Source organism: Glutamicibacter sp. St.4D3 (assembly GCF_059728615.1).
Map to the genome: position 1 here is coordinate 1,487,294 of NZ_AP039380.1, position 56,284 is coordinate 1,543,577.

Here is a 56,284-nt window from a genome sequence, read left to right on the forward strand (position 1 = left end):
CCCGGGCGGTGGGCATCAACAGCGCCAACCAAGCTGGCGAGGACGGCAAGGAGTTCACCGACGACGACCTCGCGATGTACACCTCTTTGGCAGATGCCTCGGCGAAGACCCCGGTGAAGAACTACGAGATCAAACTGTTCGTAAACGCGCCGAAGGTCACTTCACCGCGCAATGGCAGCGAGATCGAACCCGGCTCCACGATCTCCGGTACCGTGGCCAAACCTGGACCCAACGCCAACGTTGAGGTTTTGGTGGACGGTGAAGTCATCGACACCGTCAAGGTCACCCGCGGTTCGTTCTCCTTCAAGGCCCCGCAGACTGAAGGAAATTTCGCTTTCGAACTGCGGGCCAAGAGCGGCAAGTTCAACGAATCCGAGCTGACGCCTGGCAATTACACGCTGGTGGCTCCGGAACCAAGCGAGCAGCCCACGCCTACGGAAGAACCCACCGAGGGCCCATCCGAGTCGGATGAGGCCACCCAGAGTCCTTCCCCGTCGCGGTCACCGACCAAGGACTCATCGGAGGAGCCCACCAAGTCCGAGTCCCCGAAGCAAACCGAGCAACCGGAGAAAGATCCGCTGGCAGACACCGGCTCGACTTCCATGCCTGTGCTGGCCATCGCAGGCGGTCTTGGCCTGACTGGCGCCCTTTTGTTGCTGCTGCGTCGATCCAAGCGTCGCCACGTCTAGTTTCCGGAAGTGATTCAGGACGCCTGACGACAGTAACGATTGAGAGGTGCTCCGGTTGCTCAACCGGGGCACCTCCCATTTAACACTCACCAATCTATTGGCTTGCTATACGCGTCATTCACTAGGCTCAAAGACAGAAGACCGGGTCCCTTGGCCTCGGTAGAAAGAAGTGAGAGACCTGGATGAATAAACTTCAAAGGCTCAAGGCGGCTGGCACCGCAGCGGTGCTCACTTTCGCGCTTTCTGCCTGCGCCAGCGGCGGTGGTGCGCCGAGCACGCCAAGCGATTCCGCGTCCGAAGAACAGCAAACACCGGAGAACGCCGTGGATCATGAACAGCTGTTGAACCTCAACGACCGACTCTCATCTTCATTGGGTGCCGCGTACGTGCAAGGCTGGATCGAAAACGACGAGCTGCACGTCGCCACTAGTGATCAGTCCAAGGCGCAGGAGATTGAAGAGGCCGGGGCTGTCGCAGAAGTGGTCGACTTCAGCTCGCAGCAACTACGGGATGCGATTGGTGAGATCATGAGCTGGCAATCCAAGCAGGAGCCGGAAATCGCCAACGCCATCCATGGGTACTCGATCAGTGCCAAGGACGGTGGGCTGATTCTCCGTGTGGATTCCAAGCACCTGGACCAGGTGAGGCAAATGCTGGAGCAGGATCAGCCAGCAGGGGATGTCCAGCTGACGTTTACCCCAAGCTCGGGGATCGCGAGTCCGGCAGCGGGGTAGTGGCGAAAACCTACACCGCTGACCGTGGAGCTATGCCCGCGGCGCTGCAACGCTCGCGTACCGGGCGGCCAACTGCTGCCGGTTGCGAGTTCCCGTACGTCGGTACAGCTTGGTGAGTCGGGCCTCGACGGCGCTGACCGAGATGAACAGTTCCTTGGCGATGGCCTTGTTGGTCAACCCGTCATGGATCATCCGAACTACGGCAATCTCTTCACGGCTCAGGCTCAGGGGAGTGTTGCGGGAAGTGGCTGCCACTGGAGCTTCCAGGTCCTCCAGGTTCGCCATCCACCCCCGAGCACCAAGACTGCGGTACAGGGCCCGTGCTGCCTGTAGATGCTCCCTTGCCGCCTCGTTGCGGCCCATCGAGCGGAGCCGCTGACCAAAGCAATGGCGCAGGCGCGCCAACTCAAACGTGTTATCCGAGCCCGTCCAGTCATCGAGCAATTGCTGGAACCGAGTCAGGGAGGCCGTGCCCTGCATGGCCAGCGACTGGGCGCAGCGCATTGCCAGCTTCGGACGCCGCCCAGGAACGGCGGCCATGATCTCTTGCCGTGAGCGATACTCATCTACGGCTTCTTCGGTGCGCCCCAGCATCGCCAGGGCCTCAATCAGTGCGCAGGTGGCCCTGACATAGCGCAGATTCCCCGGGCCCTGATGCAGCCGCAGCGTTCGCCGATAGGCTTCCACCGCTGCCGGATAGTCCCCGGTCATTAATCCCCGGTCACCGGCCATCATCGCGATCCGGGAGAGCAGCATCGGAGAACTCTCGCCCAGGATCCGTGGTTCCAGTGACTGGAAGTACCACTCGGCCATGTCCGCGCGGTTCTTGTTCATCCAATACCAGGCCTGGATTAGCTGGGGGATAGGGCTGAGCAAGGCCGGGCCATCGGCTGCGATCCAGCGTTCAACCAGTTGCATGGCCCGGGGATAGTTCTGATTTAGGATCGCGTTGGCCGCGTTCAGGAGCAGCAGCAAGCGTTCCATGAGCGGGCTGGCGCCTTCCAGGGCGGCAGCCAGCCGCGAAAAGACCTCCCGGGCTTCCAGGAAGCAGTCCGTGGTACTCAGCCCAACCCCGAGGGCCAGCATGAGAATCCCATCGCCCGGCTCCTTCGGGACCACCGGCAACTGGTGAAACCGGTCCATCAGCTGCTGCCGGTCGTGGTTTAGGGCAGCGCACAACAACTGCGCCGCTTCGTACTCAGGGCCCTTGGCTTCGGGGAAGCGTGAGACCAGCTCGGTGGCCTGGGCGGTGAGGCTTTCGGTTTGCTGATGATCCTCCCGCAGGGCGTATTCAGCGGCCAGTGCGCCAAGCAGGCGAACGCAGCCTTGCGGTTCAACGTTCTCCAGTTCGCTGATGGGCGCCGCGTGCTGGTTCTTGGCCGTGACGCGGCCCTTCAGAGTGGACAGCTGGACGTCCAAGGTTGCCAAGGCCAGTGACGCTGCCGGGTCCAGGGGCAAGCGGCGGCCGAAGCGCACATACCTGCGGGCGGCTTCCAGCTGCAGGTGTTCGCAGAGAATTTCGGCCAGGTGGTGCAGTGCCTGGGGCAGGTGTGTACCGGTAACCGGCAACAGCAGCCCCCGCTCGGCCACCTCGATGGCGGCGGCAACTTGTCCTTGTTCCACCAGTTGTCCGGCCGCTGCAACGAGCTCACTGGCGGTTACCCCGAGCTGATCCACATACGTGCGGTGGTAGAGCTTCAAGGTGGGGTCCTCACCGTGCTCCTGCAGGTGCCGGTGCAGTGACTGGCGTTCGGTCAAGTTCAGTCCCCAGTACAGTGTTGACCGCAGGGCGGGGTCCGAGATCTGCACGTGACCGTCCGCGCCCATCAGGAATCCGCGCTGCTCCAGCTCATCAATGCAACTGACGGCCCCGGGCTTCAGTGCCAGGACCGCAGAACGTTCGGTGACTGGGGCGGCGGCAAGCAGCGTCAGCACCTGCTGGTGTTCTTCTTCCAGCCGCGCAACCACCTTGGAAAGTTTGCCGGTGCGCTCGGTGCCCACCGGCAGGGGAAGGGTCAGCGGCAACTCACCGGCCTGAGCCTGCCGCTGCAACCTCTCCAGTTGTTCAATGATGGACCCGGGCATGCCCCGGCTTGTGGTGGTGGTGAAATGAAGCACGGACGGGTCGGCATCCACCCCGGCGGTTTCGCGGGCCAGGGCCAGCGATTCGGCCTCGGTAAGCCCGCGCAATTTCAGGATCTCCCATCCGGCCAGGGGCTCGGGGATGGGTCCTGAGGCCACGGTGACAATAAACTTCGCCCGGTTGCGTTGCAGCCAGGTGCTCATGAATCCCAGCGCTTCTAGACTGGCTTCGTCCATCAGATCCACATCATCGAGCAGGATTACCGTGCCGGGGGTGACCAGGGCGGGAAGCTTGGCGTGCAGGTGCCGGGCGACCGCGTAGGAATCCACACCCTGCCCCGGCGATTGAGGCAGGAAATGGTCCAGGGCCAGGGGTTCGGCCAGGTCCAGCTCGGAGAGCAGCTTGATCAGTGAGGACAACGGCCAGTTTGTTTCCATGGGGCTGATCCGCAGCAGCACGTGCGGGTGAGCCCCCAACTCGTGCTGCAGCTGACGCAGCAGCCAACTCTTGCCGGCTCCGGAGGCGCCGGATACCACCAGTGCCACTTCACGGGAGCCGGTGGCCTTGGATAGGAGAGTGTTCAGCAGATTTCGGCGGCTACGCATGCTGCGCCTCCTGATCCCACCCCAAACGCGGCGACGAGTTCGTCCCGTGCACGCAGCTGGTCGTCGTTGCCTCTGGTTTCACCAGATTGCCCCCAAGATTTCCAAGGTCGTACTGTCTCTTGCTCGGTTGGCTCCCCAGCCACCACACGCGCCTTTAGTCAACAAGTATAGACGAATGCATCTTTCGGCCTGCGACGCAGCCCTTGTCGTGAAGCACCGATGGAAAACAAGCGCATGCGCACTCGCTCCCTTTGGGGTGTTGGGGTTCTCCCCAATCCTTCATTGCAGGTACTAGCCAGGATTGGCAAGCAGGAGGACTCTGGAGAGGTCGGACTCACGCCCGGCCTTCTGTGCTGCATGTCAGTTCCTGGAACGCAGCGCTGGAGACGGGGTGTTAGGCAGAGATTTATGGGGGATCGCTGCCGCCGGATTCCGCGCCTCAGCGGAATCCGGTGCCGACGTTTTTAGGATTCTCTCCTTGGTGGCTCAATAGCGAGATTCTCGCGCCTTCATCGGAACCAGCGGTGGAATGATCTGGGGAGCTTCGTTGCCACGTGGCGCAGCGGTCGGCAGCACCTGCGATGCGATATTGTGAAATGCACGCAGATTAAGCCGTACCTAAGGGGACACGTGAGCGCCGAACCCGGTGAAGCCAACTCGAATGATGCAGGATTTCTGTTGAAGCTCTGGCGCATGGTGCGCGAGATCGTGGTCATCCTGGTGATTGCCATCGGCCTGTCCCTGATCATCAAGACGTTCTTCTTCCGAGCCTACTTCATCCCTTCCGGGTCGATGGAGAACACGCTGCAGATTGACGACCGGATTTTTGCGAACCTGATGGTTCCCGGCCCCTTCGACCTGAACCGCGGGGACGTGGTGGTGTTTCGCGACGATGACGCCTGGCTGCCGCCGGTCCAGACCGAGCAGTCCGGTTTCGACAAGGCGCTGAGCTTCATCGGCCTGTTGCCGGACCAGGGCGAACAGTACCTGGTCAAGCGAATCATTGGCATGCCCGGCGACACCGTCGAGTGTTGCTCAGCCGACGGGCGGATCAAGGTTAACGGCGTGGAAATCGACGAACCTTATATTTACCCGGGGGATAACCCCAGCGACATCCCGTTCTCGGTGACCGTGCCGGAGAACAAGCTCTGGGTGCTGGGTGATCACCGCGGTGCGAGCGCCGACTCGCGTTACCACATGGACACCGAGGGCGGATTCGTGGACATGGAAACCGTGCAGGGCAAGGCCCAGGTCATCTCCTGGCCCATGGATCGCTGGGGCGTAGTCGACTCGCACCGCGAAGTCTTTGACAACGTGCCGGATCCTGCCCGATAAGCCCGGCGCTCAGTCGTTTGCTGATCTACCTCCATAGCACGGCGATCCCGCGCCGTCGCGTTGCAAAGGCGTTTTAATTTCAGGCTGTGCCCTGGTGCGACCGGCGCCGATCGCACCGTCGTCACCCGATGGGTCCGGTGGGGTGACGGCAGCGAACCGGAAAGTGCGCTATCGTGATCGACACAGACCGCTAACGGCTCAAAACCACGAAAGAGGAAGCTGGCGAATTCGTGCCACGGAAAACTAAAGGCAGTCCCACCACCCTGGAGCATGAACGGGCCCTGGCCGCAAGCGGCAGCTACCGGTACGTTGGCGCCGTGGACGAGGTCGGCCGCGGCTCCCTGGCAGGACCGGTCAGCGTCGGAATGGTGGTCATCGACATCGAATCGGTCACCGAATACCCGGAACTGCGGGACTCGAAAATGCTCGAACCCCAGGTGCGCGAATCCATGGTCGAGGCCATCCGCTCCTGGGCCGTGGGGCACGGGGTGGGGCACGCCACCCCGGCCGAAATCGACCGGCTGGGGATCACCGCCGCGTTGCGGCTGGCCGGCACCCGCGCCGCCGCCCAATGCGCCATCCAGGCCCAGGCGGCCCTGGTGGACGGCAGCTACGACTGGCTTTCGGCCAAGGAAGCCGACCTGTTTGACCTGCTGAAGGCCGACACCGAGCCCTCCGGCCTGCAAATCCCGGTGCGCACCCTGATCAAGGGGGACATGACCTGCCAGGCGATCGCCGCGGCCTCCATCCTGGCCAAGGTGGAACGCGACGGCATCATGACCGCCGCCGCGCAAACCCACCCGCACTACGGGTGGGAGGTCAACAAGGGGTACGCCACCGCCAGCCACCGGGCGGCGATCACCGAGCACGGTCCATGTGCCCTGCACCGGATGAGCTGGCGCTTGACTTCCGAAACGAAAAAGACCAAGAGTGAAGCCATGGGAAGTGGGAAAGACTAATGGCGAGCGAAGATCTGGAAAACTACGAATCAGACCTGGAACTGCGGCTCTACCGCGAATACAAGGACGTGGTCTCGCTCTTCAACTACGTCGTCGAAACGGAGCGCCGCTTCTACCTGGCCAACCAGGTTGAACTCAAAACCCTGAGCAACGCCGGGGAGGTCTACTTCGAACTGAGCCTGACCGACGCGTGGGTGTGGGACATCTACCGCCAGGGCCGGTTCGTGAAGTCAGTGAAGGTGCTGACCTTCAAGGACGTGAACATCGAGGAACTGAACCGCAACGAACTGCAGATCCCCAAGGACGAGATGGGCCAGTAGCTTCAGCGCTTCCTCATGGAGGATATTGTCCCCGCGTGATCTTGGGCCCTTCGGTAGGCCGGGCAGCACACCGCTGCACCCCGGTTTACCACAGGGCCCTTGGCGTTTTCCCCGTCTGTTGGGTGCCCGTCCACCCACCGGTTCCCGCGGCGTAACCCCTCGCATGCGATAGAATTCAACCTTATTAAACTTGTGCGGACGGACTCGGGACTTCGGACCGGGTCCGTCCGCCAGCGAACTGGGGACGGGAACCAATTGAAGAACAGCCCACTGCGCCGCGGCGCAGCATTGGCCATGGCCGGAGGCCTGCTGCTCTCCGGCTGCGCGGCAACCAATGCCGACACCCAGACACCCGAACCCATCACCGCCTCCGCAAGCCAGAAGAATGAGGCCATTGAGCGGGTCCGCGAGGCGAACCCCGACCACCTGGGCGAGGGGCTGGTGTACAAGCAGCCGGGGACGAACGCGCAGGGCAAATACATCATCCTCGGCGCGGACCCGGACTCGTCGCTGGCCAGCTACGAGGCGCCGAAGTGGGCGGCCGTGGGCGAGTCCTGGAGCGAAAGGGAGATGGCGCAGCTGCAGGTGCAGGCCGTGGACTTTGTCTACTCCCAGATCCTCTCCGGCCCGGCCCTGGGCGGCAGCAAGGCGGACATTGACCGCCAGGTCGAGCAGATGAGCGCGCAGTTCAGCCAGCTAGCCCAGGGGGAGGGGGCCAAGCAGACGCTGGCCACCGTGTTCGCACAGCCCATCAAGCAGAACCCGTTCCTAGTGTGGAGCGATGCGAAGGCGAACAACTTCGCCGGCTACGAGCCCTACCAGGACGCCGGATCCAGCCGCATGCTGAACCCCACGGTGAAGATCAAGTCCGCCCACTCCTACGACAAGGGCGAAGTGCTGGAGGACGGGAACACCGCAGAGATCAACGGCGCCACCGTCAACGTGGTGGCCAGCTTCGAATGGAAGCTGACCAAGGACGGCAAGCGGTACGCGAAGCCCATGGAACTGGAATACGGGGTGCACTTCAGCAAGACCGAGCAGGACACCGGCCTGCACGGTGCCACCCTGGTCAACGGCGCCACCGACGCGAAGCCGAAGCCCGCGAAGTTCTAGCCGGTTTCCGCTTCGGTCAAACACCACGGTCGCTGCCATGAACCCCGTGCGGGGGCCTGGCAACGACCGTGGCGTGCTTTAAGCTGCGACCGGCAACGGCCGCGCTGGATCTGCCGATCCGGGGGCTACTAGGAGGTCATGCCCTCAACGTAGTCCTTGTTGTCTTCCATCCACTGCTTGACCAGCGGCTGGTAGTCATCGGTGTCGTTCTCCACGAACAACAGGTTCTCCAGGTCGTAGAGCTGGTCCAGGCTCATCTCAAAGTCCTGCAGCCACTGGTTGACCTCGGGGAAGTCATCGGCAAACCCGGTACGACTGTAGATGCTCAATTCCTCATCGGTATTCAGCACGCCCTTGGGGTCCTCCAGGTTCTTGAGCGGGAACTGGCTGTAGGCCCAGTGCGGCTGCCAGAGGGTCACCAGCACGTTCTCCTTCGCGGTGGTGGCCGCCTTCACCTCGGCGAGCATGGCCGCGGTCGAGCTGGTGGCAAACTCCATGTCCTGCAGCCCGTAGGCGGGGATCACCTCGTTCTCCATGGAGTTCACGATGCCCGAGCCCGGTTCGATGCTCACGATCTTGTTGCCGAACAAGTCGGCCTTTTCGGCCAGCTCGTCAATCGAATCAATGGGCGCGTCCTCGTTCACCGCCAGGGTCAGGGCGGCGTTGCCCTCATCGTTCCAGACCCCCACCTTTTTCAGGTCATCCTCGTACTGCTCGATGAACGAGGCGTGGGTGATGGGCATCCACACGTCGGTGGTGAAGTCGTAGTCGCCCTGGGACAGTCCGGTCAGCGCGGGGGCCAGGTCCGCGTACTCCAGTTCGACGTCGTAGCCCTTCTCCTCCAGCACCGCCTCCCACAACAGGCTGGTCGCCAGCGCCTCATCCCAGCCGTTGAAGACGGCCAGCTTGATTTTCTTGTCCGCATCATCCGCTCCGGCGGCACTGCACCCGGTCAGGGCCAGGGCGGAGGCAGCGGCGATGGCCGAGAGCTTCAGTGTGGTTTTCTGCATGGGCAAAAACATCCTTTCCAAGGGGGTGATATGAAAAAGGCCGCCGCCGGGTGAGCCCGCGGTAGGCGGGACCCGGCGGCGGCCGGGGGTCCAGGCGAACTGGACCACAAAAAGAACTTGGCAGGGGGCTACTAGGAGGTCATGCCCTCAACGTAGTCCTTGTTGTCTTCCATCCACTGCTTGACCAGCGGCTGGTAGTCATCGGTGTCGTTCTCCACGAACAACAGGTTCTCCAGGTCGTAGAGCTTGTCCAGGTCCATCTTGAAGTCGCCCATCCACTTGGCGACCTCGGCGTGGTCCTCGGAGAAGCCGTCACGCGCGTAGGTGTGCAGCGACTCGGTGCCGCCCAGCGCACCCTTGGGGTCTTCCAGGTTCTTGATCGGGAAGGAGGCGTAGGCCCAGTGCGGCTCCCAGAGGGTGACGACCACGTCCTCCTTCGCATCGGTCGCGGTCTTCAGCTCGGCCAGCATCGCGGAGGTGGAGCTGGTGGTGAAGTCCATGCCCTCCAGGCCGTACTCCGGGATCACCGAGGATTCCATGGTCTTGGTCAGCCCGGCGCCGGATTCGATGCCCACGATCTTGTTGCCGAACTTGTCGGCATTGTCGGCCAGCTCCTCCAGGGAATTAATGTCCGAGTCCTTGTTGACCGCCACGGTCAGCTTCGACTCCTCGTTCCAGGCGCCCAAATCCTCGATCTGGTCGCCGAACTTGTCGATGTAGTCCTTGTGGGTCACCGGCAGCCACACGTCGGTGGTCAGGTCGTAGTCGCCCTGGGACAGGCCGGTGAACAGCGGCGCGACGTCCGAGTACTCCAGCTTCACATCGTAGCCCTTCTCCTCCAGCACCGCCTTCCACAGCTCACTGGTGGCGATGCCCTCATCCCAGCCGTTGAACACGGCGATGGTCAGTTCCTTGTCATTGCCCTCGGCCTGGTTCCCGCCGTCGCTGCCGCAGGCGGTCAGTGACAGGGCGGCCGCGGCGGTCAGGGCGCCGAACTTCAGCAGACGATTCTTCATCATGAGTGTTATCCCTTTCCGTGGCGCTACGGTCTTTCCGCGCCGCCACCGGCACCGTTGCCGGTGCCCGCGGCGGGATCGGTGTGTGGCCGGATCCCGCCGGTCAGTTCTTCAGTACAGGTTCAAAGCTGCAGTGCGTGGTGCCCTTAGGCGGCCAGCTCCTGCTGCCTGGCGGTCTTGGCCGCCTTGCGCTTCTTCATCAGCAGGGCGAACAGGCCCGAGCGCTTGCCGAACGCGTTGGTCAGCCGGTCCAGGATCATCGCCAGGATCACCACGGCCAGCCCGGCCTCAACGCCCAGGGCCGTATCCAGGCGGGAGAGCGAGGCGATCACGTCGCCACCCAGGCCGCCGGCGCCGACCATGCCGGCGATCACGACCATGGACAGGGCCAGCATGATGACCTGGTTGACCCCGGCCATGATGGTTGGCAGCGCCAAGGGCAGCTCGATCTGGCGCATGATGCGCCCGGGGGAGGAGCCGAAGGCCTGCCCGGCCTCCACCACTTCCTTGTCCACCGAGCGGATGCCCAGTTCGGTGAAGCGCACGCCCGGGGCCAGGGCGAAGATGATGGTGGCCACGATGCCCGGGGCCACCCCGACGCGGAAGAGCATCAGCGCCGGGATCAGGTACACGAACGCCGGCATGGTTTGCAGGAAGTCCAGCACCGGGCGGATCACGTTGGAGAACGCGTGGGACTTGGCCGCCCAGATGCCCAGCGGCAGCGCGATCACCAGCGCCCAGAACGTGGCCACCAGCACCAGGGCCAGGGTGACCATGGCGTTGGACCACTGGTCCATGGCCACGATCAGCAGCAGCCCGATCACCGAGCCGAGCATGAACTGCCAGCCGCGGGCCAGCAGCGCGATCAGCGCCACGATGATGGTGATGACCCAGAACGGGGGAGTGGAGAGCACCACTTCCACCGCGTCATACATTTCCACGAAGATCGCGCGCAGCACCCGGAACAGTCCGTCCAGGTTCTTCACGATCCAGTCAACGCCGTCCTCGGCCACGTCTCCGATGGGGATACGGAATTCCACTAGTTCACCTCCGGGCTGCTCATCAGCGCTTGTTCAACCACATCGCTGGGCAGCGGCTTGTCCAGGATCGTCATCTCCTCGGTGGGCGGGTTGGTCTGGGCCAGGGCGGCCAGCAGGGTCACCCGCGGGATCACCCCGAGCAGCCGGTGCTCGGCGTCGGTGACCGCCACCGGCAGCCGGGATTCGACCGAGGGGACGAACAGGTCCACCAGCGGGGTGTCCCGGTCCACGGTCTCCAGCTTCTGGATCTTGGCCTCGATCGAGCTTTCCCCGGCGCGCACCAGCTTGAGCGCATCGCGGTCGGTGATCATCCCCAGCACCTTCCGGTCCCGGCCGGTGACGATCGCGGCGGAGAGGAACTGGTCGCGCATGGTGCGCAGCGCCGAACGCGGTCCGGCGTTGGCCTGGATCACCGCGCGGGTCGGCTCCATCACCGAGGAGGCGGTCAGCACCCGGGCGCGGTCCACGTCCTGCACGAACTGGGCCACGTAGTCGTTGGCCGGGTCGGTGAGGATCTCCTCCGGGGTACCCACCTGCACGATCTGCCCGTCGCGCATCACCGCGATCCGGTCCCCGAGGAACATCGCCTCGTTCAGGTCGTGGGTGATGAACACGATGGTCTTGTTCAAGGTGGCCTGCAGCTCGACCAGCTGTTCCTGCATTTCGCGGCGGATCAACGGGTCCAGGGCCGAGAAGGCCTCATCCATCAGCAGCAGGTCGGTGTCGGCCGCCAGTGCGCGGGCGATGCCCACACGCTGCTGCATGCCGCCGGAGAGCTCCGAGGGCATCTTCTCGCCCCAGCCATCCAGGCCCACCATCTTCAGCATCTTCGCGGCCGAGGCCAGGCGTTCGCTCTTGCCCACGCCCTGCTGTTCCAGCGGGTAGGCCACGTTTTCCAGCACGGTGCGGTGCGGCAGCAGCGCGAAGTGCTGGAAGACCATCGAGACCCGCTTGCGGCGCACCTCACGCAGGTGCTTGGCCGAAATCCCGGTGATCTTGTCCCCGCCCAGGCTCACGGTGCCGTCGGTGGCATCCCACAAGCCGTTCAGGGTGCGGATCAGGGTCGATTTGCCGGAGCCCGAAAGGCCCATGACAACAAAGATTTCGCCTTCCTTGACTTCGAAGGAGGCATCGATGACAGCTGCGGTCGTGTGGGAGGGCAATTGGTCCCTCGTCGAGCCAGCTTTAAGCTTTTTGACCGCTTCTTTCGGTTTACGGCCGAAGACCTTGTACAGGTTCTCGACCTTCACGGCGATATTGGTGGTCATGTTCTCCACTGCCCGCCTGGCGCCCATCGGGCGTCACGGGCTGGTAGCGGGCCGCAGGATTTTGGCGCCCGACAACGTGCCCGGCGGAACTGAAAAATGCGAGTGTTCATCCTGACTGACGCGGCCCAAATCAGTAACTTCTGGACCGCGTATGGCCCTTGGTTTCCTTGCTGGCGGTCGTGTCGGACGCGTCGCCGCCAATAACCGAGCGTAACAAGATCAAACGAAAAAGCACACTTTGACCGGCACCATTCCCCTCGAAATATGTCCAAGTGTAAGCACGGTTTTCCGCAGAATGACGCGGCAAAAGAGGTTGTTATGGAAATGTTATGGATCACTATCCACAACCGGTCGCCTCCACCGTCCGGGGAAGGTGCCCGCGCACATACTGGTCACATGGATTCGCACTTCACCGGCAGGGGGCAGACATGGACAACCACAACCAGCGGCTGGGGGTGCGCGGGGAGAGCATTGCGGCGGCCTTTTTGGCCAGCCGGGGCCACGAGGTCATGGCGCGGAATTGGCGCTGCCAGCGGGGTGAATTGGACCTGGTGACCCGAAGCGGTGGACACATAATGGCCATCGAAGTCAAAACTCGAACCAGCGACAAATTCGGCAGCGCTTTTGACGCAATTTCCCGGCAAAAGTACGAGCGAATCCAACGTCTATTGCTCGAATGGTCGAGGGAAAAGCGAATATGGTTACCCGAACTAAGGGTGGATGTGATCTGCATTTACCCCGAGCCCGGAGGCTGGCGGATCGAGCACCACCAGCGGGTGGCGTTATGACGCTGGCACGCACGCGCTGCGTGGCCCTGGCCGGGCTGGGCGGCGCCATGGTGGAGGTCGAGGCGGATCTGGGCAACGGCATCCCGGGCTTCGTGATCCTGGGGCTGCCCGACGCGGCGCTGCGTGAGGCCCGCGAACGGATCAAGGCCGCGGCCCGCAACACCGGCATCGCACTGGCCAACCGGAAACTGACCGTGAACCTGTCCCCGGCAACCATGCACAAGCAGGGCTCCGGCTTCGACCTGGCCATCGTGCTGGCCGCGCTGAGCGCCGACCGGCAGATCAGCGCCTGCCCGCACACCGTATACCTGGCCGAACTCGGACTGGATGGAACCCTGCGACCCATCCCGGGCATCCTGCCCGCGGTGCGCCTGGCCATGGCCGCCGGCGCCACGCACTTCTGGGTGGCACAACAGAACGCGGCCGAGGCGCGGCTGGTCCCCGGGGCCACCGTGGACTGCGCCGAGCACCTGGGCCAGGTGCTTGAACGCTTCGGCGCCCCGGCCGAGTACCTATCGGTCCGCGCCCGGCACCAGCCAAGCCAGGCGGTTACCGTACCGGCCGCGCCCACCGTCCCGGACCTGGCCGAAGTCAATGGCCAGCAGGAGGCCCGCCTGGCCCTGGAGCTGGCGGCCGTGGGCGGGCACCACCTGCTGATGACCGGGCCGGCCGGCGTCGGCAAGACCCTGCTGGCCCGCTGCCTGCCCGGCATCCTCCCGCCGCTGGATGATGCGGCGGCGCTGGAAGTCACCGCGATCCGCTCCATCACCGAACACGCCGGCAACGAGTTCACGTCCCTGCAGCACACGCCACCGTTTATTGCCCCGCACCACACCGCATCCACCGTCTCCCTGCTCGGCGGCGGCACCAGGAACATCCACGTGGGTGCCGTGACCCGCGCCCACCGCGGTGTCCTGTTCCTGGATGAGGCTCCCGAATTCCCCTCCGGCGTGCTGGACGCGCTGCGCCAACCGCTGGAGGACGGATATGTGAACATCGCCCGGGCCAAACTTCATGCCCAGCTGCCGGCCCGGTTCCAGCTGCTGCTGGCCGCCAACCCCTGCCCCTGCGGCCGCAATTACGGGACGGGACTGGCATGCACCTGCACCCCCATGCAGCGCCGCCGCTACTTCAGCCGACTCTCCGGTCCCATCCTGGACCGCATCGACCTGCAGCTGCAGCTGAACCCGGTCCCGGCCGCGACCCTGCTGGGCAAACAACGCAACGAATCCAGCGCCCAGGTCCGGCAACGCGTGCTCGCCGGACGGGAACGCTGTGCCCAACGCCTGGCGCCGTGGAACATCCGCACGAACGCCGCCATCCCCTCCGAGGTCCTGCGCCACGAACTGCCCTACCACCGGCAGGTGCGCGGGCGTCTGGAGCAGCTGGCCACCCGCGCCCAACTCTCGGCCCGGGGAATGGACCGTGTGCTGCGCGTCGCCTGGAGCATTAACGACGTCGAAGGTGGGACGACTCCCACGGTCGATGCCCTTGAACTTGCCGTCCACCTGCGACAGAAAATAGAAAGTTGAGGCTAACCATGTACGCCCAGCACGATGCGGCCGCCGAACGCCGCTACACCGACCTCAGCTTTCTCATCGAAGCCAACGACCACATTGCCGGGGCGTTGCTGAGCCTGCTCGACGCCGGTGAAGCGCTGCAACTGATCCGTCGGCAGGACTGGTACCCGAAGGATCTGGAATCCCGGGTCCACCAGGCCCTGGGCATCAGCACCCATAGTGACCACAGCTTCAGCTTCGCCTCGGCGCTACGACGCTGGCGCAAGCGCCTGCCCTACCTGCCAGAGGCCGACGCCCAGCTGGAACTGATGCGCCACAACGATGGGGGACTAATCCTTCCCGGCGACCCCGGCTGGCCGGCCCAACTCAACGACCTGGGTTTCGGGGCGCCGATCTGCCTGTGGTGGCGTGCAAGGAACCCGGAGCTGCTGATGACCCAACACCTGGAAGCCAGCGTCTCCATCGTGGGCTCCCGGGACAGCAGCGATTACGGGAACCAGGCCACCAGCCAGCTGGCCACCGGGCTGCGGCAGGCCGGGGCCACCATCATCAGCGGCGGAGCCTATGGGATTGACGCCTGCGCCCACCGCGCGGCGCTGCAGGTTGAGGAAGCGTTGGCGGAAACCCCGCCCACCATCGCCATCCTGGCCGGGGGACTGGATCGCCTCTATCCCAGCGGCAACCACAATCTGCTGCGCACCATCATCGACCGCGGCTTGCTGCTTTCCGAGGTACCGCCGGGTACGGCACCCACTCGTTTTAGGTTCCTGAATCGCAACCGCCTGATCGCAGGATTCGCGCAATTGGTGGTGGTCACCGAAGCCCGCTTCCGCTCCGGGGCCCTGAACACAGCACGTCAGGCGGTGGATCTTGGCCGGGAGGTTGCCGCACTGCCCGGCAGCGTGTTCTCACCCAACTCCGTTGGCACGCACCGGCTGATTCGCGCCGGCGAAGCCGGGCTGGTCACCAATGTCGAAGACGCCCTGGAACTGCTGCCCGCCTTATCCGTAACAGCCGGGACAGGACCGGCGAATGAAGAACCGGCCCGAGCCACCGACGGGCTGAACGGGCCGCAGAATCTCATCCTGGACGTGTTGCCGCGCCGCGGGGCCAAGCTGGTTGATGAACTCGGTGCCCTCAGCGGGCTACCGGTGATCGACACCCTCCGGGCGCTGAACGTCCTGGAGGGGCGTGGGCAGGCCCGACAGGAAGGATTCGGGTGGAAACGCGTGGGACCGTAATAGTGCTAGACGTATGAAGCCTAGTAATCCGGATTGCGATTGCTCAATAGTCCCACACTCGGCAGAACGAATGTGGCCCGGAGCGAATCCCACGCACTAGACCTCTTTTCGATAGAATTGCTGGAGGTTTTGTAGAGAAGTGGAAGAAGTAAATGGCGAGACGCGTGCTAATCGGATGTCGGGACTGCGTTAAATGTAACGCACCAAAGGTGGTCAAAGGGTTTCGTAATGTTGTGCGCGGAACAGTTGCCGTTGCCACTGCTGGTGGCTCCGAATTAGGGATGGCTGTAACTGGGACCTGCGGTACATGTGGTCACCAACGGTCTCTGCACGAATCAGAGCGTGAAAAGACGAGGGTACTGCGGGAAGAACAGAAAAAGGTTGCCGATGAACGACGAGCGCGTCAAGCAATCGTCAAAACGAAACCTTCGGGATTGTCCACGCCCGAGGAAACGAAGAATTATCTTTCAGAGATTGATGCGATGATTGCGCGATCGAAGGCGAAGCAGGGAGAGGAAACCGACCGCGCCGAAGTTGTTGAGGCCCAGTCTGATACGAACACGTTTGAGAAAGGCGCTCGACCGATTTCAAGTTCATTGCCACCGGCAGGATTTTACAATGACCCGGAGTCTGATTCGGCCACGCTTCGTTGGTGGGACGGGTCTCAGTGGACGGAGTTCACTAAAGCGAAAGAATAACGAACTTGGTTCAGCGATGATGTGTTGCCAGCAAGTGTGTACGCATCTACTGTGCGACGGGGGGTGCTGAACGTTAGCCGACATGCCCGCTGATTGACCTTCTCGTTGGTTACGGTGGTTTTGATTAGGCCGTCGTGACAGAGACTATTTGCCACTTACCGAAGCCCCACGAGCATACCCAAACAAAACTCCTTCGAGACGCATTAAGAGTTTATAGTTGCCGCCGTTCGCAGCGGGGGCCTTCCGTAGGCGAGGTACGGGTCCGGTTTGTCCCGTTCCTCGATCCGAAACAGCGGGGGCAGGCCTGATGCTTCCAGCACTTGGATCTGCTCGATGAGTAGTTCACCGGTTACCACCAAAACCGCGGTGAAGCCCCAATCACTGGTGAACCAGTGTCGGAGGCATTCCAGAAGTTGCCGGTTGAGGTCGCTTCCGTCCTTGGGACCGCGAGTCCAGAAGTAGACGGTGGCTTCAAAGTCCTTCCACTCATTCTCACCCAGTGCAGTGATCTTCGCGGTCGAGAACATGGACGCATCCGTCGGCATGACGTAGACGCAGCCCAGGCAGAGCTTCTGGTCGCGGGTCATCACCGTGTACGTGTAGGCCCTCTTCTCGGAGTGACGTTCTTCCAGCCGCGCAAGATCCTGATGGTTGTCCTCGACCGTGAACCCATCCTCCGGCCAGCCGGTCTGCTCCCAGTCCCGCAAAAAGTCCTTGCGCTCCATGACGGCCTCATAGTCCAGCTGCGCATCGGTGGCTCGAATAGGTCGCAGTACGAAACTCTCGGTCACCAGTTCGTCCGGGGCCTCAAAGCCACTATTGTGAAACGCCACTGCTCCTCCTAATCCCCACACGGAATGAGAACCCCGCGACCCGTTGCCCGCTGACCCGGATCCATGATGTCTCGCATCGTAGCGCAGCGTGACGTTCGATGCGCCCGTCCGATTCTGCCGGCGGCCAGATGGGTCGTCGAGACTGATGCGGCAAGAGAGGTAGGGGGAACCGTCCCGGAAAGTGTCCCCGGCGCGCGGTACATTGAATCTGATGAGTGAAGAACACGAAGTCGAGCCATCGGCCACCGCAGCGCCGCAGATTGACCCGGTAATCCAGCAACACCTGGAGGACTACCTGGGCTATCTGCTGTACCAGCGCGGGCGCAGCGAGAACACCGTGCGTGCCTACGAAACGGACCTTCGCTCACTCTTTGTCTTCCTCACCAGCCAACAGGTCACCGGTTTGGGCCAGGTGACGATCGAAGAGCTGCGTGGCTGGCTCGTGCGGATGCAGGAAGAGGGCCTGGGCCGCACCACCATGGCCCGCAGGATCTCGGCGGTCAAGAACTTCTTCGTCTGGGCCGACCGGCAAGACCACATCGCCGAGGACCCCGCGCTCAGGCTCCAGGCACCCAAGAAGGAACGCCGCCTGCCGCACGTCCTGCAAACTGGACAAGTTGAACGGCTGCTGACCGACATCAAGGAACCCCGAACGGCACCGTCGAAGCCGCCTCGGACCTCAGTGGATAATCCAGCGGGCGAGGACGGCGCCGCGCCCAGCGAAAAGGATGCGGCCCTGGCCGTACGCAACCAGGTCATTGGCGAGCTGCTCTACGCCAGCGGGCTGCGCATCAGCGAACTCGTGTCGCTCGACGTGGGTGATGTGGACTTTGAGCGGCGTGCCTTGCGGGTTCTGGGTAAGGGCAACAAGGAGCGGATGGTGCCCTTCGGGATTCCGGCCCAGCGGGCACTGGAGTTCTGGCTGCGGCAGGCGCGGCCGGTACTCAGCTCCACGGACGCCGGCAGCGCGCTGCTGGTCGGTGCCCGTGGCGGCCGGCTGAACGTGCGCCAGGCGCGCAAGGTAATTTCCGACGCCCTGGACAGGCTGGGAGATACCTCGGCCAGTGGCCCGCACGCCCTGCGGCACACGGTAGCCACGCACCTGCTCGACGGTGGGGCCGACCTTCGCGCCGTTCAGGAATTCTTGGGTCACTCCTCGCTGGCCACCACCCAGCTGTACACGCATGTCTCGGTGGATCGACTGCGCCAGAGCTACCAGCAGGCACACCCCCGGGCCTGACGATTCACCGAGTGTTTACCCGGAAGTAGGCTTTGGCTGGCGAAAACACCAGGTTTTCAGGCAAGATAGAACTAGCACATTAAGAAATGCTGAATCTGTTGCGGTTGACGTAGGGGAAGACGATCAACAGGTAACGGAGGATGGCATGTCTGCGTCAATGACCAGGGGAGTAGTGTTCATTCACTCGGCCCCTGCCGCGCTATGTCCGCATCTGGAGTGGGCTATCGGGTCGGTGCTCGAGCAGCCAGTCCGCTTGGACTGGACCGAGCAGGAAGCCGCACCCGGACTTCGTCGCGCCGAAATTCAGTGGACCGCCCCGCAGGGCACCGGTGCCATCTTGGCATCGGCCATGCGCGGCTGGCAGCACCTGCGCTTTGAAATCACCGAGGAACCCAGCCAAGGCTGCGACGGCAGCCGCTGGTCCTTCACCCCGGAACTGGGAATTTTCCACGCCACCGTTGATACCGCGGGCAACATCATGGTCAGCGAAGACCGCATCCGCTGGGCCTACGAAAAGGGCGACGGCAACCCCTCGGTCTTCTACCAGGAAATGTCCATTGCCCTCGGTGAGGCGTGGGACGAAGAGCTCGAACCCTTCCGCCACGCCGGCGACGGTGCTCCGGTGCGCTGGCTCAACCAGGTCGTCTAACGACGACCCCTGCTTTCACTAACGGAGTAGACCGCTAGTCATTAAGTCTCCGAGTGAGTTGTCACTGCGTATCGGCAGTGCCCGTTCGGGGCGAAGCCGGAGACGGCACGAGAGAGACCCGTATCGGGTCTACCTCGTGCCGTTTGGCATTTTCGTGAAGTCGCCATTCGCTGGCGGGAGTTTGGCTTCGCCGACCGCCTGAGTTTGGGTCAGCGGATCACGTCGAAGACGTTCTTTTGGATGCCGTTGGAGTAGGCCTCGGACTCCACCAGCTGCAGCCGCTGGGCCTCCAGTGGCTTGTCGCTGAACAACCGCAAGCCCTCACCGAGCAGGACCGGGAAGACCAGTAGGTGGTAGCGGTCCACCAGGCGGTGTTCCTGCAGGCAGTGCACCAGGGTGCCGCTGCCGTGCACGATGATGGGCCCGCCGTCCCCGGCCCGCAGCCGGGCCACATCGGCCATGGAGCGCAGGATGGTGGTCTGGCCCCAGTTCTCCACCAGGTCGCGTTCCTCCAGCGTCGTGGAGACCACGTACTTGGGCTGGTCGTTGTAGTCGGCGAACTCCTCGTCCATGTCCGGCCAGACCCTGCTGAACTCCTGGTAGGTCCTCCGCCCCAGCAGCATGGCGGTGGCGTCGGACTGTTCGATGGCCTTCAGCTCGTAGGCGGCCTCATCGGGTTGCACCAGGTTGAAGGTCCAGCCCGAATGCCGGTAGCCGCTCTCCCCGCCGGGGGCCTGCATGACGCCGTCGAGGGAGATGAGGGTGGTGACGATGAGGGTACGCATCCTGAGCCTTCCGCACGTGAACGTTTCCTGCGGCTGAATGTGGCAGCCGGGTCCGGTGCTCCCAAACTACCGGGCGCGCCCCGCCTTGGGAAGGGGATCCAGCCCGGCTGGAGGTGGTCGCTCCCGCCCCTGGTGGAGATGCCAAAGGGCGGCCGGCTCCCGTGCTGGGAATCCGGCCGCCCTTGTACTGGCGTGCGTGGCTGGTGCAGCTAGATGCTGCGGATGGCCACGACGGCATTGTGCCCGCCGAAGCCGAAGGAGTTGTTCAGCGCCACGATCGAGCCCTCGCGCAGTTCCTGCGGCTGGCCGGTGACGACCTTCAGCGGGATGTCCGGGTCCTGGTTCTCCAGGTTGATGGTCACCGGGGTCTTGCGGTGGTAGACCGCCAGGGTGGAGAGCACCGACTCCACGGCGCCGGAGGCGCCGAGCAGGTGGCCCATCTGCGACTTGGTGGCCGAAACCCACACGTCATCCAGCGCTTCTCCCAGGGCGGCGCGCAGCGCGGTGTACTCGGGCTTGTCGCCCACCGGGGTGGAGGTGGCGTGCGCGTTGACGTGCACGACGTCCTCGGGCTGGATGCGCCCGTCGAACATGGCGGCCTTCAGCGCGCGGGTGGCGCCCAGCCCTTCCGGGTCCGGGGCGGTGATGTGGAACGCGTCGGCGGTTACCGAGGAGCCGGCCAGTTCGGCGTAGATGCGCGCGCCGCGGGCCAGGGCGTGTTCCTCGGCCTCCAGCACCAGGGCGCCGGCGCCTTCGCCCATGACGAAGCCGTCACGGTCCAGGTCGTAGGGGCGCGAGGCGCGCTGCGGGTCGTCGTTGCGCTTGGACAGGGCCTGCATGGAGGCGAACGCGGCGATCGGCATCGGGTGGATGGCCGCCTCGGCGCCGCCGACCATGACTACGTCGGCCTTGCCGTTGCGGATCAAATCCAGGCCCACGTGCATGGCCTCGGTGCCCGAGGCGCAGGCGGAGACCGGAGTGTGAGCCCCGCCCTTCGCGCCCAGGTCCAGGGAGACGGCGGCGGCCGGGCCGTTGGGCATCAGCATCGGCACGGTCATCGGCAGCACGCGGCGCGGGCCCTTGGCCTTGAGCGTGTCCCAGGCGTCCAGCAGCGTCCACACCCCGCCGATGCCGGTGGCGAAGGCGACCGAGAGGCGGTCCGGGTCGACCTCTTCCAGGCCCGAGTCCTTCCAGGCCTCGCGGGAGGCGACCACGGCGAACTGGGTGGAGGGATCCATGCGCTTCATCTCCACGCGGGAGAGGGTTTCGCTGGCCGGGTTCGAGGCGCGCGCGGCGAAGGTCACCGGCAGCTGGTATTCCTCGACCCACTCGTCGGTGAGGGTGGCGGCGCCGGAGACGCCCTTGAGGGAATTGGCCCACAGGGTGGGGACATCCCCGCCAATGGGGGTGGTGGCTCCCAGGCCGGTGATCACTACTTTGCGCGCCATCGTCTAACTCTCTACTGGGCGGGAAAACAAAAATCAGGGGGTGGGCCGTTCAACGGCCCACATGCGTGGAGGGGGTGCTGCCACGCTCAGCGGCGGACGTGGTCCGGCAGGTAGCTACTGTGCTGCCGGACCACGTCACGCGGTGCGCCGGTACGTCGCTGCACCGGCGTGCGGCACTAGGCCTGGGCCGAAACGATGAAGTTGACGGCGTCGCCCACGGTCTTGAGGTTCTTGACTTCCTCGTCCGGGATCTTCACGTCGAACTTCTCTTCGGCGTTGACCACGATGGTCATCATCGAGATCGAGTCGATGTCCAGGTCCTCGGTGAAGGACTTGTCCAGCTGCACGTCTGCTTCGTCCAGGCCGGTCTCTTCGTTCACGATTTCGGCGAGGCCCGCCAGAATTTCTTCGTTGCTAGCCATGAAAGGCTCCTTTTCTTGTGTTGTGCCGGTACAACCGACGATGACTGGGCGGCACCGTCATCCCCGCCGGATCGCTCCGGGGCTGGGGGATGCCACCCGGCTTGGTGAAAACTTCACGTTGCCGTCAACTGTTTAGTTTATGGTAGTCGCACGACCTGGGCGCCAAAGACAAGCCCGGCGCCGAAGCCGATTTGCAGGGCCAGCCCGCCGCAGACCTCCGGATGTTCGCGGCGCATTCGGTCCATGGCCATCGGGATGGAGGCCGCGGAGGTGTTCCCGTTCTCGGCGATGTCCCGGGCCACGATCACCGAATCGGGCAGCTTCAGCTGCTTGACCATCTCGTCGATGATGCGCATGTTCGCCTGGTGCGGCAGGAACGCGGCCAGGTCGCTGGCCTCGATCCCGGCCTCGGTCAGGGCCTTGCGGGCCATCTTGGCCATCTCCCACACCGCCCAGCGGAACACGGTCTGCCCGTCCTGACGCAGCGTCGGCCAGCGCGGGGAGTCCGGCTGGGCGGCGTCGGCGGCTTCGCCCTGCGGGTCGGCGTCGCCCGCCCCGGCGGCCAGGGCCGAACCCAGCAGGCCTTCGCGCAGCTCCACCTGGGAGTGGGTCATGCCGATCGCGGACCACTTCGAGCCGTCCGAGCCCCACACCGAGGGGGAGATCCCCGGGGTGTCGCTGGCGCCGATGATCACCGCGCCGGCCCCGTCCCCGAGCAGGAAGGAGATGGTGCGTTCATGGTTGTCGATGTAGTCCGAGAGCTTCTCCGCGCCGATCACCAGCACGTTCTGCGCCAGCCCGGAGCGCACCAGCGCATCGGCCTGGGCGACCCCGTAGCAGTAGCCGGCGCAGGCGGCGGAGATGTCATAGGCCGGGGCCGGGGTCATCCCCAGCGCATCGGCGACCGCCGCGGCCGCGGAGGGGGTGGCGTGCGGGAAGGTGACGGTGGCGACGATGACCGCGTCGATCTGTCCCGGCTCCAGGCCGGTGTCGGCCAGGGCCGCCTGCCCGGCGGCCACGCACATGTCCAGCAGCGAGGTGTTCTCATCCGCCCGGTAGCGGGTGATGATCCCGGTGCGCTGGCGGATCCACTCATCGGAGGAATCGATCCACTGGCACACGTCCTGGTTGGTCACCACCACGTTGGGCCGGTAGCTTCCGGTGCCCAGGATGCGGCTGTGGGCGTTTGGTGTCACCTGGTTCAGCACAGCGCTCATGTTCTCTTCTTTCCTCGCCACGTCGTATCGGTTCGCAGGAACCGGGTTAGGCCACGTGCTCGTTGACGAACTTGCGGGCGTCCTCCAGGTCCTCGGGGGACTTCAGCGCCAGGGTCTTCACGCCCTTCAGCCCGCGGCGGGCCAGGCCCACCAGGGTGCCGGCCGGGGCCAGCTCCAGAATGCCGGTCACGCCCATGGCGGCCAGCTGCTCCATGCACTGGTCCCAGCGCACCGGGCGGGAGACCTGGGCGACCAGCGACGTCAGGTTCGCCTTGCCGTCGGCCACCGGCTTACCGTCGTAGTTCGACAGCAGCGGCACGGCCGGGTCGGCCGGGTCCAGCTTGGCCGACAGTTCCTTCAGCACGCCCACGGCCGGGGCCATGTGCTCGGTGTGGAATGCCCCGGCGACCTTCAGCGGGATGACCCGGGCCTTGGCCGGCGGGTTCTCGCTCAGCGCCTTGATCTGCTCCATGGTGCCGGCGGCCACGGTCTGCCCGCCGCCGTTGGCGTTCGCCGCGGTCAGCCCGTGCTGCTCGATGGCGGCCAGCACCTCCTGCGGGTCCCCGCCGAGCACGGCGGCCATGCCGGTGGGCTGTTCGGCGGCGGCCTCGGCCATCGCGTTGGCGCGTTCGCGCACGAAGGTCATCGCATCGCCCTCGCTCAGCGCCCCGGCCAGGGCGGAGGCGGTGATTTCCCCGACCGAGTGCCCGGCCAGCACGGTGTTCGGCGGCAGGGTGTCACCCAGCAGGGCGCGGGCGGTGACCAGCCCGGCGGCCACGATCAGCGGCTGGGCCACCGCGGTGTCCTTGATGGTCTCCTCGTCGGATTCGGTGCCGTGGGCGATCAGGTCGCGGTCGGTGATCACCGACAGGTCCTGCAGATGGTCGCGCACACCGGCCACATGCAGCCAGTCGTTCAAGAATCCTGGGGTCTGGGAGCCCTGTCCCGGGCATACAATTGCTAGCACTCTTACAGCTTTCCAAATTGGGGGCGGGTTGCGCTCATCATTTCGGCACCAAGCTGGCCGAACCTCTTTGTAGGAAGTCTACAAAACCACTGGGGCCGCTGTCGAAGGAAACCCGCCAATTTCGGCAGATGACACCCGCTGCATCTGTGCGCACCCTCCAAAGCTGCCCCCTCCGGACGTGACTCTGGGCGGCCTCCCGTGCTTCGGGTCAGCGGCAGCGGTTTAGCGTCGGGCGTCACGCAGCCGCCCGACCATCAGCGCGGTCTGCAGCACGAACGCGTCGCGGGGGACCAGCGGGTCCCACCCGGTCACCTCGCTCACGCGCTTGAGCCGGTAGCGCACCGTGTTGGCGTGCACGAACAGTTCCCGGGCCGTGCCCTCCAGCGAATGACCCAGTGCCAGGTAGCTGGCCAGGGTTTCGGTCAGCGCGTTGGCCGCGTGCTGCAGCGGCTGGTAGACCCGCTCATGCAGCGCATCCGCGGCCAGCTGGTCCCCGTTGACCACCCGTTCGGGCAGCAGGTCATCGGCGGCGATCGGACACGGCGCCTCCGGCCAGGCGGCGGCCGCGGCATACCCGGCCATGGCGGCGGTGGCCCCGTAGTGCATTTCCTTCACCGTGGGCGCGAGCGGCGAGTAGACCACCGGCCCCTCGCCGAACAGCCGGCCGAGCCGGCCCAGGTCCATCTCCTCGAATTTGGTGTCCGAGAGCATCAGGATCGACCGGTCCCCGAGGATCCCCACCAGCGAGTCCCGCCCGTAGCGGGTGGCGACCCGGCGCAGCGCGGAGACGAAGTTCACCGGGGGAGAGGAGGGGGTGGTGCCCACCATGATGCGGATGTTCGCCTGGGAGCGCCAGCCGATCGCGGCGAAGCGGGAGGAGAGCGAGTCCTGGGATTCGCCGTGCAGCACCGCGTCCACCACGTGCGCCTCCAGGCGCGAATCCCACGCCCCGCGGGTCTCCGCGGCCCGGGCGTAGACGTCGGCGGCGGCGAAGGCGACCTCCCGCGAGTAGCGCAGCACCGCCTCGCGCACCTGGCCCTGCTCGGATTCGGCGACGATGTCCGGCACCTGGGATTCAACGACCTCCACGATGGTGCGCAGCAGCGCGAGTGCCTTTTGCAGGCTGATGGAGCGGGTCAACTCGGTGGGCGCAGCCCCGAACACGTCGGTCATCACCCAGGCCGGGGTGGATTCGGGGTGTTCGTACCAGTTCACGAACGTGGAGATGCCCTTCTGGGCCACCAGGCCCAGGGCGGCGCGCTCCTCCGGGGCCAGGGAGCGGTACCAGGGCAGGGACTGGTCCAGGTACTTCAGCGCCGCGGTGGACAGCACCCCCAGATGGGATTTGAGCCGCTTGATGGTCTCCGGGCTCGGCTTGGCCAGCCGGCTGGGCCGTCCGCGCTGCAGCGAAGCTTCGGCCGTTTCATTCATGTCTATGAGCATATCGGTTCGTTTCACAGGCCACGTGTGCCAGGCGGTTTTTGGCCGCGGGAAGCGGGCACGCGGCACCCCCGGTGCCGTGGTGGCCGGGCAAATGGGAAACGGTGGCCACACGCGCCTTCACGAAGGAAGGGGTGTGGCCACCGTTTGCCGGGAGTCCCGCCGGTTGAACCGGTGGGTGGGTGGTTAGGCGTCGCCGCCGGCGTTGCCCGAACGTCCCGCGTTGGGGTTGTTCAGGTCATACTTCTGATGCGCCTTGATCGGGGTATCAGCCGGGATCTCGCCCCGCTCAGCCAACGCCTGCAGGGTCTTGACGACCAGGGAATGCGCGTCGATCTTGAAGAACCGGCGCGCCGCGGCCCGGGTATCACTAAACCCAAACCCGTCCGCTCCCAGGGTGTGGTACTCACCGGGCACGTAGGGGCGCACCTGTTCAAGCACCGCCCGCTGGTAATCACTGGTCGCGATCACCGGGCCGGTCGCCGATTCCAGCTGACCGGTCAGGTACGGGGTCGGACGCGTAGCACCCGGGTCGTCCATGATGACCTGGTCACAGTGCTGACCCTGACGGGCCAACTCGTTCCACGAGGTCACCGACCACACATCGGCGGACACTCCCCATTCAGTGGCCAGGATGTCCTGGGCTTCCAACGCCCACGGCACCGCGACCCCCGAGCCCAGCAGCTGGGCGCGCGGCCCGTCAATCGAGGCTTCCTTGAGCAGGTAAATGCCCTTGATGATCCCCTCAACATCCACGTTTTCCGGCTCGGCCGGCTGGACGATCGGCTCGTTGTACACCGTCAGGTAGTACATCACGTTCGGATCCGGGTGTTCCCCGCCATACATGCGCTCCAGGCCCGAACGCATGATGTGCCCGATCTCGTACCCGTAGGCCGGGTCGTAGGCCACCACCGCCGGGTTGGTCAACGCCAGCAGCGGGGAATGCCCATCAGCGTGCTGCAGCCCCTCACCGGTCAGCGTGGTGCGTCCAGCGGTCGCGCCGATCACGAACCCGCGGGTCATCTGATCCGCTGCCGCCCAGAACGCGTCCCCGGTGCGCTGGAACCCGAACATCGAGTAAAACACGTAGATCGGGATCAACGCTTGACCGTGGGTGGCATACGAGGTCCCGGCCGCGGTGAACGAGGCCACCGCCCCGGCCTCGTTGATCCCGGGATGGATCAACTGCCCCGAGGCCGATTCCTTGTACGCCAGCACCAGGTCACGGTCCACCGACAGGTAGTTCTGCCCGGCCGGGTTGTAGATCTTCTTGGTGGGGAAGAACGAGTCCATCCCGAACGTGCGCGACTCATCCGGCACGATCGGCACGATCCGGTGCCCGAAGTCCTTATCCCGCATCAAGTCCTTGAGCAAACGCACGAACGCCATCGTGGTCGCGGCCATCTGCTTGCCCGACCCGCGCTTGGCGATCTCATAGGACTTCTGCCCGGGCAGGGCGATCCGGGTCTCGGCGTGCGGGCGGCGTTCGGGCAAAAACCCGCCCAGCTCAGCCCGCCGGTCCATCAGGTACTGGTGCTCTTCGGAGTCCTGGGAGGGACGGTAGTACGGGGGCAGGTACGGGTCGGCTTCCAGCTGCTCATCGGTGATCGGGATCCGCAAATGATCACGGAACCCCTTCAGGTCCTCCAAGGTCAGCTTCTTCATCTGGTGGGTCGCGTTACGGGCCTCGAAATGCGGGCCCAAACCATACCCCTTGACCGTCTTGGCCAGCACCACCGTGGGCTTGCCCTTGAACTCGGTCGCGGCCTTATACGCGGCATACACCTTGTGGTAGTCATGCCCGCCACGCTTCAAATTCCAGATCTCATCATCAGAGAGGTGATTGACCAGTTCCTTGGTTTCCGGGCGCTGGCCGAAGAAATGCTCACGCACGAACGCGCCGGACTCGGCCTTGTACGTCTGGTAGTCCCCATCCGGGGTCTGGTTCATCACTTCCACCAGCGCACCGGTGTCATCGGCATCCAGCAGGGCATCCCACTCACGGCCCCACACCACCTTGATCACGTTCCAGCCCGCCCCGCGGAAGAACGCCTCCAGCTCCTGCATGATCTTCCCGTTGCCCCGCACCGGCCCGTCCAGGCGCTGCAGGTTGCAGTTGATCACGAACGTGAGGTTATCCAACCGCTCATTGGCCGCCAGCTGCAAGAATCCCCGCGATTCAGGCTCATCCATCTCACCATCACCCAAGAACGCCCACACGTGCTGATCACTGGTGTCCTTGATGCCCCGGTTGTGCAGGTACCGGTTCAACTGGGCCTGGTAAATCGCGTTGGCCGGACCCAACCCCATCGACACGGTCGGGAACTGCCAAAACTCCGGCATCGAACGCGGGTGCGGGTAGGAGGGCAGGGCATGGCCCTGCTTCGACTTCTCCTGCCGGAACCCGTCCATGTCCTGCTCCGAAAGGCGCCCTTCCAAAAACGCGCGCGCGTACATGCCCGGCGAGGCGTGGCCCTGGAAGAAAATCTGGTCCCCACCCCCGGGATGGTCCTGACCCCGGAAGAAGTGGTTGAACCCGACCTCGTACAACGTCGCCGCCCCGGCATAGGTGGAAATATGCCCACCCACCCCGATATCCGGGTGCTGGCCACGATGCACCATGATCGCCGCGTTCCAGCGCATGTACGCCCGGTACCGGCGCTCGATCGCCTCGTCCCCGGGGAACACCGGCTCCTGATCCACCGGGATCGTGTTCACATAATCAGTGGTCGTAACCATCGGCACGCCCACCGACTTCGCCCCGGCCCGCTGCAACAACGACCGGATAATGAACTGGGCCCGCTCGGTGCCCTGCGACTCGACCAGCTGGTCAAAGGAATCCAACCATTCCTGGGTCTCTTCCGGATCCCGGTCGGATAACTGATACGTCAGACCACTACGGATCTGGGAGATGTGTTCCTCGACAGCCACGGTTACTCCTTTATTGAAGCGGCTACATCCCGGTGGTGAGTTTCAGACACCGCGATGAGTTTGGGACTACGGGCGGTGGCGCACTGGAGTGGCGTGCTACGCCCGTTCGTCATCAACTCTAGTTCGCATTCCGGTATTTTGAGGACAAGTTTTCATGCTGTGAGAAGAAAAACAGCCGATTTTCGGTGACCTATGCAACTGCGTACAAGGTCATCTTGCGTAATGGTCATGACTTGGAGACGTGTAACACGGGATCGGGAAACTAAAAATCCCGGCGTGTTGGCCCGCTGGCGCTTGAACGCGCGGGGAAAAGCGTGTTTCGTTGGTAGTAACGCTTTGCACCAGCAGGAGGAAACAAGTGAGCGACGCCGTATCGGCAAGTGTGGAGCCCGCAAAGAAGATGGGCTTCAAAGAGGAAGATCTGATCCAGGAACTCGGCTACGACGACGACGTGGATTATGACCTTCGCGATTCCATTGAGGATCTGATCGGCTCGGAGCTGCTCACCGAAGAGGACCACGACGTCGTAGATGCGGTCATCTACTGGTGGCGTGATGGCGACGGCGACCTGGCCGATGCCCTCATGGACGCCCTGGCCAGCCTGGAAGACGACGGCGTGGTGTGGCTGCTGACCCCGAAGCAGGGGCGCGAAGGCCACGTCTCACCGACCCTGGTGCAGCAGGACGCCCCCACCGCGGGGCTGCACATGACCAACGCCGAAGGCGTATCCAAGGAATGGTCCGCCATTCGCCTGGTCCAACGACGCAAGCACTAACGCCCGTGCAACCCGGAACGAAACTTCCGGACTTTAGTCTGGAGAATCAGTACGGGGAGCGGGTCAACAGCCAGGATCTGTCCACGGGCCGGAGCATCATCGTGTTCTACCCGTGGGCATTTTCGCGTGTCTGCGGGGGAGAACTGGCCGAACTGCAGCAGCATCTGCCCGAGTTCCGTGACGTCAATGTGCGCCTGGTGGCCATCTCCGTTGATCATAAGTTCGCGCTGCGCACCTATGCCGAGCAGGAGGGCTTCGAATTCGAACTGCTGGCCGACTTCTGGCCACACGGGCAGGTGGCCGAACTCTTTGACGCCTTTGATGCCGAGCGCGGCGTCGCCCGGCGAGTCACGGTGTCCGTCACCGACGGCGTAATCCAATCGCGGTTTGAATCCCCGCTCAATGAGCCGCGAGATTTTCAGGCGTACCGGACCGCCATCGCTGACCTGTCCTAAACTGCTGACTGGGCATCGATTGCCAAGCCAAACCCGATGCTCCTTAGGGGCCACTCAGAAGCCCACTTTCTTGGGCACGCGATCAGTTCGCATAACCGTGGAGGAAGACCACCACGGCGTCAGAGACTTCCCGGAAACGCGATGCACGGATCGCCGCGATCGGCCAGGCGTTATCCAGATGCGTATTGGCGCTGGTCAGCCAACTGGTGGCCACCGCGTTCGATTCCTCAGCTGCGATCGCCAAGGCTTGGGCCAGCATAAAATACAGACGGTCCATGGTGTCCGGCGTGGGGGTCAGGATGCCAGCGGCCCACTGGTGAACCTGCTCCGTCTCTCGCACTCCCACCATGGAGGCGATCAATGCCGCAGGCAGAAATTCCAGCGAATCCTGCACGATCTGACGTGTGGGCAGCTCCCGCAGGTTGGCCTCGTTCATTTCAGGTGAAGTCGACATGATTCGCCCTCGTTTCCGGCTCGTCTCTTGGGAAACATTCTCCGCTTTTTGCGGGCAAGGTGCCACGGTGAGTTCGAGCAGGACGCGCCAGGCCCACCGACGTCGCCGACGTGGACATGGCACAGCATGGGTGAGGGGCAACGTGCGGGTGTTCCCCTTGGCCACAAAGTGCGGGCGTCGCGCACAGTCGCAGTCCCGCGCCTATACCGGGGTATGGCTAAGAGACGCAGCTCACGCGGCTCCGGCTTGCCCGGGCACTCGGGTTCCAGTAAAGTTATTCCCTGTTGGCAGGAAGGTTTTTCCTCTTGTCGCAGGTCAAGGGCCTTTAGCTCAGCTGGTAGAGCGTCACGTTTACACCGTGAATGTCATCGGTTCGATCCCGGTAGGGCCCACCACGCAGAACCCGCTATGATTAGTCCTAATTGACTGATGATAGCGGGTTTTCCTGTTGCCTGACGGATTTTCCGTCGTTCAAACTTCCGCGTATTTCCGAGGGTTGGCCTGCGGTTGCTGGGGCTAAATCGGTTCCCAAACTGCCCCTGATTGGGCCCCCTTTAGCAGTCCAGCAGCTATGCGATAGCTAATTGCTGGTCTGCGGTCCACTGATCCCAGTAGTTGGATGGTGTCATTCCGTCCAGGGACCCGTGGGGCCGTTCATGATTGTAGATGTCTTTCCACTCCTCGGCCAAGTACTTTCCTTCGGACATGGTGTCCATGATTTGTCCGCAGAGTTGTTCCCTTCTGAACTGGGCGTTGAATGATTCGATAAACCCGTTCTGCCGGGGCGATCCCGGGTCGATGAACGCGGTCTTCACACCAGCGGTGTTGCACCAGTCGATCAGCGCGGCGGCGGTGAATTCCGTACCGTTGTCGCAGCGCACGAACACCGGTTCGATGCCGGTCTCGTCGATGATGTTCTCCAGCACCGCGACCACGTCGCAGGCCTTGAACGAACGCCGCGGCACGATGGCCAGCGCCGTGCGCGTGTATTCGTCGATGACGTTGAAGAAGCGGATGTGGCGCCCGCAGGAAGTGACGTCGGACGGGAAGTCGAAGCTGATCACGTGCATCGGGTATTCGGCCTTCAGCCGCTTTTGTTCGCCCGCGTCCGGGCCGGTCCGGCGTTTCGTCTTCGGCCTGGGTTTGAAGACCAGTCCCTCCTCCCGCCAGAGCCGGCGTACCCGCTTCTTGTTCAGTACCACGTCCTGCCACTGCGGCTGGGTACGCAGGTGCCAGCGGGCCTTCTTCCAACCCCACGTAGGGTGTTTCTGCGCCACAGCCCGCAGGTCGGCGCGCAGCCGTGATTCTTCGAAACTAATTTCGGGTTTCTTCTTGCGCAGGGCCGAGCGGTTCTGCCCCAGCACTTTGCAGGCAAAGCGTTCCGATGCTCCGAACTTCTCCATCACCATGCGCACGGCGCGGCGGCGTGGTTCGGGGCTCAGAATTTTCCCTTGGGCACCTCGTTCAGGATGTCGATGGCTAGCTCCTTCTCGGCCAGCAGTCGTTTGAGCCTGGCGTTTTCCTTCGCCAGCTCCTTGGCTCGTTTCGTCGCCTCAGCGTTCTTCTCGGACCCGTACTGGTTCAGCCACCGGTACCAAGTCGCCTCGGTGACCTGCAGTTCCTTGACGAGCTCGATGAGGGGCCGTCCTTCGTTGGGCATTTTCTGGCCCTGCCGGACCTTGGCGATGACCCGCTCGGGGGTATGTCTACGTGTCATAACTGGTGAATTTCCTCCTGCGTCCATTCTGGGACATGAAACTCACATAGTCACCGGACTCCTACACGGGGACCCAACCACCCCAAGCTGTCCGGCCTACGCGGTTTCCAGCAAGCTCTTCGTGGGCTGAGCAACGTCTTCGAGATCGTGAACTACGAGGCAAGCAAAAGTGTCATGAGTGATGGCCGCGGTGGCGTGCCCCCGCCTCCGTTGCCGCAGTTGCCCATGCCCCGCAGAGGACGCGCCACGACATCCCTCGATTGAACCCGTCGTCTGGCCTTCCAAGAACGGATTTCGCAGCGATACTCCCAGGCGGCCACCACAACAAGTTCGTGGCTGGCTCCGATGTGGTGCACCTTATGACCCCGTTTGAGAACACAGTACGCGGCACAGGCATAGGCATAGGCGAGATGGTTCTCCGGAAAGATAGTGTACGCGGTGTTGAGGTCTGCGGCATCGACGGTGTCACCTCGTTGGTAGTATCTCATTCCCAGAGGGTAGATCATGAGCGGACAAGGTGATCGAAGATGGGCGGTCGCTGGGCAAAGCTTTTTGGGACTGAGGCGTTCTAGGATGTGCTCTGCCGCCGCAAATGAAGGGGTCTGCTGAAGGTTTGGTTGACACCGGAGTTTATGCCGCCAGAGCGACGGACTCGAGCATTTTAGCTTCGGACTGGACCGGGGTCATTTTCCTCAACCGTCGCTGCTTGCGCTTGTGGTGATACTTCCCTTCCAGCCAGGCGATGATCGCCAAACGCAGCTGCTGACGACTGGAGCACCACTGACGGTCCAGCACATTCTTCTGCAGCAGGCTGAAGAGCGATTCCATGGCTGCATTATCACCAGCTGCCCCGACACGCCCCATGGAACCGACCAGGTCGTGGCGCTCCAAGGCCTGGGTGAACTTCTTGTACCGAAATTGGGTGAGTTCAACCGGTCGTTGCAACACCATCGGTTTTGAGTGAGTGGATCTGCTCGGCGAAGACTTCGGCTGGCGTCTTCCAGCCGAGGACTTTCCGGGGCCGATTGTTCAGTGCGAGGGCGACAGCTTCGAGGTCTTCGGCTGACCAGCGGGAGAGGTCGGTGCCTTTCGGGAAGTACTGACGCAGCACCTCGTTCTCCATCTCCAGCTCCCTGATGCGATTGAGCGCTTGGGACATCTCCTTACGCTCATCAGCATCAGCAGAGGGACTCATTCCATGAGACTGGAGCCGGGCATCACGCGCCCATGTCTGCAGCGCGGTTTTCGAGACTCCCAGGTCCTTGCTGACCTGGGGCTGCGAGATGCCAGTCTCCAGTAGCGCCACTGCGTCATGCTTGAATTCGTCGGAGTAGATCTTCGGCATGGTTTGTTCCTTCTTTCAGCGAACCATAAGAGATTATGCGGTCGAAGTGTCAACCAAACCTGCAGCAGACCCGTAGGACGCCGGGACGACATACCTTCCTGCGTGAGCGTACTGCCGGGCACATTCGATATCAATTCCCAGGAAAGACGCGTAGACTGAAAACGTAGTGGCAGGTGCTATAGTCAGAGCGCTTTCCAGTACCCTGTCGCAGCGACTGTGCCGTGAATTAGAATCGCACGACGAACAGATGAAGCAGGCGCTTCCGTCAGATGTTTTACGAGTACTGGTTCTTTCAGGATCCGGCTCGTCCTGTGAATCAGGTCAACTGCGCATTAGCCAGATATATTCAGTCTGTTGAGCCTGGGCATCATCGCAATTTCATTGATTAGTCGCCCCGCATTCAGCATATCTTGCGAGGGGTAAGTGCTATAGGAAGGCGGACAGCAAATGATCAGGCCACAAATTTGTCCTAGATGTTACCGTAGCTCGCTCACAGAGACCGAGACGTACCGATTCATCGATGAAGATAATCAGGAGCAACGGTGGGAAGACGATGGGGGGCACGACGAAGGACAGCAGCAAGACCAGAGGATTGTGATGCGTGAAGTTCTTTGGAAATGTGCCCGGTGCGGGTGGAACAAGGTGGCGTTTAGCGCTCAAGAACCGCATCTGGGTCCCGAACGACAGCTTGAGTGAGCAGCATACTTCCGCCCGTCATGAAACCTCATCCGACCTTGGGATTTTCCTCCAGAGCAGAGGCGTCTTTTAACCCGGTGGTTTCATCACTTACGGGGTCATGAGCTGTCATTAACGAGGAAAAGGTGATCTGAACTGGGAAAATAGAGGTGTCTAAGCTTCATCTACCCAGTTCGAAGGATCACCTTTTCAATGCACCACTCTACCCCGATTTTCCCGCATGTCCCGGCCCAACTCACCAACCAAGCGCTGGTGTCCCAGGCAGGGCTCGGGGTACTGACCAGCTTCCTGAACGCCCTAAGCTTCCGCAGGCTATGCGAGGACAGGTTCTCCCAATTCGTGCCGGCCACTGCGGTGCACCGGCCGGGCAAGATGATGGCTGACTTGGCGATCATGCTGTCCGCCGGAGGCGAGCAAGTTACTGATATTGACCAGCTCAGCTCCTCACAAGGATTGTTCGGCACGGTCGCCTCCGAGGCCACGATCAGCCGGTTCATGAAGCGGATCAAGGATCAGCCCGCGGCGTTTGACTACGCCTTTGCCACCATGCACCGCACTTTGCGCTCCCGGGTCTGGGCCGCAGCCGGGGCCCGCAATCCGGCTTTGCGAGCTACCCGATTGGATCCGCTGATCATCGATATTGATGCCTCGCTGGTGCATGTGCACTCTGACAAGGAGCACGCCGCAGGCACCTATAAGGGTGGGTACGGGTTCTCTCCCATGATCGCCAGCGTGGATTACGGGAAAGGCAGTGGCACCGGGGAAATCTTGGCCGTGATGCTGCGGCCCGGGAACAAGGGCGCGAACTCAGCGGCGGACCACATCACGATCCTGGACCAGGCTCTGGCCCAGCTACCTGATGAGTTCTATGACCAGGACGGGATGCTGATCGGTGAGAAGGTCCTGGTGCGTACCGACAGCGCTGGCGCTTCGCGCGAGTTCCTGCACCACCTGGATTCGTTCGGGCTCCAGTTCTCCACCTCCTACGCCCTGCCGGTGGTCAATGAGCGGTTCATCGGATGGATCAACGAGAAGAAGTACTGGGAACCGGCCACCGACCAACACGGCAATCCGCGCCGGGACGCGTGGGTGATCGACGCGAGTGGGGTCATCGGATTGAACAACTACCCGCCGGGCACCCGCATCTATTTGCGGGCCGAGCCGCTGCATCCCGGAGCGAAGGCCTCGCTGTGCGACACAGACGGGAATCGCATCACCGCGTTCCTCACGAACGCGCCACGCTACAACGTCGCCTTCCTCGACGCCCGCCACCGGGCCAGGGGCCGGTGTGAGAACAGGATCAAGACCTTGGAGTCCACGGGCTTGGGCAAGCTGCCCTACTGGTCTTTTGCCGCGAACCAGGCGTGGATCAACGTGGCGGTGCTGGCCATGAATCTGACCTCGTGGATCCAACTGACCCTGCTGCCGGTGAACCATCCTGCCGGGTGCTGGGACGTGAAGCGGTGGCGTTACCGGCTGTATTCCATCGCTGGGAAGCTGATCACCAGCAGTCGGAAAACCAGGTTATTAATCCCCGGAACTGCGCCGGAAGCCACCCTGCTCACCGACCTGCTAGAACGAGCCCAGGCCGGGTATCAGCAATGGCGTCACGGCCACCTTACTGCCTGAACCGGCAATCAATTCTGCCCACGAACGAGATGAAAGAGCCACGACCGGAACTGTGGAGCCCGGCACCCGCACCAGTGACCCTGGTGTCATCGGCGACCCCGAAACAGGAGAGAGCCGCCGATTCTCAGAAAAACTGGAAATCAGCGGCCCTCAACGTCACGATGAAACCGTTGGGTTAACTGCGCGCCCCGATCGCTGCCGGCTAGTGAAGGCCAGCGGTCTTCTAACTCCTACGAGACGCACGACCCCATGGCTGATTCCTGATGCTGGCCTGCTGGCAGCACCTTCCTCTGATCGATTCTGAGTCTGTAGCATTTCGTCTGGTCGATGTGGTTCAAACTGCGTCCCGCGCCGCGGATGTCAGGGTCCAGTGGCTGCGCCACCAGCGGCCGGAAATCGCAGTGCCCCTCCGCTGTTTGCGACAACTTGGCGTCCGCCGGATCAACCGGTCCGGCGCATGACAAGTTAGTTATCGAATGCCGTGTCTTCCGCGAAGCACCAAATTCCGAAGAATTCTCCCGTGTCGTCCGAGACTAGAACATGTATAAGGCCTTGGGCTTTTACGGTGGCCAGACCGCGAACGGACACCTTGGCGCTCAGCACAGGCAGGATGACAGACACCGGGCGATGCGGTACGTAGTGGGTTTTCCTGGCGTTCGGATCTGGGTTCAGCCTCAGCAACTGGTGTTGTCGGCCATTGTGCGTGAACTTTCGCCCCTCCTCACCATCAAGGGGCCGCGAATCGGGGGAATCAGACATGCACCAACACTAATCCAGCACCGGCCCGAAGTGGGGTGGCTACCGGGAAACTGCCAGGGGCGCTTTGGTTGGTTCAGGTCTTGGCTTGTTCCTGGATCTTCAGAGATTCTCCACCAGGCGGTGGCGGCACGTGGATTCGCTCGCCCATTGGTTTCACTATTGTGGTCAAAGGGAGTCAAATACGTGCCCTTGGGGCCCTTTGCGGCTGCGGGGTCAGCGCCTGGGGCTTACAAGCGGATACGAACTGGTCCTCCAGCCGGATTGGGCCTTGAAATTCACCGTTGTGGCCTTAATTCCCCGAACCCAGCGGTGGTGTGCCCACCAAGGGTGTTCGCATAGCGCGTGCTCACATGCTGAGCGAACGGGAGCGCAAGCTGCTGCTGGGAGACACGGTGCATGCAGCGAGAGGTAGCCGAGCCTTTTATCCGCCTGATGCTTGCCTGTGAAGTTCTCAGACAACGTAGATCTCCCGGCCCAGCCAGTCTCGTTTCACTGACACGAGGCCACTGTCTGCATCAACTTCCGCATATTTTCAAAGACGCACATCAGGATGGCGCTGGGACTTCTGTTTTGCCCCGTTGACTTCTCCTCCATTGAGGATAGAGGGCTTCACGCCGTGGAAATCAAGTCTCACTGATGCTGTACTGGAACGAGTTGGGAGATTCGTGATTATAAAGAACGGGGTCTTACCCTAAAGGTAAGACCCCGTTCAGTCGTGCAGGTTAAGCCCGCTTGCGCGTGAGCAGTCCCCAGATAACGAGGACGATCAGCGAACCGCCGATGGCCAGCAACCACGTTGACAGGGACCAGAATTCGTCGACTCCGACTCCGAAGATCGCGGATCCAATCCAACCGCCAACGATGGCGCCAACAACACCCAGCAGCAAGGTCACGAGCCAGCCGCCACCTTGCTCACCTGGCTTGATCGCTTTCGCGATCGCACCGGCAATCAGGCCCAAAACAATCCAACCTATGAAACCCATTACTTCCTCCTAAACGGATCGAGTGACTTCGTTCAGCATCAGGACTGTGATGCACCCGGAAAACATTACCCGCAAGGATGGAATTCGGTGCGCACATCTGCAAGGACACGCCAGGCTGAGACTCAAAATACGACGTGAAGCACACGGTGACGAGCTGGGATCGCAACCGAATGGCGGAATGCAATATCGGGTTACGGCAACAACGGTTAGATGTTCGGCACCTTTCCAGAGACCGGCTGAAGCTCCAGCTGGGGCCAGTGCCCCAGATCCCGGAGCAGCTGCCGGTCGTGGCTGGAAAGCATAATCGTCGCCTCGGTCGCATCAAAGGCCTCGGTCAACTCGTCCACCAGCGTGATGGACAGGTGGTTGGTCGGCTCATCGAGCAACAGCAGGTTCGGGCGTGCGGCCAGCGCCAGCGCGAGGTCGAGCCGGCGCTGCTGTCCCATGGACAGGTCTCCCACCGGTTTGTTCATTTCCGCCGAGCGCAGCAGTCCCAGGCTCGCCAACCCCACCACCCGCTTGTCGGGCACCATACCGGCGGCGACCAGCAGGTCCACGTGGTGCGTGTAGACCGTGCTCACCCGCTGCTCCAACGGAAGCGTGGACTCCTGCTGCAGGAAGGCACGCCGGGCGTGGGCCGAGTGGTGAACCGCTCCTTGATCCGGGTCCAGCTCCCCGGCGAGGATCGCCAACAGGGTTGATTTCCCGGCACCATTGGGCCCGGTGATCAGTAGCCGGCTGCGGCCGCGCACCGTCACAGATACCGGGGCCAGCCGGCCGGGGACTCCCACGCCTTCCGCGGTGACCAGCGCCGCACCGGCCCGGGAGGTCAGCTCGGGGAAGTGGATGGCCTGTGGGGGAGCGGGCACGGTCAGCGCCTGGGCGTCCAGGGCCGCCTGCCGGCGGCGGACGCTTTGCACCAGCCCGCCGGCGCGGGTGGCCCGCTGGTGTTTTCCGGTGCCCTTCTCCGGGCGCCACCCGCTGATGAGCCGGTTCTGGGCCGCGCTGAGGTCATCCTGCAGCCGGGACCGCTCGGTCTGCTGGGCCGCGTATTGCTGTTCCCAGCGCTCGAGTTCGGCCCGGTGCCCCTCACGGTAGCCGGCGTATCCGCCGCCGTAGACGCGCGGACGGTCATCGTAGGTGGGGTCCAGGTCGATCAGGGTTTCGGCGACGTCGGCGAGCAGTGCCCGGTCGTGGCTGACGATGACCACCCCGCCGTGGCGGGACTTCAGCTGGGTGGTCAGGAAGTCCAGCCCGGCACGGTCCAGGTGGTTGGTGGGCTCATCGAGCAGCAGGAAGTCGTCGTCGCCGCCGATCAGGCAGGCCAGACGCACGCGGTAGCGTTGGCCGACGGAGAGTTCGGACAGCGGCCGGCTCCAGTCCGGTTCGGCGTCCAGGGCCTCCATGGCCACCCGCACCCGTCGTTCGGCGTCCCAGGCGTCCAGCGCCAGGGCCAGCTCCAGGGCCTGGGCGTAGCGGTCATCGGCGCCGGGTGTTCCCTCGGCCAGGGCGGTGGCCGCGGCATCGAGTTGTTCCAGCGCCGCGACCGCGTGCCGGACCGCCGCGGCGGCGACTTCACCCACGGTGCGCTGATCGTCGGTGGACATCTCCTGTTCGGCGATGCCCAGCGTGCCGATGCGGGTGACCTGGCCGCTGTCGGGGGTGAGGTGCCCGGAGAGCACATGCAGCAGCGTGGATTTGCCGCGGCCGTTTTCCCCGACCACGGCGATGCGGGAGGTGGGGGTGACCACGAGGTCCACCCCATGCAGGATGGGGTTGGCGCCCAGGGCCAGCCAGATGTCGGACAGGACGATTTGGGCGCGCGAACGGGCAGGGAAGGTTGGGGGAGTGATAGGCACGGTGTTCCTTTTGGGTGGGCGCGCCGCACCGCAGCAGGCAGGGCAGAATAGACCAGGCACTGACAAGGGGTGTGGGGGGCACGCAAAACGGTGACCACTGGGGTCATGGACGCATGACCACGCGCTCGGAGCAGGCTCAACGAGCGCGGCTGGCCGCGATCACCATTAGAGGAACAGCAAATATTGCATGGTTCAACGCTAGCACGCGGCGCCGGTGCGGCAACAGCGGGTGTGAGCGAATCGTGGCCGGGGTCTGGCTCACCGCGCGTCCTTGCGGTTTGCGTCCCCATCGGGGTTGTCCGTGAGCATCCGGTCCAGGCGCCGGGCGACGTCATCGAGTTCGTGGTCGAACAGCCCCGCATAGGTGTCCAGGGTGATGGCCGCGGTGGCGTGCCCCAGCATCCGCTGCACCACCTTGACCGAGGCGCCGGAGGCGACCATCCAGCTGGCGGCCGTATGCCGCAGATCGTGCACCCGCAGCCGTTCGGGCAGCCGGACCGCCTGCGGCCCGGCGTCCCGGGCCGCGGCGTTGACCGCCAGCACGGCCGGGGTGAAGCTGCGGCGCCGAAAGTTGTTGGGCCGGATCTGGGCTCCGCGGGCGCTGGTGAACAGCAGCCGGTCCGGATCGTGCGGCGCGGCCAGGGGCTGCAGCATCCCCATGAGCTGCGCGGTGAGCGCCACGCTGCGCGGTTGCCCGTTCTTTGGAGGCCCCACTACCGCAGGCCCGCCGTTGACGAACACCACCGAACGCTCCACCCGCAGCCGCCGCAGTTCCGGCTGCAGGTCCCGGCCACGCAGTTCCACCGCCTCCCCGATGCGCAGCCCGGTGCTGGCCAGCAGCCAGATCAGCGGCGCGTGGCGTTCGCCGGCGGAATCGGCCAGGGCCCGCACCTGCGCGACGGTCAGGAACACGTGTTCGCGCGGGTTCGGCGGCGGCAGGCGGATCTTGTGGCCCGGGTTCTTCTGCAGCAGTTCCTCATCCACGCACCAGGAAAGGAACGCCAGGAACCGGCCGAAAATGGTGTCCACGGTGCGCGGTGCGTAGTCCAGGTGGGCCACCCACGCCTGGATGTCCCGCCGGCGGATCGCCTCCAGCTGCCAGCGGCCCCAGTAGGGCATGAGGTGGGCGCGGATGTCCGAGGCCGCCGCGATGCGGGTCGAGGCCCGCCAGTGCAGGCTGCTGGCCTGCCACAGGCGCAAAAGATCGCCCACCACGGGCCCCGGGCATGCCGGCGGGTTTGCGCGGTCGGCTGCTGGTTCCACCTCTTGCCTCCCAACTATTCGGCGGTGCCCACCAGTCTCACCCGCTTCGGCTCCGGTGCCGGTGGATGACCGGGCGCAGTGGGGACAAGCGGCGCCCGGGAGGCGGTCATTGTTTCGCGCAAGCGCCGTGGGGCTGAGATACTGGGGCTCCGGTTCGGCAACAGGTTTTTTGTGGTGGCAGAGGGTGATTGGGTGGCTGTGATCGAGGATCCGTTCCAGGTGCGCCTGAGCGGGCGCGGGGGCGCGGTGAGCCTGCGCCAGCAGGTCTCCGATGCGGTGCGCGACGCCCTGGTGGCCGGCACCCTGGTGCCCGGGCAGGTCTATTCGGCCCCGGCCCTGGCCGAGATGCTGGGGGTTTCACCCACCCCGGTGCGGGAGGCGATGATCGACATTGCCCGCGAGGGGCTGGTGGAGGCGTTGCGCAACAAGGGCTACCGGATCGTGGGGTTCAGCGACCGGGACCTGGATGAGCTGGCCGAGCTGCGCGCGCTGATCGAGGTGCCCACCATGGCCCAGGTGGCGCTGCATGCCCGGGCCGAGGACCTGGAGCAGCTGCGCCCGCTGACTACGACGCTGAACTCCACGGCCGAGCGCGGGCAGCTGCGCGAGTTCATTGCGGTGGACACCGAGTTCCACCTGCGCGCCCTGGCCCTGGCCGGCAACCGGCACCTGGTGGATAACGTGCGCCAATTGCGCTCCCGGGCCCGGCTGTCCGGGCTGGCGCAGCTGGCCGAGGCCGGGCAGCTGGTGAACACCGCCCGGGAGCACGTCCAGCTGCTGGATCTGATGATCGCGCAGGACGCCGGGGCGGTGGCCGAGCTGATGCGCCGCCACATCGGACACACCCGGGGCGTGTGGGCCGGACGCGGGGAGCAGAACCGCACGTCAGCGACGTAATCCCCGCACATTTTCACCCTGCTGGCCCGGTCATTGTGAGCTGGGCCATTTGCTTAACCGACAGTAAAATTTTACTGTGGTGTCTGTTCGTGGCGCAGGTCACGGGCTTTCAATGACCAGATCGCGTTACCACCGCACCCCCGGCCGCACCCGCCGGGGAGGCGTGTGGGGGCGCACGGCAGATGGGCAAGGACATGAGTCAACAGGTTTCCGCGGCACCGAAGAAGGTGAGCTATCCCAAGGTGCTGACCGCTAGCCTGAGCGGATCGGCCATCGAGTGGTTCGATTTCTTCCTCTACGCGACGGCGGCGGCGTTCATTTTCGACAAGCAGTTCTTCCCCTCCGATGACCCGTACATCTCCCAGATGCTCTCCTACACGACCCTGGCGCTGACCTTCTTCATCCGCCCGTTCGGCGGGATCATCTTCTCCCACATCGGGGACCGGATCGGGCGCAAGAAGACCCTGGTGGTCACGCTCTCGCTGATGGGCGGGGCCACGGTGGCCATCGGCCTGCTGCCCACCTACGCCCAGGTGGGGATGCTCGCCCCGGTGCTGCTGATCCTGTGCCGGATCATCCAGGGCCTGGCCATCGGCGGGGAGTGGGGCGGGGCGCTGCTGCTGGCCTACGAGTACGCGCCGAAGAACCGGCGGGGATTGTTTGGCAGCATCCCGCAGACCGGGATCACCATCGGCATGCTGCTGGCCACCATCGCCTTCTCCCTGGTCAGCCTGCTGCCGCAGGCCTCCTTTGAGTCCTGGGGCTGGCGCCTGCCGTTCATCTCCAGCATCGTGCTGATCGTGATCGGGCTGTGGATCCGCGGCGGGCTGGGGGAGACCCCGGCGTTCAAGAAGCAGCAGGCCACCGGCGACGTGGCCAAGCTGCCGATCGCCGAGACGCTGCGCCACCACTGGCGCTCGGTGCTGATCGCCATCGGCGCGAAGATCGTGGAGACCGCGCCGTTCTACATCTTCGCCACCTTCGTGGTCAGCTACGCCACCGGCACCCTGGACTACGAGCGCTCCACCGTGCTGAACGCGGTCAGCGCCGGGGCGCTGGCCAGCACCCTGATGATCCCGGTGATGGGCTGGCTGGCCGATAGGTGGGGCCGGCTGCAGGTGTACCTGTGCGGCGCCGTGGTGATCGGATTGTTCGCCGCCCCGTTCTTCTTGCTGCTGGGCACCGGGGCCGACTGGGCGGTGTTCATGGCCGTGATCGTGGGCCTGGGCGTGGTCTGGCCGCCGGTGACCGCGACCCTGGGCACCTTGACCTCCGAGATCTTCTCCACCCGGGTGCGCTACACCGGGGTGACCCTGGGCTACCAGATCGGCGCCGCGCTGGCCGGGGGCACCGCCCCGCTGCTGTGCACCTTCCTGCTGGCCCGCTTCGACGGGTCCTGGGTGCCGATCGCGCTGTACATCGCCGCGATCGCGGTGCTCTCGATCATCGCGGTCTCCTTCGCCCCGAAGGTGGCGCGAGCCGATGACTCGATCGAGAACCCGGCCACCGAACACCCCGAGACGAACCACGACCTGCCCGGCGGGCTGCCGGACGGGCTGAGCATGACGGAAGTGAAATAGGAAGATGAGCACAATGACCGAGCACGCCCCGCGCTGGTACGGCGCCGATGAGGTGGCCGCGGCGATCACCCCGGCCCGCGCCCGCCAGCTGATCGAGCAGGCCCTGGGCGGGGACTTTGACCCGGCCGATGATCCGGCCCGCTTCCACGCCCCGGCCGGCACCGGGCACCTGCTGTTGATGCCCTCCACGATCGGTGAATGGTCCGGGATCAAGGTCGCCTCCGTGGGACCGCAGAACCCCTCCCATGGCCGCCCGCGGATCCAGGCGACCTACATCCTGATGGACGCCCTGACCCTAACCCCGCAGGCATTGATCGAAGGCTCGCTGCTCACGGCGCTGCGCACCCCCGCGGTCTCGGCCGCCGCGGTGAACCGGCTCGCCGCGCCCCAGGCCTGCACCCTGCTGGTGTACGGTACCGGCCCGCAGGCCTGGGGCCACATCCAGGCGATGGCAGAGATCCGCGACCTGGAGCAGGTGATGGTCTCCGGGCGCAACCCCGAAAAAGTGCAGGAGCTGATCGCCCGCACCCGGCAGCTGGGGCTGGCCGCGCGCGCGACCACCGAGGCGGACCTGGGGCAGGCGGACATCATCGTGTGCGCCACCTCCGCCACCGACCCGCTCTTTGACGGATCGCGCATCAAGGACGGGGCGGCGGTGGTGGCCATGGGCTCCCACGAACCGCAGTTCCGGGAACTGGACGCGAACCTGATGGGCCGGGCGCTGATCGTGGTGGAGGAAGTGGACACCGCCCTGCGCGAGGCCGGGGACCTGATCCAGGCCATGGCCGAGGACCCGGACCTCTCGGCCGAGTCGCTGCACACGCTGCGGGACCTGGTGCGCGGCCAAATCCAGCGGGCCACCGACCGGCCGAACGTGTTCAAGGGGACCGGAATGTCCTGGCAGGACCTGGCCATCGCCGTGGGAGTGCACGAAACCCGCTAATCGGCGGCGCCGCCGAGGTGTTCGGCACAGAGCGCGGGCCGCGGTGCCGGGACAAGGATTCCCGGTGCCGCGGCCCGCGCCATATTTGCCTGTCGGCAGATCCAGCCGATACCGGTTTCATTCTCACCGGGCTGCGCTGGGATACTGGGGCCATGAGTGCACCTAGGGAAAACGTGTGGCTTGCCGCCGTTCGAGCCAATCCGGACCATGCCCACAACTACGCGCAGCGCTGGCGCCGGCTGGCCGCCGAGGGCAGCGACATCTACGGCGAGGCCCGGATGATTGACGCGATGGCCGAGCGCGGCAGCCGCATCCTGGATGCCGGGTGCGGCACCGGTCGCATCGGCGGCTGGCTTGCCGCCCAGGGCCACCGGGTGGTGGGCGTCGACCTGGATGAACACCTGATCTCCGTGGCCCGGGAAGACTACCCGCAGGCGCAGTGGTTCGTCGGCAACCTCGCCAGCCTGGACCTGCAGGGCCAGCAGGACGCACCCGGAAAGTTCGACCTGATCGTCAGCGCCGGAAACGTGCTGACCTTCCTCGCCGAGGACGAGCGGCTGCCGGCCCTGCGCCACCTGGCCGGGCACCTGGCGCCGACCGGCCGGCTCGTGGTCGGCTTCGGGGCCGGGCGCGGCTATGACTTCGACACGTTCGAATCGGATGCCGCCGAATGCGGGCTGCGGCTGCAGCAGCGCTATTCGACCTGGCAGCTGCATGGCCCGGCCAGTGATTTTCTGGTGGCCGTGCTCGGACGCGGCGACCAGCCCGGGTAGTGCCTGTTCCAGCCCCAGGCGGCCTTTTCTTGCGGTTCGGGTTCGCCGCGGGACACAATGGGCGGCAACGGTTATTGACGTGGAGCAGCGTGCATTGAATTGTGCTCCTGGCCGGCCGCCCCGCCGCTGAGCACGGTGGGAGCGTGGCTGGCCCGTTGGCGCCACGGCTTTCGCTGCGTGGCGCCCTGCCAAGCGAGGGCCACCAGGTTCCTCGGCCACGACAGAAGCCGGCGGACCATCAGGGCCCACGTTCCCCGGCGGGTGCCGGCGGATAGGACGCCGCGATGAGCAATATCGCCGTAACCCATGCCGATTCCGGGCTGGTGCGCTGCCAGGTGCAGCGCAGTGAACGCATCACCCCGCACATGACCCGGGTGACCTTCGGCGGGCAGGACCTGCAGCGCTTCGAATACCGGGGCTTTGACCAGTGGTTCCGGCTGGCCATCCCGCTGGACTCGCACTCCCGCTTCGACAACCTGCCCGCAAAGTTCGGGGTCGGCGGCTACCTGAAGTACCTGACGCTGCCCAAGGGCACCCGCCCGGTGATCCGCAACTACACGATCCGCCAATTCCGCGCCGGTGCGGGGGAAATGGACGTGGACTTCCTGGTGCACGGCACCGAAGGGGTTGCCGGGCCGTGGGCGGCAAGCGTGCAGCCCGGCACCCCGGTGGCCTTCATCGACCAGGGGTGCGGCTGGAACCCGGTGCCCGCGGCCCGGCAGCTGATCATCGCCGATGAAAGCGCGATGCCCGCCGCGCTGGGGATCCTGCGGGACATGCCGCGCGACGCGGTGGGTGAGGCGCTGATTGAACTCTTTAATGAACGCGACCGCCAGGACGTACAAGCGCCCCAGGGGATGAACGTGCGCTGGCTGGTGCGTGAGCCGGGCGCCGCCCCGGGCAGCGCGGCGCTGCCGGTCTTGCGTGAGCTGCCGCTGGACGCGGACCTCTACGCCTTCGCGGTCGGGGAGTCCGCGCTGGCCACCGGTGCCCGCCGCCACCTGGTCTCCGAGCGCGGAGTGCCCAAATCAAACGTCACCTTCTCCGGCTACTGGAAGCTGGGCCGCGCCCAGGGGTAGCCGGTGTGAGGTGTTCGGTGAGGGCCTCTGCTGCTGCGCAGCCGTGTCTGCCGCCAGCAGTGCTCGGTGCCGACCGGGTGGCGGGCGGATCCTTCGCCCGGCCACGTGCGCGACGGGGCGAAGGATCATCAGCGGTTGACGTTGCGCAGGGTGAGGTAGCGCAGCGCCTCCCCGCGCACCTTGCGGTATTCGGGGATGGTGTCCATCGCCTCCCGCGAGGGTTCAGCCAGTCCCGCCCGGGCCACCGCGCGCAGCGTGTGCCAGCGTTCCCGGTTCAGCTCGCGTCGTTCGGCGCGGGTGCGCCGGGCGCGGTTGGGGGTCGCCGGACCCGGGGCGCGCAGGTGCCAGTGGTGGCCGAAGGGGTCGCAGAAGTCCGCGACCCGGCCCTGCTCCTGATGGTTCTGCGGCTCGGTCAGCAGTTTCACCCCGGTCAGCTTCACGGCGTGGGCCACCGCGTCCACGTCATCCACCATCAGGTGCAGGCTGACCGGCCCGTTCGGTGCCGTGGTGGAGGATGCTGGGTCATCCAGGGTGCGCAGCAGCACCGCCGCGCCGTGGATGTCCAGGGTGGTTTCCTGGGCCGGGCCGCGTGGGGCGCGCCGGTGTTGGCCGACCACCGTGGCGCCCAGGGCGGTGCGGTACCAGTTGAGGGCGCTGTCCGGGTCGTCGGTCAGCAGCAGTGGGGCTAGCGTGTACATCTTCCTGAACCTTTCGGCGTGGGCAACACCCCGTTGTGTCACCCCTAGGTTGACACCGTAAGTCGCCGGGCCTACTGTGTCAATACCCTATTGACAAAATGAGTCGGCGGCCGCGGAAACCCGAGGGTGCGGCCGCCGGCGGGAATGGACTGGCCATGGAGAATCGGCATGAAAACCTGGATGGACAACTCGCCCCCGCAGGGCTCGGGCAACGGCAGTCGAACGCGGGTCTTGCCACACTGCCGCGGCTCATCTGGGCCCGCTGGCCCTCGGTCGTGGGGCTGCTGGCGCTCCTGGCCAACATCTCCGATGGGCCGGACGCGCACCTGGCCTCGCTGGTGATCATCCTGGCCGCCATGTGCTACCTCGGGGCCGCGGCCCTGGGCTTCGCCCGGGCCGGCTGGCTGATGGTGGGGCTGAGCATCGTGGTGGTGTTCGCCGCCGCGCTGGCCGGAGTGGACAAGACCGTGGCGGGCCTGGCCCTCGGGATCGGCGTGGGCCTCTATGGGCTGGTGCGCGCCCCGGGCGGGCGGCGCGGGGAAGTGGTGCTGCAGGGCGTCGCCTTCCTGGGCTTCAGCGCGCTGGCGCTCAGCGCCATGCTGAGCCAGCCGGTGCTCGCCGCCTACCTGGCCGCGGCGGCCGCATTGAGCCACTGCGTGTGGGATGTGATCCACTTTGTGCGCAACAAGGTGGTCGAGCGTTCGTTGACCGAATTCTGCTTCGTGCTGGACCTGGGATTGGGGGTGGCCCTGCTGCTGGCCGCCTGGGGACTGTTCCCCGCCTAGCCCTATCGGCGGGACCGGGAAGCGAGTAAACTCCCTATTGACAGATGGCCACCGGCCGGTTGAGTGCAAAGGCGGGCAGATCATGAGCAACGGGCGCAGGCTCGAGACCACCAGCACCACCTGGCAACAGGTCCTGGCCCACCGCGAGCCCGAACAGATCCAGGAGATCGCCGCGCGCTTCGAGCAGGCCGGGGTGCGGCCGCAGCTGGTGGCCCAGGCCATCGCCGATGGCGGGGCACAGCTGGATGCGGCAATGCGCTCCAACACGCCTGGCTGGGAGCAGCCCTTCGGCGGGCTGCTGGCGGTCGCGCTGCTGGCCGGGGAGGTCGCCGCGCATTCGGCCTACCTGGTCTCCCGTGCCTCGGTGGTCCGGGCGGTGGCGGTGGACGGGCTGCTGGAGGACTTTAGCGCCATCGCCGTCGGTGCTAGCCTGGGCGTCTCACGCCAAAAGGTGTACGAGATCGGCCGCAACGGGCAGCGGGTGCGCGCCGAGGGCGGGCTCGGCGGGTCATGAGTCCGCGCCGGCGGGAACCGCTGCGTGGGCAGGCGCCCGCGCTGCTGCACCCCGTCGACTTCGCGCCGGCCCGGCGCTACTACCTGCTGGCCATGTTCCTGCAGCTGGCGGCCTCGCCCATCATCCTGGCCGCCGCCATCATCTTCCTGCTGGGCATCAGCGCCAACCTTTTCACCCCACTGCTTGGGCCCATTGTGGGGTTGAGCATCACCAGCTATGTGGAGCGCCGCTATCGGGCCGACGCCTGGGCGCACATCGCCCGCAAGGCGCAGGACCGCACGCGCAGCGACCCGGCTCCCTGGGCGCAGCTGGCCCTGACGCTGCAGCTGGTGCTCCTGCTGCTGGCGGTGCTGGGCCTGGTGCAGGCGGTGCGCGCCACCGGTCAGTCCGGGGCCGCCGCCCTCGGTGCGGGCATCCTGGCTGGCCTGGTGCTGGTCGAAGTCGCCGCGCTGATCTGGGACCGCCGGGCGCAGGCGGAACTGCGCAGCGTGGCGGTGGGCGGCAGCTGGCGGATCCTGCAGGGCTTGGGAGTGCTGGCCGTGGCGCTTCCCGGCGCTGGCGTCCTGCTGGGCTTCGGGCCATTGAACCCGTGGCTCTTGCTGCTGGGGGTGCTCGCCCAGGGCGGCACGTGCGTGCTCTGGTACGTCATCCGGATGATCCCGGCCACCAGCAGCTGCGTTCCCAAATCCTTTCCGCTGCCCTAGATGATTAATTCCTAATGGTTGTCCCGTGTGTTCAGTGGTCATACGCGGTCAATGAGCGTTTGCGGGGTGCGTCTATTTTCCAGTTGTGCCAGATCCCGGCCGCCATGGCTAGTAGCTTGGACGCAACACGGGCCATGACACCGCCCAGAGTACGCGCCCCATGACGTTCCAGGCCGAGTTGGCCTTTGAGGGTGTCAAAGACGGACTCAACCCACTGACGAATCCCTCCGAAGTCCCCGAATCGGGGTGTCTCGTCCTTCCGGTCCGGGCGTAGCAGGTGAGCTTTGAGATCTGCGGTGATGAATGTTTCAAACTCCTTGCCGGCGAAGCCCTTGTCCGCCAGGATTACCTGCCCATCGGCGACCAGGTCACTGCTGGCTTCCAACATCGCTGCGATGGCTTCGCGTTCGCCGATTTTCGGGTTGGCCAGGCCCCAGACCACTGGCATTCCCTCGGGCGTGCAGAGTAGGTAGAGCCGTAAGCCCCAGAAGTACCTGGAGTGCGAAGCGCAGTACCCGTACCCGGCCTGCCCGGCCAGGTCTGAGCGTTTGACTGTTTCGCGGGACTGACCACACGGTACCGGGGTGGAGTCCAAAAGTCGCAGAACATCATGCCAGGTGGGAACGTCTTGAGCCAGCGTTGTCAGGGTGTGGGCGATCAGCGGGGCAGCGGCGCGGATGCGCTTGTTGTATCCGGATTGCTGCGGGATATTTGGGAACATCGACTTCAGGTGGGTGCGGGCGTACCGGATCCACCGGGTCTCTGAGGAGTCTGCATGAAGCAGGTGCTGGGCCACGGCCAGGCAGAGCAGCTCCGCGTCGCTGAGTAGCTGGGGTCGTCCCCGCCGTGGTCCGGTGGGCAGGTTCGGGATGACATGGTCAGTGATGAACACGTAGAGTGTTGTCAGGAGAGTGTTTAGGTTTTTGTTCACACCATAACTCTTAACACTCTCCGCTAAGCATTAAAAGGCCTCCTGAACAGATTCTTTCTGTTCAGGAGGCCTTTTCGTACCTATACGGATTTAGGACTTACTCATCTAGGGGCGTCGGTGGCAGCAGAATTGTCATCCCCCTATTGACGGAACGTGGGGTGTGTGTCATTCTTGCGCTATAGCTGTCAACCGAGGGGTGACAGTAGTGCCGAGGGGAGGCCACCATGAGCATGCGCAACCCGGTGATCCGCGCCGAAAACCTGCACAAGTCCTTCGGGAACGTGCGGGCCCTGGCCGGGGTGGACCTTCACGTGGCGGCGGGGGAGATCTTTGGAATCCTCGGGCCCAACGGGGCCGGGAAGACCACGACCGTGGAATGCCTTACCGGAACGATCAAGCCCGACGCCGGGACGCTGTCGGTGCTGGGCGTTGACCCGGCACTGCAGCGCGAGATGATCCGCCGCCATGTGGGGTACCAGCTGCAGGCCACCACCCTGCCCGCCGCGCTGAAGGTCGGCGAGGCCATGCGCTGGTTTGCGGCCCTCTACCCGGATCCGGCCGACCCGGTGGAACTGCTGGAGCTGGTGGGCATGAGTCAGCGGACCAAACGCCGGATCGGCACCCTGTCCGGGGGAGAACGCCAGCGCCTGTCGATCGCCACCGCCCTGGTCGGCCGGCCCCGGATCGCGATCTTTGACGAACTGACCACCGGACTGGACCCGCAGGCCCGGCGCGGGATCTGGGCGCTGGTGCAGTCCATCCGCGCCGGCGGGGTCACCGTGGTGCTGGTCTCCCACGCGCTGGATGAGGTGGAGCGGCTGTGTGACCGGATGGCCGTGATCGACCAGGGGCGGCTGCGCTTTGCCGGGACCCCGGCCGAGCTGCGCCGGCAGGTGCCCGGGCAGCGCCGGGGAAGCGCCACCCTGGAGGACGCCTACCTGCGGCTGCTGGACGCCGGCGCCCAAAACGTGATGGAAGGACAATGACATGCGTTCCCTGCTCGCACTAACCCGGGTCGAATGGCTCCTGTTCCTGCGCAACCCGACAATGCTGTTCATGGCACTGCTGCTGCCCAATGGCCTGCTGCTGTTGCAGGCCTACATCATCCCCGGCACCCGCGCCCCGCTCGGGCAGGACGGGTTGAGCGCCATGGACCACCTGGTGGTGCTGGCCCTGGTGGTCGGGGCCACCAGCGTGGCCATCACGAACTACCCCTCCTCGGTGGCCGGGTACCGGGAGAACGGGGTGCTGCGCAAACTGGACACCACCCCGGCCGGGCCGTTCCGGCTGCTGCTGGCCCAGTGGATCATCGCCCTGATCTCGCTGGTCGCCGCGGCCGGGCTGGCCCTGGCGATCGCCTCGGTGAGCTTCGGGCTGCTGGCCCCACGCCACCCGGGCATGGTGCTGGCCGTGTTCGTTGGCGGCAGCGTGTCCATGATGGCGCTCGGTTCGCTGATTGCCGCGCGCGCGGCGAGCGCCCAGATCGCCTACGGGGTGGGACTGCTGGTGTTCATGCTCAGCCTGTTCGCGGCCGGGTTGTGGACCCCGGGGCCGCTGATGCCCGATGCGCTGGAACCGGTCGTGGGGCTGACCCCGGCCGGGGCGATGGCCCAATCGCTGCAGGCGGCCTGGTTTGAGGCGGATGTGTCCCTTGGGCCGCTGGCCGTCTTCGCGGTGTGGACCGCGGGCTGTGCGCTGATCGCCGCCCGGATCTTCCGCTGGCGCTAGCCTGGCCGGCCTGCATTGCACCGTCATCCATTGAATTTCGCAGTCAGGGGAGCACGTCATGCGCCAGTTGGTCGCCGTCGAGTTCCTGTCCGTGGACGGGGTCATGCAGGGACTGGGCTCACCGGATGAGGACCGCAGCGGCGGATTCGTACATGGCGGCTGGGGTGCGCGCTACGCCCCGGCCATCCACGCGGCGCTCGGCGCGCAGGGGCTGGAAGCCACCACCGCCTACCTGTTCGGGCGGCGCACCTACGAGAAAATGGCCGCCTACTGGCCGTTCGTGGGCAGGGACAACCCCATCGCCGCGCACATGAACCAGACGCCAAAGTACGTGGCCAGCACGAGGCTGCGGGATCCCGCCTGGCGGCACACGGAAGTGATTGCCGCTGAGGTGGGCGAGAAGGTGCGCCGGCTGAAGTCCGAAGGGCAGGGGGAGAGGGTGATCCTGGGCAGTGGCATGCTCACCCGCCAGTTGCTGGCTGAGGATCTCATCGACAGCCTGCGCCTGTTCGTACATCCGCTGCTGCTCGGTGCCGGCAAGCAACTCTTCGGGCCGCTGCCAGCGCCCCGCCAGCTGCGGCTGACCGGATACCAGGCCAGCGAGCTGGGCAGCTTGGTCCTCTCCTACGACGTGGAACCGAACCACTGAAGCTCAGTGCTCGAGTACCTGGTGCCCCTGAGCCGAGGGCAGGCGGGCGGCCACGGCGCTAAGCTCCACCAGCGCGCCGGGCACGCCGAGGCCTGCGACAAACGCCGCGGTGACCAGGGGTGGTTCCGCACCGGCCAGCCGGGCGGCGATCACCCCGTACGCGGCCCCGGGTTCCACCCCTTCGATGAGCAGCACGTTCCACTGGATGACGTCCGCCAGTCCTGCCCCGGCCGCGGCGAGCGCTGTTTCGGCATTGTCCAGCGCCCGGCTCACCTGCACCGCAAACCCGCCGTCGCCGATCAGGGCACCGGTCTCATCCACCGAGTTCTGCCCGCCCACATAGATGGTGCTGGCCCCGGCCGGGACGATGGCGACATGGCTGAAGGCCCGGGAGTGCACGAGCCCCGCGGGGCGCAGGCGCTGGATCTGGGACATGGGGAATCCTCGCTTCGGGGGCGTGGGGCCGGGTCACCGAGTCTACCGGGCACGGACCGGCCTGGACAGGGAGCCACCAAACAAGCGGCGCCCTCCAGAGGTCCGGCGGCTATCAGTCCTGGCTGATCCCGTTCAGCCGTGCGTGCAGCGCCTTGATCTGGGTGCTCAGTTCCTCATCGGGGCCGGCGACCTCCAGGCCGGGGGCCACCTCGTTGATGGGCAACGGCTTCACCGGGCCGGGTTCCACGCCCCATTCGCCGTGCCAGTCCATCAGCTGCCGGCTGCTGCTGGCGTAGACGATGCGCCCCAGCCCCACCCATGCGTGGGCGGCCGAACACATGGGGCAGTGCTCCCCGGAGGTGTAGACCGTGGCGGCGGCACGTTCGGAGGGATCCAGGTTCTCCGCGGCCCAGCGGGCGATCGCGAACTCCGGGTGGCGGGTGTGGTCCCCTTCGGCGACCCGGTTGCGGTCGGCGAAGCGCACCTGGCCCTGCTCATCGACCAGCAGGGAGCCGAAGGGCTCGTCCCCGGCCTCCAGCGCCTCACGGGCATAGTCCACGCACTGGGCCAGGAATGTACGGTCGGTCTCGGTGATTGATGTGGAAGTAGCCATGCCAACACCTAACCACTCTCCGGTGCCAAAGTGAAGTATGACTAGGAACTTCTCTGATCCAGGACGGGTTCACAGATGGCGGTGCCTGCATCAGTCGATTCCGGCGTAGTCGTACTGGGCGTATATCCGTACCGCGGTTCCCGCCACGTGGGCACCGATGCAGGTGCGCCGCCAAATCAACGGATTCCACGTACCACATTGCTCGGTCTCCAAACCGAGATCCGTGGTGAGCCGTTTGGCGTCGGCGGCGGAGCCGGCCTGGACTTCAAGTTCCCGCCAGCACCCGCCGGAGGCGCACTGCAGCTCGGGTTCGCCCACCCCCAGTTCCGCCGGCAGATCCGGGAACGCCGAGGTGCTGGGCACCGCGGCCTCATCCAGGCGCACCCAGAGTACCGCCGCCACCCAGATCAGCAGCAGCACGCCCAGCCCCGAGAGCGTTCGCAGAATCCAGAACAGCGTGCGTTTCGAAGTCTGCCGTCGTGGGGTGTTCTGCCGCCGCTCGCCATCCTCCATGTCTTGACCCTACGCCAGTCAAGCCGCGTGCGGAGCCGTGCCGGGGGCTTAGGCGGCATTATCGCGCCAAGTCACAGTAGGACTCGAAGCCTGTACCGGCCCGGAGGGATGTGACAGCATGGGCTGATCACATACGTCGCGTACGCCACAGCCTTGGGTGCGCGGTAACAGCAACGCACGAGCACATCAGGAGCAGCAGTGAGCGCAGCACCGGGTGAGAAGACCCTGAACGAAATCAATGAACTGATCCGCCTCGACACCACCAGCCGGGACACCAACCTGCCGCTGATCGAGAAGGTCATCGACAAACTGCAGGCCGTCGGGGTGGAGCACACCCTGATCCACAACGCCGAGGGCACCAAGGCCAACCTGCTGGCCACCATCCCCGCCCACGACGGAACCACCACCGGCGGCATCGTGCTCTCCGGGCACACCGACGTGGTTCCGGTGGACGGGCAGGAATGGAGCAGCGAACCATTCAAACCGGCGGTGCGTGAGGGCAAGCTCTACGGGCGCGGCACCTGCGACATGAAGGCGTTCATCGGGGTCATCCTCTCCCGGTTGACCGAACTGACCAGTGCCCGGCTGAAGGAACCGGTCCACCTGGCCTTCTCCTATGACGAGGAGGTCGGCTGCGTCGGCGCGGTCGGGCTGGTGGAGAAGATCACCGAACTCGGCCTGGCCCCGCGCGGCGCGGTGGTCGGGGAGCCCTCCAGCATGCGGGTGATCCGCGGGCACAAGTCCATGAACGTGTTCAAGGTCGACTTCCACGGGATCGCAGCCCACTCCTCGCTGCCCGGGGAGGGGCTGAACGCCATCTCCTACGCCACCCGCTTCGCCCGCTTTGTCGACGAGGTCTCCGCCGAACTGCGCCAGGGGGAGCGTGATGAGGCATTCATCGAACCGACCACCACCATGAACGTAAACCGCATCGATGGCGGCATCGCGGTGAACACCATCCCGGCGCTGTGCACCGTGTTCTTCGAATACCGTTCCCTGGCCAGCGTGGACCGCGAGGCGCTGACCGCCCGGATGCGCGCCGAGGCCGAACGCCTGCAGGACGAGATGCGCCAGGTGAACCCGGCTGGCAGGGTCGACTTCAGCATCCAGGCCGGAGCTCCCGGCCTGGATACCGCCCCGGAGGCCGAAATCGTGGAACTGGCCGCCCGCTGGGGCGGGGAACCGGCTCAGGACAAGGTCACCTACGGCACCGAGGCCGGCCTGTTCGCCGGCGCCGGGATCCCCACCGTGGTCTGCGGCCCCGGCGACATCGCCCAGGCGCACGCCCCGGATGAGTTCATTGAACTGTCCCAGATCACCGCGTGCGAACAGTTCATCGACGCGATGATCGCCGACCTGTCCCAGTAGCCCGCCCCGCACCCAACAGCCAGGAGACACCCATGAGCCCACCGCGTGAAGTGACCGCACACCAGCTGAAGGCCGCCCGCAAGGCGGTCATTTCCTCCTCCATCGGGGCGGCGCTGGAGTGGTTTGACATCATTGTCTACGCCACCTTCGCCACGGTCATCGCCAAGATCTTCTACCCCGAATCCAATCCGACGTTCGCACTGATCCTCACGTTCGCCACGTTCGCGATCTCCTACATCATCCGCCCGCTGGGCGGGATGGTGCTGGGCAGCTACGCGGACCGCAAGGGCCGCAAGGCCGCGCTGACACTGACCCTGATGCTGATGATGGTCGGCACGCTGATCATGGCCATCGCCCCCACCTACGAGATGGTCGGGGTGTGGGGTGCGCTGATCATCCTGCTTTCCCGGCTGATCCAGGGCTTCTCCGCCGGCGGCGAGTTCGGCACCGCCACCGCGTTCCTGATCGAGACCGCACCGCACAAGAAGGCGTTCTACGCCTCCTGGCAGGTGGCCAGCCAGGGCGCCTCAATGCTGCTGGCCAGCGCGTTCGGCTACGTGCTGACCACCCAGCTGTCCACCCAGGCCCTGGAAAGCTGGGGCTGGCGGGTGCCGTTCTTCGTTGGCCTGCTCATCGGCCCGGTCGGGTTGTACATCCGCGCCCGGCTGGAGGAGACCGAGGAATTCGTGGCCGCCGAGAAGGTCAAGGCGCCGCTGGCGACCCTGTTCGCCGGGCACTACGGGCGACTGTTGACCGGCTCGGCGATCATCGGGGTGGCCACCATCTCGGTGTACATGATCCTGTACATGCCCACCTTCGCGGTGACGAACCTGGGGATCCCGGCCGACGCCGCGTTCCTGGGCGGGGTGGCGGCCGGAACCATCACCCTGTTCGGGGTGCCGCTGGTCGGGCACCTGGCCGACCGGGTCGGCCCGGCCAGGGTGATGACCTATGCGGCGATCGCCGCCCTGGTGCTGGCCTGGCCGCTGTTCCGGCTGATGACCTCCACCCCGACCGTGCCGGTGATGGTGGTGGTGATCGCGCTGCTGGGCGTGATCATGTCCTTCTACTTCGGACCAATGCCGGCCCTGCTCTCCAACCTGTTCCCGGCCGCGATCCGCGGCTCGGGCCTGTCGGTCACCTACAACATCGGGGTGACGCTGCTGGGCGGCATCGCCCCGCTGGTGCTGACCTGGCTGCTGAGCGTGACCGGATCCCTGGACGCCCCGAGCCTGTACTACATGGCCATCGCGGTGATTTCGCTGATCGGGCTGGGCTTCGCCCGGCGCAAGTACGCGCAGCAGTAACCGCGCCCCGGCAAGCAGAACGCCCCCGAAAAACCATCAAGCGGTATTTCGGGGGCGTTCTTCGCGTGCGGAGAGTCTGCGGGTTCTTACAGTGCCACCAGCAGCACCGCGGTCCAGTGGCACAGGTAGGCCAGGATGGTGCAGGCGTGGAAGAGCTCGTGGAACCCGAAGACGGTGGGCAGCGGGTTGGGGCGCTTGAGCGCGTAGAACACCGCACCCACGGTGTAGAACAGGCCGCCGATGATGATCAGGATCATCACCGCGGGGCTGGCGGCAAAGAAGGCCGGCAGGTACATGACCGCGCCCCAGCCCAGCAGGATGTACAGGCTCACCGACAGCCAGCGCGGGGCGCCGGGCCACAGCGTGCGCACCAGCACGCCCAGCAGGGCACCGGCCCAGATGATGCTCAGCACGATGATCGCCTGCTTCAGCGGCAGGATCAGCCACGCCACCGGCGTGTAGGTGCCGGCGATCAGCAGGA

53 protein-coding genes, 1 tRNA gene and 1 pseudogene (2 of these 55 cut by a window edge) are annotated in these 56,284 nt (G+C 64.9%); 29 read left to right on the forward strand and 26 right to left on the reverse strand.

Features of this window, described 5'->3' with window-relative positions:
* Nucleotides 1-689, forward strand: the end of a protein-coding gene (locus AC6I21_RS06760; protein ID WP_497763299.1) for a trypsin-like serine protease. Its footprint begins 1,501 nt before the window's first position; 689 of the gene's 2,190 nt are visible here — the last part of the coding sequence; its start codon lies off the left edge, out of view; it ends in the stop codon at nt 687-689.
* Nucleotides 690-871: 182 nt separating this feature from the next.
* Nucleotides 872-1,423 carry a hypothetical protein gene (locus tag AC6I21_RS06765; RefSeq protein ID WP_497763300.1) on the forward strand — a complete coding sequence of 184 codons (552 nt, stop codon included), beginning with the start codon at nt 872-874 and terminating at the stop codon, nt 1,421-1,423.
* A gap of 30 nt (nt 1,424-1,453) precedes the next feature.
* On the opposite strand, the gene AC6I21_RS06770 is transcribed toward AC6I21_RS06765, so the two are convergent.
* On the reverse strand, nt 1,454-4,111 hold the full coding sequence (locus AC6I21_RS06770) for a helix-turn-helix transcriptional regulator (protein ID WP_497763301.1): 2,658 nt from the start codon (nt 4,109-4,111) through the stop codon (nt 1,454-1,456).
* 630 nt (nt 4,112-4,741) lie between these two features.
* Here AC6I21_RS06770 and lepB point away from each other — a divergent pair.
* The 4 genes from lepB (at nt 4,742) to AC6I21_RS06790 (ending at nt 7,838) form a co-directional block, all read left to right on the forward strand.
* Complete coding sequence (lepB, locus tag AC6I21_RS06775; RefSeq protein ID WP_246049815.1) at nt 4,742-5,446, forward strand: signal peptidase I; 705 nt, start codon at nt 4,742-4,744, stop codon at nt 5,444-5,446.
* A gap of 230 nt (nt 5,447-5,676) precedes the next feature.
* On the forward strand, nt 5,677-6,405 hold the full coding sequence (gene rnhB, locus AC6I21_RS06780) for a ribonuclease HII (RefSeq protein ID WP_497763302.1): 729 nt from the start codon (nt 5,677-5,679) through the stop codon (nt 6,403-6,405).
* Entirely contained in the window at nt 6,405-6,725 is a 321-nt protein-coding gene (locus AC6I21_RS06785; RefSeq protein WP_360027526.1) for a DUF2469 domain-containing protein, read from the forward strand. The genes rnhB and AC6I21_RS06785 overlap by 1 nt, the downstream gene beginning before the upstream one ends.
* Nucleotides 6,726-6,980: 255 nt before the next feature.
* Nucleotides 6,981-7,838: a hypothetical protein gene (locus AC6I21_RS06790; protein WP_497763303.1), complete on the forward strand. Its 858-nt coding sequence runs from the start codon at nt 6,981-6,983 to the stop codon at nt 7,836-7,838.
* A gap of 128 nt (nt 7,839-7,966) precedes the next feature.
* Here AC6I21_RS06790 and AC6I21_RS06795 read toward each other — a convergent pair whose 3' ends face one another.
* From AC6I21_RS06795 to AC6I21_RS06810, 4 genes are all read right to left on the reverse strand, one after another.
* Entirely contained in the window at nt 7,967-8,848 is an 882-nt protein-coding gene (locus tag AC6I21_RS06795) for a glycine betaine ABC transporter substrate-binding protein (protein WP_497763304.1), read from the reverse strand.
* A gap of 131 nt (nt 8,849-8,979) precedes the next feature.
* The gene (locus AC6I21_RS06800; RefSeq protein WP_349291720.1) at nt 8,980-9,867 is read right to left on the reverse strand and encodes a glycine betaine ABC transporter substrate-binding protein; all 888 of its coding nucleotides are present in this window, start codon (nt 9,865-9,867) and stop codon (nt 8,980-8,982) included.
* A gap of 143 nt (nt 9,868-10,010) precedes the next feature.
* Nucleotides 10,011-10,904 carry an ABC transporter permease gene (locus AC6I21_RS06805; protein ID WP_360027515.1) on the reverse strand — a complete coding sequence of 298 codons (894 nt, stop codon included), beginning with the start codon at nt 10,902-10,904 and terminating at the stop codon, nt 10,011-10,013.
* Complete coding sequence (locus tag AC6I21_RS06810; RefSeq protein WP_054821561.1) at nt 10,904-12,172, reverse strand: quaternary amine ABC transporter ATP-binding protein; 1,269 nt, start codon at nt 12,170-12,172, stop codon at nt 10,904-10,906. The genes AC6I21_RS06805 and AC6I21_RS06810 overlap by 1 nt, the downstream gene beginning before the upstream one ends.
* Before the next feature lie 428 nt (nt 12,173-12,600).
* Between AC6I21_RS06810 and AC6I21_RS06815 the strand changes: the two genes are divergently transcribed.
* The 4 genes from AC6I21_RS06815 to AC6I21_RS06830 all read left to right on the forward strand — a co-directional run bounded on the left by AC6I21_RS06815 (nt 12,601) and on the right by AC6I21_RS06830 (nt 16,419).
* Entirely contained in the window at nt 12,601-12,960 is a 360-nt protein-coding gene (locus AC6I21_RS06815; protein ID WP_497763305.1) for a YraN family protein, read from the forward strand.
* Nucleotides 12,957-14,492, forward strand: coding sequence for a YifB family Mg chelatase-like AAA ATPase (locus AC6I21_RS06820; protein ID WP_497763306.1), 1,536 nt, complete (start codon nt 12,957-12,959; stop codon nt 14,490-14,492). The genes AC6I21_RS06815 and AC6I21_RS06820 overlap by 4 nt, the downstream gene beginning before the upstream one ends.
* Before the next feature lie 8 nt (nt 14,493-14,500).
* On the forward strand, nt 14,501-15,721 hold the full coding sequence (gene dprA, locus AC6I21_RS06825; RefSeq protein ID WP_497763307.1) for a DNA-processing protein DprA: 1,221 nt from the start codon (nt 14,501-14,503) through the stop codon (nt 15,719-15,721).
* A 233-nt stretch (nt 15,722-15,954) separates the two neighbouring features.
* Nucleotides 15,955-16,419 (forward strand): DUF2510 domain-containing protein, encoded by a 465-nt coding sequence (locus AC6I21_RS06830; RefSeq protein ID WP_497763308.1) that lies wholly within the window; start codon nt 15,955-15,957, stop codon nt 16,417-16,419.
* A 203-nt stretch (nt 16,420-16,622) separates the two neighbouring features.
* Here AC6I21_RS06830 and AC6I21_RS06835 read toward each other — a convergent pair whose 3' ends face one another.
* Nucleotides 16,623-17,252, reverse strand: coding sequence for a GNAT family N-acetyltransferase (locus AC6I21_RS06835; protein WP_497763309.1), 630 nt, complete (start codon nt 17,250-17,252; stop codon nt 16,623-16,625).
* A gap of 211 nt (nt 17,253-17,463) precedes the next feature.
* Between AC6I21_RS06835 and AC6I21_RS06840 the strand changes: the two genes are divergently transcribed.
* Nucleotides 17,464-18,492 (forward strand): tyrosine recombinase XerC, encoded by a 1,029-nt coding sequence (locus tag AC6I21_RS06840; RefSeq protein ID WP_497763310.1) that lies wholly within the window; start codon nt 17,464-17,466, stop codon nt 18,490-18,492.
* A gap of 145 nt (nt 18,493-18,637) precedes the next feature.
* Entirely contained in the window at nt 18,638-19,141 is a 504-nt protein-coding gene (locus AC6I21_RS06845; RefSeq protein WP_054821238.1) for a DUF3145 domain-containing protein, read from the forward strand.
* Between the two features lie 209 nt (nt 19,142-19,350).
* Here the strand turns inward: AC6I21_RS06845 and AC6I21_RS06850 are convergent, their stop codons facing one another.
* From AC6I21_RS06850 to aceE, 7 genes are all read right to left on the reverse strand, one after another.
* Nucleotides 19,351-19,926, reverse strand: a complete 576-nt coding sequence (locus AC6I21_RS06850) for a dihydrofolate reductase family protein (RefSeq protein ID WP_138926151.1) — start codon at nt 19,924-19,926, stop codon at nt 19,351-19,353.
* A 209-nt stretch (nt 19,927-20,135) separates the two neighbouring features.
* Entirely contained in the window at nt 20,136-21,374 is a 1,239-nt protein-coding gene (locus tag AC6I21_RS06855; protein WP_343831461.1) for a beta-ketoacyl-[acyl-carrier-protein] synthase family protein, read from the reverse strand.
* A 176-nt stretch (nt 21,375-21,550) separates the two neighbouring features.
* Nucleotides 21,551-21,796 carry an acyl carrier protein gene (locus AC6I21_RS06860; RefSeq protein WP_054821937.1) on the reverse strand — a complete coding sequence of 82 codons (246 nt, stop codon included), beginning with the start codon at nt 21,794-21,796 and terminating at the stop codon, nt 21,551-21,553.
* A 137-nt stretch (nt 21,797-21,933) separates the two neighbouring features.
* Nucleotides 21,934-23,013 carry a beta-ketoacyl-ACP synthase III gene (locus AC6I21_RS06865; protein ID WP_497763311.1) on the reverse strand — a complete coding sequence of 360 codons (1,080 nt, stop codon included), beginning with the start codon at nt 23,011-23,013 and terminating at the stop codon, nt 21,934-21,936.
* Nucleotides 23,014-23,059: 46 nt separating this feature from the next.
* Complete coding sequence (locus AC6I21_RS06870) at nt 23,060-23,980, reverse strand: ACP S-malonyltransferase (protein WP_497763312.1); 921 nt, start codon at nt 23,978-23,980, stop codon at nt 23,060-23,062.
* Between the two features lie 222 nt (nt 23,981-24,202).
* Nucleotides 24,203-25,411: a PucR family transcriptional regulator gene (locus AC6I21_RS06875; protein ID WP_138178410.1), complete on the reverse strand. Its 1,209-nt coding sequence runs from the start codon at nt 25,409-25,411 to the stop codon at nt 24,203-24,205.
* 195 nt (nt 25,412-25,606) lie between these two features.
* A complete protein-coding gene (gene aceE / locus AC6I21_RS06880) occupies nt 25,607-28,351 on the reverse strand; it encodes a pyruvate dehydrogenase (acetyl-transferring), homodimeric type (RefSeq protein ID WP_497763313.1) in 2,745 nt (914 codons plus the stop codon).
* 358 nt (nt 28,352-28,709) lie between these two features.
* Here aceE and AC6I21_RS06885 point away from each other — a divergent pair, with 358 nt between their 5' ends.
* Both AC6I21_RS06885 and AC6I21_RS06890 read left to right on the forward strand, forming a co-directional pair.
* Complete coding sequence (locus AC6I21_RS06885; protein ID WP_054821583.1) at nt 28,710-29,126, forward strand: DUF3052 domain-containing protein; 417 nt, start codon at nt 28,710-28,712, stop codon at nt 29,124-29,126.
* A 5-nt stretch (nt 29,127-29,131) separates the two neighbouring features.
* Entirely contained in the window at nt 29,132-29,581 is a 450-nt protein-coding gene (locus AC6I21_RS06890; protein ID WP_497763314.1) for a redoxin domain-containing protein, read from the forward strand.
* Nucleotides 29,582-29,663: 82 nt separating this feature from the next.
* Here AC6I21_RS06890 and AC6I21_RS06895 read toward each other — a convergent pair whose 3' ends face one another.
* On the reverse strand, nt 29,664-30,035 hold the full coding sequence (locus AC6I21_RS06895; protein ID WP_497763315.1) for a hypothetical protein: 372 nt from the start codon (nt 30,033-30,035) through the stop codon (nt 29,664-29,666).
* Between the two features lie 319 nt (nt 30,036-30,354).
* Between AC6I21_RS06895 and AC6I21_RS06900 the strand changes: the two genes are divergently transcribed.
* A tRNA-Val gene (locus AC6I21_RS06900) sits at nt 30,355-30,430 on the forward strand.
* Nucleotides 30,431-30,604: 174 nt separating this feature from the next.
* On the opposite strand, the gene AC6I21_RS06905 is transcribed toward AC6I21_RS06900, so the two are convergent.
* The 3 genes and pseudogenes from AC6I21_RS06905 to AC6I21_RS06915 form a co-directional block, all read right to left on the reverse strand.
* A protein-coding gene (locus tag AC6I21_RS06905) for an IS3 family transposase (protein WP_497763406.1) occupies nt 30,605-31,752 on the reverse strand; the annotation gives its coding sequence in 2 pieces (ribosomal slippage) (nt 30,605-31,494 and nt 31,494-31,752; 1,149 coding nt in all).
* A 630-nt stretch (nt 31,753-32,382) separates the two neighbouring features.
* Nucleotides 32,383-32,676: pseudogene (locus tag AC6I21_RS06910) on the reverse strand (integrase core domain-containing protein); the annotation flags it as partial.
* Between the two features lie 4 nt (nt 32,677-32,680).
* On the reverse strand, nt 32,681-33,097 hold the full coding sequence (locus AC6I21_RS06915) for a transposase (RefSeq protein WP_497763316.1): 417 nt from the start codon (nt 33,095-33,097) through the stop codon (nt 32,681-32,683).
* 888 nt (nt 33,098-33,985) lie between these two features.
* Between AC6I21_RS06915 and AC6I21_RS06920 the strand changes: the two genes are divergently transcribed.
* Nucleotides 33,986-35,422 carry an IS1380 family transposase gene (locus tag AC6I21_RS06920; protein ID WP_497763317.1) on the forward strand — a complete coding sequence of 479 codons (1,437 nt, stop codon included), beginning with the start codon at nt 33,986-33,988 and terminating at the stop codon, nt 35,420-35,422.
* 1,481 nt (nt 35,423-36,903) lie between these two features.
* Here the strand turns inward: AC6I21_RS06920 and AC6I21_RS06925 are convergent.
* The 3 genes from AC6I21_RS06925 to AC6I21_RS06935 all read right to left on the reverse strand — a co-directional run bounded on the left by AC6I21_RS06925 (nt 36,904) and on the right by AC6I21_RS06935 (nt 40,235).
* A complete protein-coding gene (locus tag AC6I21_RS06925; protein ID WP_138173785.1) occupies nt 36,904-37,164 on the reverse strand; it encodes a GlsB/YeaQ/YmgE family stress response membrane protein in 261 nt (86 codons plus the stop codon).
* Nucleotides 37,165-37,370: 206 nt separating this feature from the next.
* On the reverse strand, nt 37,371-39,023 hold the full coding sequence (locus AC6I21_RS06930; RefSeq protein WP_497763318.1) for an ATP-binding cassette domain-containing protein: 1,653 nt from the start codon (nt 39,021-39,023) through the stop codon (nt 37,371-37,373).
* Between the two features lie 258 nt (nt 39,024-39,281).
* Entirely contained in the window at nt 39,282-40,235 is a 954-nt protein-coding gene (locus AC6I21_RS06935) for a tyrosine-type recombinase/integrase (protein WP_497763319.1), read from the reverse strand.
* Between the two features lie 243 nt (nt 40,236-40,478).
* Between AC6I21_RS06935 and AC6I21_RS06940 the strand changes: the two genes are divergently transcribed.
* From AC6I21_RS06940 to AC6I21_RS06960, 5 genes are all read left to right on the forward strand, one after another.
* A complete protein-coding gene (locus tag AC6I21_RS06940) occupies nt 40,479-41,183 on the forward strand; it encodes a GntR family transcriptional regulator (RefSeq protein WP_497763320.1) in 705 nt (234 codons plus the stop codon).
* Between the two features lie 194 nt (nt 41,184-41,377).
* Complete coding sequence (locus AC6I21_RS06945; RefSeq protein ID WP_138173793.1) at nt 41,378-42,763, forward strand: MFS transporter; 1,386 nt, start codon at nt 41,378-41,380, stop codon at nt 42,761-42,763.
* A 4-nt stretch (nt 42,764-42,767) separates the two neighbouring features.
* Nucleotides 42,768-43,706, forward strand: coding sequence for an ornithine cyclodeaminase family protein (locus AC6I21_RS06950; protein ID WP_497763321.1), 939 nt, complete (start codon nt 42,768-42,770; stop codon nt 43,704-43,706).
* 152 nt (nt 43,707-43,858) lie between these two features.
* Nucleotides 43,859-44,479, forward strand: a complete 621-nt coding sequence (locus AC6I21_RS06955) for a class I SAM-dependent methyltransferase (RefSeq protein WP_138173795.1) — start codon at nt 43,859-43,861, stop codon at nt 44,477-44,479.
* Between the two features lie 284 nt (nt 44,480-44,763).
* Complete coding sequence (locus AC6I21_RS06960; RefSeq protein WP_497763322.1) at nt 44,764-45,558, forward strand: siderophore-interacting protein; 795 nt, start codon at nt 44,764-44,766, stop codon at nt 45,556-45,558.
* Nucleotides 45,559-45,686: 128 nt separating this feature from the next.
* On the opposite strand, the gene AC6I21_RS06965 is transcribed toward AC6I21_RS06960, so the two are convergent.
* A complete protein-coding gene (locus AC6I21_RS06965; protein ID WP_171021107.1) occupies nt 45,687-46,256 on the reverse strand; it encodes a VOC family protein in 570 nt (189 codons plus the stop codon).
* A gap of 155 nt (nt 46,257-46,411) precedes the next feature.
* On the opposite strand from AC6I21_RS06965, the gene AC6I21_RS06970 reads away from it, so the two are divergent.
* The 3 genes from AC6I21_RS06970 to AC6I21_RS06980 all read left to right on the forward strand — a co-directional run bounded on the left by AC6I21_RS06970 (nt 46,412) and on the right by AC6I21_RS06980 (nt 48,259).
* The gene (locus AC6I21_RS06970) at nt 46,412-47,041 is read left to right on the forward strand and encodes a hypothetical protein (RefSeq protein WP_497763323.1); all 630 of its coding nucleotides are present in this window, start codon (nt 46,412-46,414) and stop codon (nt 47,039-47,041) included.
* 82 nt (nt 47,042-47,123) lie between these two features.
* Nucleotides 47,124-47,555: a hypothetical protein gene (locus tag AC6I21_RS06975; protein ID WP_497763324.1), complete on the forward strand. Its 432-nt coding sequence runs from the start codon at nt 47,124-47,126 to the stop codon at nt 47,553-47,555.
* Nucleotides 47,552-48,259 (forward strand): hypothetical protein, encoded by a 708-nt coding sequence (locus tag AC6I21_RS06980; protein WP_497763325.1) that lies wholly within the window; start codon nt 47,552-47,554, stop codon nt 48,257-48,259. Before AC6I21_RS06975 ends, AC6I21_RS06980 begins: the two co-directional genes overlap by 4 nt.
* A gap of 31 nt (nt 48,260-48,290) precedes the next feature.
* Here AC6I21_RS06980 and AC6I21_RS06985 read toward each other — a convergent pair whose 3' ends face one another.
* Entirely contained in the window at nt 48,291-49,190 is a 900-nt protein-coding gene (locus AC6I21_RS06985) for an IS982 family transposase (protein ID WP_396276687.1), read from the reverse strand.
* 224 nt (nt 49,191-49,414) lie between these two features.
* Here AC6I21_RS06985 and AC6I21_RS06990 point away from each other — a divergent pair, with 224 nt between their 5' ends.
* From AC6I21_RS06990 to AC6I21_RS07000, 3 genes are read left to right on the forward strand one after another with little or no spacing between them, the layout of a single operon-like run.
* On the forward strand, nt 49,415-50,176 hold the full coding sequence (locus AC6I21_RS06990; RefSeq protein WP_497763326.1) for an ABC transporter ATP-binding protein: 762 nt from the start codon (nt 49,415-49,417) through the stop codon (nt 50,174-50,176).
* 1 nt (nt 50,177) lies between these two features.
* Nucleotides 50,178-50,918, forward strand: coding sequence for an ABC transporter permease (locus AC6I21_RS06995; protein WP_497763327.1), 741 nt, complete (start codon nt 50,178-50,180; stop codon nt 50,916-50,918).
* A 58-nt stretch (nt 50,919-50,976) separates the two neighbouring features.
* Nucleotides 50,977-51,567 carry a dihydrofolate reductase family protein gene (locus tag AC6I21_RS07000; RefSeq protein WP_497763328.1) on the forward strand — a complete coding sequence of 197 codons (591 nt, stop codon included), beginning with the start codon at nt 50,977-50,979 and terminating at the stop codon, nt 51,565-51,567.
* 3 nt (nt 51,568-51,570) lie between these two features.
* Here AC6I21_RS07000 and AC6I21_RS07005 read toward each other — a convergent pair whose 3' ends face one another.
* The 3 genes from AC6I21_RS07005 to AC6I21_RS07015 all read right to left on the reverse strand — a co-directional run bounded on the left by AC6I21_RS07005 (nt 51,571) and on the right by AC6I21_RS07015 (nt 53,128).
* Nucleotides 51,571-52,002 (reverse strand): RidA family protein, encoded by a 432-nt coding sequence (locus tag AC6I21_RS07005; protein WP_497763329.1) that lies wholly within the window; start codon nt 52,000-52,002, stop codon nt 51,571-51,573.
* 112 nt (nt 52,003-52,114) lie between these two features.
* Nucleotides 52,115-52,615, reverse strand: coding sequence for a nucleoside deaminase (locus AC6I21_RS07010; protein ID WP_497763330.1), 501 nt, complete (start codon nt 52,613-52,615; stop codon nt 52,115-52,117).
* A gap of 90 nt (nt 52,616-52,705) precedes the next feature.
* Complete coding sequence (locus AC6I21_RS07015) at nt 52,706-53,128, reverse strand: hypothetical protein (RefSeq protein ID WP_497763331.1); 423 nt, start codon at nt 53,126-53,128, stop codon at nt 52,706-52,708.
* 198 nt (nt 53,129-53,326) lie between these two features.
* On the opposite strand from AC6I21_RS07015, the gene argE reads away from it, so the two are divergent.
* A complete protein-coding gene (argE, locus tag AC6I21_RS07020) occupies nt 53,327-54,496 on the forward strand; it encodes an acetylornithine deacetylase (protein WP_497763332.1) in 1,170 nt (389 codons plus the stop codon).
* A 32-nt stretch (nt 54,497-54,528) separates the two neighbouring features.
* Nucleotides 54,529-55,803 (forward strand): MFS transporter, encoded by a 1,275-nt coding sequence (locus AC6I21_RS07025; RefSeq protein ID WP_138173818.1) that lies wholly within the window; start codon nt 54,529-54,531, stop codon nt 55,801-55,803.
* Nucleotides 55,804-55,889: 86 nt separating this feature from the next.
* Here AC6I21_RS07025 and trhA read toward each other — a convergent pair whose 3' ends face one another.
* Nucleotides 55,890-56,284, reverse strand: partial view of a PAQR family membrane homeostasis protein TrhA gene (trhA, locus tag AC6I21_RS07030; RefSeq protein ID WP_346922073.1) — the 3' portion only. The gene runs 301 nt beyond the window's last position; 395 of the gene's 696 nt are visible here — the last part of the coding sequence; its start codon lies off the right edge, out of view — the gene reads right to left on this strand; its stop codon occupies nt 55,890-55,892.

What these genes read in the sequence shown, in the direction of transcription:
- AC6I21_RS06815 (WP_497763305.1), top strand. Translation starts at nt 12,601, where the DNA reads ATGGACAACCACAACCAGCGGCTGGGGGTGCGCGGGGAGAGCATTGCG.
- AC6I21_RS06840 (WP_497763310.1), top strand. Translation starts at nt 17,464, where the DNA reads ATGAGTGAAGAACACGAAGTCGAGCCATCGGCCACCGCAGCGCCGCAG.
- AC6I21_RS06920 (WP_497763317.1), top strand. Translation starts at nt 33,986, where the DNA reads ATGCACCACTCTACCCCGATTTTCCCGCATGTCCCGGCCCAACTCACC.
- AC6I21_RS06770 (WP_497763301.1), bottom strand. Translation starts at nt 4,111, where the DNA reads ATGCGTAGCCGCCGAAATCTGCTGAACACTCTCCTATCCAAGGCCACC.
- AC6I21_RS07015 (WP_497763331.1), bottom strand. Translation starts at nt 53,128, where the DNA reads ATGGAGGATGGCGAGCGGCGGCAGAACACCCCACGACGGCAGACTTCG.
- AC6I21_RS06855 (WP_343831461.1), bottom strand. Translation starts at nt 21,374, where the DNA reads ATGGCGCGCAAAGTAGTGATCACCGGCCTGGGAGCCACCACCCCCATT.
- AC6I21_RS06810 (WP_054821561.1), bottom strand. Translation starts at nt 12,172, where the DNA reads ATGACCACCAATATCGCCGTGAAGGTCGAGAACCTGTACAAGGTCTTC.
- AC6I21_RS06860 (WP_054821937.1), bottom strand. Translation starts at nt 21,796, where the DNA reads ATGGCTAGCAACGAAGAAATTCTGGCGGGCCTCGCCGAAATCGTGAAC.
- AC6I21_RS06800 (WP_349291720.1), bottom strand. Translation starts at nt 9,867, where the DNA reads ATGATGAAGAATCGTCTGCTGAAGTTCGGCGCCCTGACCGCCGCGGCC.
- AC6I21_RS06965 (WP_171021107.1), bottom strand. Translation starts at nt 46,256, where the DNA reads ATGTACACGCTAGCCCCACTGCTGCTGACCGACGACCCGGACAGCGCC.
- AC6I21_RS06960 (WP_497763322.1), top strand. Translation starts at nt 44,764, where the DNA reads ATGAGCAATATCGCCGTAACCCATGCCGATTCCGGGCTGGTGCGCTGC.
- AC6I21_RS06955 (WP_138173795.1), top strand. Translation starts at nt 43,859, where the DNA reads ATGAGTGCACCTAGGGAAAACGTGTGGCTTGCCGCCGTTCGAGCCAAT.
- AC6I21_RS07025 (WP_138173818.1), top strand. Translation starts at nt 54,529, where the DNA reads ATGAGCCCACCGCGTGAAGTGACCGCACACCAGCTGAAGGCCGCCCGC.
- AC6I21_RS06925 (WP_138173785.1), bottom strand. Translation starts at nt 37,164, where the DNA reads ATGGGTTTCATAGGTTGGATTGTTTTGGGCCTGATTGCCGGTGCGATC.
- AC6I21_RS06865 (WP_497763311.1), bottom strand. Translation starts at nt 23,013, where the DNA reads ATGAGCGCTGTGCTGAACCAGGTGACACCAAACGCCCACAGCCGCATC.
- AC6I21_RS07000 (WP_497763328.1), top strand. Translation starts at nt 50,977, where the DNA reads ATGCGCCAGTTGGTCGCCGTCGAGTTCCTGTCCGTGGACGGGGTCATG.
- AC6I21_RS06950 (WP_497763321.1), top strand. Translation starts at nt 42,768, where the DNA reads ATGAGCACAATGACCGAGCACGCCCCGCGCTGGTACGGCGCCGATGAG.
- AC6I21_RS06915 (WP_497763316.1), bottom strand. Translation starts at nt 33,097, where the DNA reads ATGCCGAAGATCTACTCCGACGAATTCAAGCATGACGCAGTGGCGCTA.
- AC6I21_RS06765 (WP_497763300.1), top strand. Translation starts at nt 872, where the DNA reads ATGAATAAACTTCAAAGGCTCAAGGCGGCTGGCACCGCAGCGGTGCTC.
- AC6I21_RS06975 (WP_497763324.1), top strand. Translation starts at nt 47,124, where the DNA reads ATGAGCAACGGGCGCAGGCTCGAGACCACCAGCACCACCTGGCAACAG.
- AC6I21_RS06820 (WP_497763306.1), top strand. Translation starts at nt 12,957, where the DNA reads ATGACGCTGGCACGCACGCGCTGCGTGGCCCTGGCCGGGCTGGGCGGC.
- AC6I21_RS06990 (WP_497763326.1), top strand. Translation starts at nt 49,415, where the DNA reads ATGAGCATGCGCAACCCGGTGATCCGCGCCGAAAACCTGCACAAGTCC.
- AC6I21_RS06850 (WP_138926151.1), bottom strand. Translation starts at nt 19,926, where the DNA reads ATGCGTACCCTCATCGTCACCACCCTCATCTCCCTCGACGGCGTCATG.
- AC6I21_RS06980 (WP_497763325.1), top strand. Translation starts at nt 47,552, where the DNA reads ATGAGTCCGCGCCGGCGGGAACCGCTGCGTGGGCAGGCGCCCGCGCTG.
- AC6I21_RS06970 (WP_497763323.1), top strand. Translation starts at nt 46,412, where the DNA reads ATGGAGAATCGGCATGAAAACCTGGATGGACAACTCGCCCCCGCAGGG.
- AC6I21_RS06785 (WP_360027526.1), top strand. Translation starts at nt 6,405, where the DNA reads ATGGCGAGCGAAGATCTGGAAAACTACGAATCAGACCTGGAACTGCGG.
- AC6I21_RS06945 (WP_138173793.1), top strand. Translation starts at nt 41,378, where the DNA reads ATGAGTCAACAGGTTTCCGCGGCACCGAAGAAGGTGAGCTATCCCAAG.
- AC6I21_RS06845 (WP_054821238.1), top strand. Translation starts at nt 18,638, where the DNA reads ATGTCTGCGTCAATGACCAGGGGAGTAGTGTTCATTCACTCGGCCCCT.
- AC6I21_RS06795 (WP_497763304.1), bottom strand. Translation starts at nt 8,848, where the DNA reads ATGCAGAAAACCACACTGAAGCTCTCGGCCATCGCCGCTGCCTCCGCC.
- AC6I21_RS06895 (WP_497763315.1), bottom strand. Translation starts at nt 30,035, where the DNA reads ATGTCGACTTCACCTGAAATGAACGAGGCCAACCTGCGGGAGCTGCCC.
- AC6I21_RS06995 (WP_497763327.1), top strand. Translation starts at nt 50,178, where the DNA reads ATGCGTTCCCTGCTCGCACTAACCCGGGTCGAATGGCTCCTGTTCCTG.
- AC6I21_RS07010 (WP_497763330.1), bottom strand. Translation starts at nt 52,615, where the DNA reads ATGGCTACTTCCACATCAATCACCGAGACCGACCGTACATTCCTGGCC.
- AC6I21_RS07005 (WP_497763329.1), bottom strand. Translation starts at nt 52,002, where the DNA reads ATGTCCCAGATCCAGCGCCTGCGCCCCGCGGGGCTCGTGCACTCCCGG.
- AC6I21_RS06875 (WP_138178410.1), bottom strand. Translation starts at nt 25,411, where the DNA reads ATGAATGAAACGGCCGAAGCTTCGCTGCAGCGCGGACGGCCCAGCCGG.
- dprA (WP_497763307.1), top strand. Translation starts at nt 14,501, where the DNA reads ATGTACGCCCAGCACGATGCGGCCGCCGAACGCCGCTACACCGACCTC.